A 57,671-nucleotide genomic window follows, 5' to 3' on the forward strand; every position below is an offset into this window, starting at 1 on the left:
AATATATCGTTTCCTGAATGATACAATATTAACCCGAAATCAAATAAACGGCAATCATTTTTAAATATCGGCAATTGGTAGTCAATGATTTTTAAATGGAAATCAAATCGGAGCTTATGCAGATTGTCTCGTCCTTGCCGTGATTACGCTATTGTATATCAAGCCCAAAATCTATCTAATTCGAGCAATTTTGGGAAAAATCTGTCCAAATCGATCAAATTTGAACAAAAGTGGAAAAGTAGCTCTACGCGTACTAGTATTTTTGTAGTGACAAACATTCAGCAAAAGAATTAAAAAATGAATGCTGTGGCTAAAATGGTAAATCGCATTACTGAAGAATCAGTTCTTAAAGCTATGGTTTCTATAGGTAGGTATTCGCTGTTAGGCATTATTGAGCATAACTCCACATAAAGCAACACTGATGTGAAAGCATGTTATTAGGACTCAATAGTCTTGTTTAACGTAATACTCCAAGTAATACTATGAATATGATTAGCCTAAATTAAGTTCATCGTTATGGATAATGGGAATATCTCTGAAGTATCAACAAACCTCACCACATCTCCTATATCACCAGAGTCTTCATCTACTATGGATACTCATAACATGATGTTAGTAGACTTGGGTCATAAACAGGATTCTCAAATTATGGAATCACTTCATGTATTTGCGAGGATTCTGTTATCAGTGCAAATGCCAGAAACTAATAATACGAAAATTGTCAACTTACCCCTAACGTCTAAAAAACGAGCTGCATGAGTAGTTTAAATGTTTTTGCCCAATTTGGTAACTATTCAAAGAAAAAGGCGCCCCAAATAACCGACCAGGCTGCAATTGTTTATACACGTGTATCCAGCAAAGAACAGGCAGATCATAATCTAAGCCTTGATGTTCAACGGAAAGCTATCGAAGATTATGCACAACGGAGTAATCTTGCTATTATAGGTTATTTTGGCGGCACCTACGAAAGTGCTAAAACTGATGGCCGTAAGGAGTTTATGAGAATGTTGGAATTTATTAAAAAGCATAAAGGAAAAGTAAGTCATGTGCTGGTTTATACCCTCGATCGCTTTTCCAGGACTGGTGGCGCGGCTATAAAACTGGCGGAAGAGTTAAGGGATAAATATGGTGTCACTGTATTTGCTGTTACCCAACCGGCGGATACTTCTAATCCGAGTGGAGTATTACAGCAGAGTATTCACTTTATATTCAGCCAATACGATAATCAGCTACGTAAACAGCGGGCAATGGCTGGCATGAAGGAGAAGTTTGATAAAGGTATTTGGGTCAGTAAGCCCCCGCAAGGGTATGATATCGTGAGAACCAACGGACAACGGAAGATTGTTGTGAATGAAGTGGGGAAGAAGTTAAGAAAGGCTTTTATCTGGAAATCCGAAGGGATGAAAAATGAGGAAATCATTTTGAAACTAAAGGCCATGGGTGTTAAGATGTATAAACAACAACTTACCAAAATATTTAAGAGGCCCTTTTATTGTGGTATTATCAATCATGGATTGTTAGAAGGGAAAATAGTGGAAGGTGAGCATGAAAGGATGATTAGCCCGGAAATCTTTTTAAAGGTGAATAACATTCATACGGGTTCTGTTGGTTATGGTGTACCACACAAGAAAGAAGATAGTGCGCTACCGCTAAAGGTGTTTATCAAATGTGATACCTGCCATCAGCCATTTACAGGGTATGTTGTAAAAGCCAAAGGGCTATGGTATTATAAATGCCGGACAGATGGCTGTAAGTGCAATAAAAGTGCGAAACGAATGCATGAACTGTTTGAGGAGCTATTGGACCGGTATTGTGTGCAGGAGGAGCTAATAGAGCCATTAAAATCAGTGCTTATTGCTGAATACAACGAAATGAATAAGGGTAATCTGGAACAACAAGGTATTCTGGCTAGCCAATTAAGGGAAATAAATAAAAAGATAGATGGCCTGGAGGAAAGTCGTTTTGTGCTAAAGGAGATGAGCCAGGAAACTTTTGATAAATTTTATCCTCGTTATATTAAGGAGCGCGAAAATATAGCTGCGCAACTGGATAAATGTAAGCTAGGCATTTCGAACCCGGAAGAAGCTATTCAATATGCGTTGTCTCTTTCTTCTAAACTGCCTATGGTATGGCATTCCAGTGATGCGGGTATGAAAGAGAAGTTGCAGAAACTCATTTTTCCCGAAGGAATCGTATATGATCGCAAAAATGAGGTGTTTCGAACCAGAAAAGTAAATGAAGTATTTGCGTTAATCGCAAGCCTGTCGGGCAATACCCCAAAAATGAAAAAGGGACAAACCATACTGATGATGATTTGTCCCTTTTGCGGACTGGACGGGACTCGAACCCGCGACCTCCGCCGTGACAGGGCGGCATTCTAACCGACTGAACTACCAATCCTTTCCAAAAAAAATCGCTGTGACCAGCTATCTTTCTGTGTCCCAAGACGTTGTGTTGTTCCGTTTTGGGATTGCAAAGATAGCAACAAAGTTCCCAATTAAGCAAATCTTTTTTAAAAAAAATTTTCAGCATTATCTTTACACCCGATCTTTAACCAATTAAACTATTTATGCAATTCCTGGATTTCGAAAAACCTATCGCGGATTTATATGAGCAGCTGGCTAAGCTGAAGGAGAATGGTGAAAAGTCCGGGGTAGATGTTTCTGCTACTGTTAAGGAATACGAGCAGAAAATTGAAGACACTCGTCTCAACATCTACACCCACCTCACCGCTTATCAGCGCGTATTGCTCAGTCGCCATCCGGATAGGCCCTATACTTTGGCGTATATCGAAAAAATGTGCACCAATTTTATGGAACTGCATGGCGACCGGAATGTGAGAGACGACAAAGCCATGGTAGGTGGCTTTGCTGACCTGGATGGAGAAACCGTGATGTTTATCGGTCAGCAGAAAGGGGTGAACACTAAAATGCGCCAGCTCAGGAACTTTGGGATGGCTAACCCGGAAGGCTACCGCAAGGCGCTTCGCCTGATGAAACTGGCGGAAAGATTCAACAAGCCAATCGTAACCCTCATCGATACTCCCGGTGCTTATCCGGGCCTGGAAGCGGAAGAAAGAGGCCAGGCAGAGGCCATCGCCCGCAACCTCTTTGAAATGGTAAAACTCCGTGTACCGGTTATCTGCATCATCATCGGTGAAGGTGCCTCTGGTGGCGCACTCGGCATCGGTATCGGGGACCGCGTACTGATGCTCGAAAACAGCTGGTATACCGTTATCTCTCCGGAAAACTGCTCCACCATCCTCTGGCGTAGCTGGAACTTCAAGGAAAAAGCTGCAGAAGAACTGAAACTGACTTCCGATTACATGAGTCAGTTCGGACTGGTAGACGGCCTTGTCCGCGAACCACTGGGCGGCGCCCACGTAAACCCGGATGAAATGGCCTCCATCCTGAAAACAAAAATCAAGGAGACATTGGCGGAACTGAGGAAAATCGACCCGGATGTACGCATCGAACAAAGGATCGATAAGTTCTCCCGCATGGGCTTTTACGAAGAACACTAAAAAAAATTTAGAGATCACAATAAAAAATTAGAATTTCGACCCTCGGAATTCTAATTTTTATTTTTTCCCGTAAAAACACACATGGAACAGTTAAAAGGCACCGGGGTGGCTTTAGTAACACCCTTTAAAGCAGATGAAAGCATAGACTGGAATGCTTTGGAAAACCTCATCAACTATGTAATTGAGGGTGGCGTAGACTATGTGGTAACATTAGGTACCACCGGTGAAACGCCCACGCTTTCTGCAGATGAAAAGCTGGATTTGATGAAATTCACTTTTGAAAAGGTGTCGAAGCGGGTGCCGGTAGTGGTCGGCATCGGCGATTATAATACCCGTGATGTGGTAAAAAGACTGGAAAAATGCCCACTGGACGAGGCGGCTGCCATTCTCAGCGTGGCGCCTTACTACAGCAAACCTACACAGGAAGGTATCTACCTGCACTATAAAACCATCGCTGCTGCTTCTCCGAAGCCCATTATCCTCTACAATGTGCCCGGCCGTACCGGTCGTAACATGACGGCAGAAACCACGCTGCGCCTCGCACACGAAGTGGAAAACATCGTGGCCATGAAAGAAGCTTCCGGCGATATGATGCAGTGCATGCAGATCATCCGCGATAAACCGAAAGATTTCCTCGTGATCAGCGGCGACGACGCCCTGGCCCTGGCCCAGCTGGCCTGCGGCATGGACGGCGTTATCTCCGTAGCGGCCAACTATTTCGCAAAAGATTTCTCTGCACTGGTAAAAACAGCGCTGGAAAATAACTATCCCGCTGCCCGCGCACTGCATTACAAGATGATGCAGGGCTTTGACCTGATGTTCTCTGAAAACAATCCTTCAGGCATCAAGGCATTCCTGAGCCATGCCGGTATCATTGGTAATTATTTCCGCCTGCCGGTTGTTCCCGCTACTGATGCGCTTTATCGTCAGATTGGTGAATACCTGAAACAATACTAAAACAGGATTAAAATATTCAAAAGAAAAAAGGCGAAGGAATTTCCTTCGCCTTTTTTCTTTTATACGTAGTAGGTAACGCCTTCCTCGGCAATGTCCGTGGCCGCAAATACAGGCCTCGTCTCTTCAAGGAAAGGTTGCAAATCCGTGTATTTGGACGAAAAATGCCCTATCAGCAGCCTTTTGGCGGCGGCAGCGGCGGCAAGGGAGGCGGCCTGCACGGTGGTGCTGTGGTAACGCTCTGCCGCACGGGCTTCCAGGTCATGCAGATAGGTGGTTTCATGATACACCAGGTCTGCGTCTCTCAGCCAGGGGAGGAGCTCCGGGTCGTAAATAGTATCAGCACAGTATACGTACCGCCTGCCTTTGGCAGGAGGCAACGTCACCCAGTCGTTTTTAACAACGGTGCCGTCTTTTCGCATGTAATCGGCGCCATCCTGTAGTTTGCCATAGTAGGCGGCAGGTATCTCGTATGCCTTGGCCTGCTCAGGGAGCAGTTTCCGTTTCTTTTTCTGCATGGTGAAAGAGAAACCGAAACAGGAGATCCGGTGCTGCGTGGGAAAACAGCTTACCGTCAGGTCCTTGTCTTCCAGGATGATACCGCTGTAACCCGGTTGCAGCGGTACAAAAGACAGCTCATAATGCAACTGTGTGCCGGAGCAGTCCAACTGCAGCTGGATAATAGGCTCCAGCTCCGGTGGCGCATATACGCTGAGGGGTTCTGTCCGCCCCATCAGGTTCAGGGTGTTCAACAGCCCGATCAGGCCGAAGTAATGGTCACCATGCAGGTGACTGATGAAAATATACCTGATTTTACTGCGTTTGATGCGGTATTGGGCGATGCGAAGCTGGGTGCCTTCGCCACAATCCACTAACAGCAATTGTTCATCACAGGTAACGATCTGTGCGGTGGGGTGCCTGTCCAGCGTGGGGATAGCAGAGTTATTACCTAATATTGTTACTGCAAACATATTGTGAAACGTTTCGCTGCCTGCTTCTGGCCCTAACCGGTCATGACGGCTACAGGCGGAAACAGGACCGCTTTTTTATCAATCCAGTCCGTTCAAAAGCTCTCTCTCCAGTTCTTCCATCATCACAAGATCAATGGCTTCAGCCATAGTGGGAGCAATATTCAACATATCACCGCCTTCGGCTTTCAACTCCTTTGTTAAAGCACTGTTAACGCCGGTAAGCGCACAGGAACGGCCTTTGTCATACATATTTTGATATACTGTTAAAATGGCTTGCATGCCCGCAAGGTCGTTTTTTTCGACCAATGTCAGGTCCAGTATGAGATTGCGGGTCTCCAGCGCTGGCAGCGAATCCAGGGTGGAAATCAAATCGGCTGACAAATTAGCATCCAAAGCAGGTTCTTCAGGACAAAAAACAACAATTTTTTCTTTGGTATCAATTTTGAATTTCATGCGTTGGACGTTGTTTTATACATTTAGTTAAAAAATCAATTTAAAGAGGGAAACCCAGCCTATAAAAAGCTAAAATAAAAAGGAGATCAAAACAAAAGCCGCTTTTTCCTCGTAAGTAATTTTGAACGCTATCCCCGCTTTCAACACAAAAATAAATCTTATACTATTAAAGTGTAAGTTGTTTGAGTGCAAAAAAGGAATAACTTCATCTAAAGTAAATAGCGTGATAATCTAAGTTCAGAATTATTCGTTATTATTGTATAAGCAAGCCCCCGTAAGGGTTTTTGATCATTTAATATTCTCACAATGGACCAGAATTTTTCACCGCAAGTTAAGGAGATCATTTCGTTCAGCAGAGAGGAAGCTTTACGCCTGGGGAATGATTTCATCGGTACTGAACACCTGCTGTTAGGTATTATCCGGGAAGGCGAAGGCACGGCCGTAAAGATTCTGCAGGCTTTAAACGTAGACCTATACGAATTACGTAAAGAAGTAGAATTAGCTGTTAAAGATAAGACTGGAAAGAATATTGCCAACATTAACAGTCTACCCCTCACCAGACAGGCTGAGAAAGTCATCCGGGTAACGGTACTCGAAGCAAAAGCGCTGAAAAGCGCCACAGTGGAAACCGAACACCTCATGCTTTCCATACTCAAGAACAAGGAAAACGTTTGTACTCAAATCTTACAACAATTTGACGTGGATTACGATACTTTTAAAAACGAACTGGGCTTTGTAAAATCTGCCGACCCTAAATCCGAATTCGACGATCCGGGTGAAGAAGAGTTTGAAGACGAACGGAAGAGTTTTGCATCGAAAGCCAAACAGACCAACACCAAATCCAAAACACCCGTACTGGATAACTTTGGTAGAGACATCACCAAGCTCGCTGAAAGCGGCAGCCTGGACCCGATAGTTGGTCGCGAGCAGGAAATTGAACGCGTTTCGCAGATCCTGTCCCGCCGTAAAAAGAACAATCCCATCCTGATCGGTGAACCCGGCGTGGGTAAAACAGCCATCGTGGAAGGCCTCGCACTGCGCATCGTGCAGCGTAAAGTGTCCCGCGTACTGTTCGACAAACGCGTGGTAAGCCTCGACCTCGCTGCACTGGTAGCCGGTACTAAATACCGCGGCCAGTTCGAGGAAAGGATGAAAGCTATCATGAACGAACTCGAAAAAAACAGGGACGTTATCCTGTTCATCGATGAAATTCATACCATCGTAGGCGCCGGCGGCGCTTCCGGTTCGCTGGACGCCTCCAACATCTTTAAGCCTGCCCTCGCAAGAGGCGAGCTCCAATGCATCGGCGCTTCCACCCTGGACGAATACCGCATGTATATCGAAAAAGACGGCGCACTGGACCGCCGTTTCCAGAAAGTAATGGTAGAACCACCCAGCGTGGATGAAACCATACAGATCCTTAACAACATCAAGCCCCGTTATGAAGAATACCATAACGTAAGCTACTCCGACGCTGCTATCGATGCCTGCGTGAAACTGAGCGATCGCTACATGACCGACCGTCTGCTGCCCGACAAGGCCATCGACGTGCTCGATGAAGTGGGCGCCCGCGTTCACCTCAAAAATATCAATGTGCCGCAAAATATCCTCGATCTGGAAAAACAGATAGAAGATATCAAACAGGAGAAAAATAAAGTCGTTAAAAGCCAACGCTTCGAAGAAGCCGCTGCACTGCGCGATACTGAAAAGAAACTGGGTGAAGACCTGGAACGCGCTAAAGCCATGTGGGAAGAAGAAGTGAAACATAAACGCTACCCGATCGATGAAGAAGCTATCGCGGAAGTAGTGAGCATGATGACCGGCATCCCTGTTAAAAGGATGGTACAGGCCGAAACTGAGAAACTCCGCCGTATGGGCGAAGACCTCAAAGGCGCCGTGGTGGGACAAGACGATGCTATCAGCAAAGTCACGAAAGCCATCCAGCGTAACCGCGTAGGCCTGAAAGACCCGAAAAAGCCAATCGGTACCTTTATCTTCCTCGGCCCAACCGGCGTAGGTAAAACCGAACTGGCCAAATCCCTGGCCCGCTACATGTTCGACTCCGATGAAGCCCTCATCCGTATCGATATGAGCGAATACATGGAGAAATTCTCTGTAAGCCGCCTCATTGGCGCGCCTCCGGGTTATGTGGGTTATGAAGAAGGTGGCCAGCTGACTGAAAAAGTACGCCGCAAACCTTACTCCGTGATCCTCCTCGATGAAATCGAAAAAGCACACCCGGATATCTATAACCTCCTGCTGCAGGTGCTCGATGACGGTATCCTCACTGATGGCCTCGGCCGTAAGGTGGACTTCAAAAATACCCTCATCATCATGACCTCCAACATCGGCGCCCGCCAGTTGAAAGACTTCGGTGCCGGCGTAGGTTTCACCACCTCTGCAAAGGCTATGAGCGAAGAGGAAAACACCAAATCAGTGATCGAAAAAGCACTGAAACGGACCTTCTCTCCGGAATTCCTTAACAGGATCGATGATGTGATCATCTTTAACTCTCTGGGCAAAGAACACATCTATACCATCATCGATATCACCATGAAGAGCGTGCTCAAACGCCTCAACAACCTGGGCTTCAGCCTGGAACTGACAGACGAGGCAAAAGGCTTCCTGGCAGACAAAGGCTACGACCAGCAGTTCGGCGCAAGACCGCTCCACAGGGCCATCCAGAAATACCTGGAAGACCCGCTGGCAGAAGAAATCCTCAATATGAACATCCATGATGGCGATATCCTGGTCGCTGACCTCGACAAGGAAAACCAGAAACTGGTGTTCACACTGAAGAACAACTCTTCTAAAAGCAAATCAGAAAAATCTGAAGCGTAAGTAAATCAACGCATATAATTATCCACAAACGGCCGCCTTCTACAGGCGGCCGTTTTTTTATTCCCCTAAAATCCCTTTTGGCGCAATCACCCTTTTCTAACATGAATATGTTAACCCGCTACCTTTCAAGATAAGTTAAGGGCAGATAGCGCTTTTCCTTGCTCCGCCTGCCTTTGGAAATCGTTAGTAAAGCCCTTGCCATGCACAAAAATCAGGTATAAGAAATTTTATTAAAATATAAAATATAGCATAATAATGTCATTTTTGAAAAATTTGTAATACATACCTTTGTCATATAAAATAATATCTATCTCTATTATTTTTTGTATGAGAATAGGATATACATCGGACTCTTGTACATATTATAATTTTGTCTATATCTTTATTCTGACTTCCTTATAACTGAATACACAACGATAGAGGCCGCTCCCATGCGCGGCCTACTGGAAGATCATTTTAACTATTTATCCTTATACCAATGACTAAATCTTTACAAGTCGCATTCCGCGGTATTTTACTGGGAAGCCTTACCTTGTTGGCAGCAGACACCTACGCTCAGCTCAAAGTAGGTGATCATCCAACTAAAATCAATAAAGCTTCCGTACTGGAACTGGAATCTGACAAACAAGGTCTCCTGCTCCCACGTCTCACCTCTTTTACCGGTATCGACGGTCTGACCCCTCCGGATGGTATGATCGTTTATTTAGAGTCTACCGATGTTACTCAAAGGGGGCTTTATATCAGAAGAAACGGCGCCTGGGAGAAGATGGCGAACGATAAAGATGCTACTGCTAACTGGAAACTCACCGGCAACGACGCGGTAGCCGGTAACTTCATCGGTACCAACGCAGGCAGCGTGCCATTGGTATTGAAAGGACAAGGTGTGGAAGGTTTGATCATTGACAATGGTTATGCTTTCCTGAAAAAACTGGACGTGATAACTGCCGGTGTAGATGTACTGCTGGTAGATCCTACCAGCGGAAAGGTGTCTTCCCGTAAAATCAGCGAGACAGCCTTCACGTCTGCGATCAACTCTCTCAACGGTCAGACAGGCGCTGCTCAGACACTTACAACTGCTGGCGGCACTGATTATTTTTTTACTTCTACCGGTAATGCTACCAGCGGTGATCACAAACTGACCATCGAAAAGCAGGATGGAAACAGACCTTTAGGTTTGCTTACGCAAGCTGACTGGTTACGCCTCGATAAAGCTGCTAAAGCTTTGGTAATAGGTACCTTCAATCCAACTTCTACAGGATCTGGTCTGAGTATCAGTACAGACGCGATGAACATTCCGTACCTGTCTCTCCATGCGGCTGACGAAACCAATCCCGGTGCACTGACGGCCACTGCTCAGAACATCGGCGGTAATAAAACCTTCAAAGGCAGCATCACCGTGGAAAACGGCGGTACTATCAGTTCCGGCCTGACCGTTAACGGTACTTCCAACCTGAAAGATGACGCGGTTATCGGTAAATCCTTACAGGTAGGTACTACCACCGAACTGAAAGGCAAAGTGACCCTCGGCAGCGTAGCTACTGGTACAAACGCTAATACAGACGTGCTGATGCTGGGAACAGCCGGAGAGGTGATTAAAAGGACATTGCCTACTGCTGCTTTCAGAACGTTTACAAACGGTACCGATGGTCCGGATGTACACTATGCTGAAGATGCTGCGGCCAACACGCTCACCCTCCACGTTCCTTCTGCTTCCCTCGCAGCCGACAGAGGTCTGGTAACCAACATTGGTCAGACTTTCAAAGGCGCTAAAAAATTCAACGATGACCTGGCTGTTCGCACAAAAGTAATCGTAGGTGACACGACCGTGGCCGCCAATTCTACCCTCCAGGTAGCCGGCTCCCTGTCTCTCAACATCGTTACGCAGAACGCTAACTATACCATGACGGATAACGACAACACGATCCTCATGAACTGCGCCAGCGGCGATCTTACTGTAACCCTGTTATCTGCGGTTAACAGAAAAGGAAGAGTGATCACCGTTAAAAAAATTGGCGGTACACTGGCTAAATCCTTAAAGATTGTTACTTCAAGCAGTGAAAACATTGAAGATGGTACAGACTACTTCATCTATAATGACTGGACTTTCGTAACCCTGCAATCTGACGGTGCCAACTGGTTTATCATCAGACACTAAGAAGTAACGTTCAGGACTATACGTTTATATGCGTATAGTCCTGAACGTTATCTGCCTTTTGCCGGCCCTGCCGATTTCCATGTAATTAATTTATGAAGATGACTGTTTTAAGATATTTACCCGTACTGGGTCTGGGACTCCTGTTTTCTGTCCGGACCGCTGCACAACAAATGAAACTGGGGCTTCAGCCAACACTGCTCAAAAAGGAAGCATTGCTGGAACTGAACAGCGATAGCCAGGGACTGTTACTGAACAGGGTGCCTAAAAGTGCCATCAGCACCGGTGGAGCTTTGTTCAGTGCTACCGACGGTATGTTTGTGTATGTAACCGATCCGGGAGAAAAATGTCTCTACATCAAAACAAATGGTGCATGGAAAAAGCTGGCCGACTTCTCATCCATTACAACGGATAATATTACTGAAGGCGCTACCAACCTGTATTTTACGCAGGCCAGGGCAAGAGCTGCCTTCTCCGCTGGTAATGGAATTAATATCAATGCCGCCACCGGCGTTATCAGCAACACCGGAGTACTGACCTTCAACACCCGCATTCCGGATGCCACCGGAAACATTGCGCCAGCCGCAGGGGACTATGCTTCCTTTTATCTGCCAAATGCCAGTCAACTCACCCTGACTGCCGGCACGGGCATGAAAGCCACTACCACGGCTACTAAAAACCTGAATACAAATCCTTCCTTTACCATCGACGCTGATAATGGCTCAGCCATCTGGAATGCCAACAAACTGTCGTCCGTACCCGTGGCTACCACAGCACCAGCGCTCAACCAGGTGCTGACTTTTAATGGTACCCAGTGGGAACCTAAAGCGCCGACTGGTGCTACCGGTAACTTCATCAATAACGGCACCGCCTTGCAAACTGCCGCCAACTTCAACATTGATGGCTATGGAGACATCGGAAGGGATGTAAGGGTAGGAGGAGGCGTAGTGGCTGCTACCGCAACACTGGCGTCAAAACTTACTTTAAACAGTCTTACTGCCGGTTCGGTTCCGTTTATTGATGCAACCAAGGCTGTCGCCGAAAATAACGGCCAGTTCTTCTGGGACAATACCAAAACTGCACTGGGCCTGGGTACTGCTGCCCCTAAAAACAAATTGGAAATAACTGGTCAGGCTGCCGGCTTGGGTGAAACTGTTTTCACTTCCGGTTTGCGTCTGTCCAACCTGGCCACTGTTACACCCGGTGCTCCCAACTCAAAAGTATTAACGCTCAACAACAATGGTGATGTGATCGTGACCCTGAACCCACTAGCGAATAACTGGCTCGTAACTGGTAATACCGGTATCGCTGCAGGGTCTTTTCTGGGTACCAATGATGACAGGGCAATGGTCATTAAATCAAATGCTACCTCTTTCCTCGAATTTGGTCGCCGCCAGACTGTAGGATTAGTAGATTCCAAATATACTGACCCCGATCAGCCGATTACATACGTTCGGTCTGCTATGCAATTTGAAGCACCAGGCGCCTCTTTCTACAAACCAATATTCTATGTAGACGCTGATGGCAACTTCCGTATGAAAGGCAGTTCAGCAGGAACAGACCTCTTTGAATTCGGCGCTACCGGCTCCGCTAACAACGGCGGCTTCGACTTTATCGTCGGAGACGATGGTGATGAACCTTTTGTTTTCAAAAGCTGGTACCACGCCACGAACACCTATACTGAACTGATACGAATTGACCGAAATGGACTTGGGATCAACACGAATGGCAGTGCGCCGGCCGCTAAACTCGATGTCAGAGGGACTTTTAAACTGGGTACCAACGGCTCTACGCTGAATAACATTATCGAAACACAGGTAAACATCACTTCAGGCAATATCAACAATAATGCTTCGAGGATCGTTAGCAACATTCCTCTTTCAGGGGTAAAGGTGGGAGATACGGTTATCTTAAGTCCGGTTGCTGACCTCTCATTAGGATTGGTTATATCCTGGGTAAGAGTTTCTGCCACCAACTATATTAATGTGGCTTTTGCAAATATTGGTGGTGGCAATGGTCTCAATCCTTCAGGAACCTACAACGTGGTTATTATCCAGTAAACAGTATTGATGAAAAAAGCCTTATCAGTTATCGTGTTATTGCTGTTAGCGGAGATTGGTTTCGCGCAACAGGGTGTCTTCATCCCTGATGGTGCTTCCGTATGGCTGTCCGGTAACTCAGGCGTTTTTTCAGATCTTACCAATAACGGTATCCTGGGCTCCAATCCTTCGGCTACCCTGTATTTCCTCAGTAAAAAATGGACTAACGGCAACGCTGCTACGTTGCCTGATGAAAGTGCCGACGGCCGCTCCGGCATCGGTGGCAAATTTCTCTTCATGGGCCAGAACCCGCTGTACGGCAATGTTGGCCGGCAGCTGGTGTTCGGGAATTACAGCCTCGCCACCCGGCAGGGATGTAGTTTCCCCAACCTCGAAATCAACAACAGCGCAGGACTGCTCCTCGATGACCTCAGCGATCTCAAAATCAGGAACAACCTGCATTTTACAGACGGACATATTTTCCTCAACGGCTGGAACCTCCTCGTCGGCGAAAACAATCCCGGCACTATCACAGGTTACAGTGATCAAAGTTTTGTAGTGAACGGCACCGGCGTGGCTGGTGGCGCGCTCTACCGTGCTGGCATCAACGATGCGGCCAATAAAGTAGTCTTCCCCGTGGGCACTACCATCAACAATTATTCGCCGGCAGCGATCCTGCTGGACGGCGCTACAGATATATTCAGTGTCCGCGCATATGACAGTGTGTACAGCCTCGCTATCAGCGGCCGCGCTTACCCTGACAGCTTTGTCAACAAAACCTGGCAGATCACCCGCGCCGGCTCCGGCGGCGATGCGACCGTTATCCTGCAACACATGGATAGCGATGAACTACCGGCTTATGCTACGGCACGCGACAGCAGCTATATTACCCGTTTTACCGGCGGCGTATGGGACCAGGTACCTTATCTGGCTACGCTGCCCAAGCCCGGTACACTCACCACTAACGGCCTCGCTACACTGGCAACGATGCACATGCGCGTTTTTACCGGTCTTGGCAACAATGAATACTTCACCAAAACAACGCTGATCAGCAAAGCTAAACCTGCTATTTTCCTCAGCTTTGAAGCGTATCGCATAGCACCGCTTATGGTGCAGCTCGACTGGACCACCAGCCGCGAGGTCAACAACCTGCTGTTTGAAGTGGAACGCCGCTATGAAAGGGAAGAAACGTTTTCCCGTATAGCCACTGTACCTACCAAAGCACTCAATGGCAACAGCAACGTGCCATTGAGTTATACGTTGCAGGACCTCAACGATTACGACGGCTGGACCTACTACCGTATCAAAGCCGTTTCCCGCAATGGCAAGGAAGTATATTCCGAAATCCGCGCTGTGCCACCGTTTGTACAGATCGATGTATTCCCCAACCCGAACAATGGCAAGTTCAAAGTACGTATCCGTGGCATAAGAGGCCCGCTGATGATGCAGCTCCGCGATACCTGGAGCCAGGTGATGCGCGAGTATGACGTACGCCAGGATAATGACCTGAGCGTGAGCGACCTGCCTGCCGGTACCTACTTCATGGTGCTCTATCATAAAGACACCCAGAAAGTAGCGTACACCTGCAAAGTGATGGTGATACCGTAGGTTTGTTTTGCTTTTTTCGCATAATTCCCTCAATTTTGTGGGGTTATCTCTGTAGGCGGTTTAAATAAATAAGGTTGAAAAAAATCATCATCACGATAGATGGCTACTCTTCTTGTGGCAAAAGTACGTTGGCAAAACAACTGGCTATGAAGCTGGACTATGTCTATATAGACAGTGGCGCCATGTATCGTGCTATCACACTTTATTTCCTGCAAAACCGCGTGGACTGGGCTTCCCAGCCGGCTGTAGTAGTTGCGTTAGCAGACATACACCTCGAGTTTGAATATAACCCGAAGTCCGGAGCCAGCGAAATGCATCTCAACGGAGAAAACGTGGAACACATGATCCGCGAAATGCTCGTGGCAGAAAAAGTAAGTGAAGTAGCAGCCGTTAAAGAGGTACGCGATTTTGCCGTGGCCCAGCAGAAAAAAATGGGCGCCCGCAAAGGCATCGTGATGGATGGCCGGGATATCGGAACAGTCGTATTCCCGCATGCTGAACTTAAAATCTTCATGACCGCGGATATCGCTATCCGGGTGGAACGCCGCTTCAGAGAACTCTACGAGAAAAATAAAAACATCTCCATAGAAGAAGTAAAAGAAAATCTGGAACTGAGAGACTATATCGATGCTAACCGCGAAATCAGCCCGCTTCGTAAAGCGGATGATGCTATAATACTGGATAACAGCCAGTTAAGCCGGGAAGATCAGATGGACCTCGTGATGCAATGGGTGGAAGATGCCACATTGGCCCACACTTCATGAAATAATATTTTCTTTTATTAAAAGTGTTTTATACATTTGCCTTGTCCCTGCCTAACCACCAGCGGGCTATCCCAATAATTTTCCACATCCTGAAGAATTTCCTGCTATTTACTTGTATGCAAAACTATGTCACCAACTGACGGGGTTTTCCATGCTTTAACCTTATCTGACCTGAAATATTGCCAAGGTATTGAATGTGGGCAATGTTTTATGCGACCGGCTGATGCCTGCCCGCATAAACATGCAGTAAGACAACCATTGAAATTGTGAGCGCTGAAGCGTAAAAGATATAACTGTCTTTATGAAAGTCTTATTTGTAAACTATATCCACAAAACCTTTGCTATTAACCGATTATTGAACTTGACTATAAATAAATTCCGCCCGGCATGGCCTTTTAACGCCCTGTCTGGCATAAAGAGAAATGTGGGATGGCATGGCTTGCCATGGCCGTTCCATATTTTCAGTAGGTGTATTCGGTTAATAGGAAGAAGGGGCGAATTCTTTCGCCCTTTCGCTTTTTTTAAGCACCTTATGACAGGTAGTTCGGGATATTTATCCCTAAAACAATCCGTAATCAGTAATTCATCGTTTGTAATTCGTAATTCTTCTTAAATTGCGTGGTCACACTGTTCAGCTAATGTCTATTAAAATATTGTGTTTTTTAGGCTTGCTCCTGGTAGGAGTCTGTTGGGCCGCTGATGCGCAGGATTCCCTGCGGATTTATCACACCCTGGACTCCATCCGGAAATTACCCAACGATACCGCCAAAGTGTCGTCGCTGATCAGGGCCGGTAAACAATACGGCCGATACTTCGATAATCATAAGTCGGAAAACCAGTTCTGGCAGGAAGCCCTTCCATTGGCGCATAAACTGCACTCTGCCCGCAGCCTGGCCCTCCTCTATAATGAACTGGGCACCGCCAAAAGAAACAAATCACAGTACCTCGTGGCGGAAGATTACCACGAGAAAGCGATCAAATACGCGGAAGATGCCAATGATACCCTGATGATGTGCCTGTCGTTCAATAATACCGGGGTAGACTGCCGCCGTCAGGATAAACTCCAACAGGCCTTCGACTATCACCTGCGCGCATTGCAGCTGGCGGAAAAAATCAACGATACCCGTAATATCTGCGTGGCCACCAACAGCATCGGTAATATCCAACTAACGGCCGAGAACTTTGAAGACGCCGTCCGCCATTTCGATCGGGCACTGAAACTGGAAGGTGATAGCCATAATGACCTCGGCGTGGCCATTAACCTCGGTAACCTGGGATATGCCTACCAGGGACAGAACAAACTGGACCTCGCCATTCAATATTATCATCGCTCCCTGGTGGTAAACCAGAAAATAGACAATCCTACGGGAATGGCTATATGTTACAACGCTCTCGGAGCCGCCTATAAAGAGAAAAAGGACTACGCCACCGCTATGGAATTCCTCCAGAAAGCCCTCGTGGTAAATGGCAAGGTAGATGATAAAATCCACGTGGCAGAAAGTTACCTCAATATCGGCAAGCTCCTTAGCGCACAAAATAAACACGACGAAGCCCGTAAGTACATGCAGCAGTCCATAGACCTCAGCATCTTCTGGAACTTTAAATCCATGCTGATAGAAGCCTATAAGGCACTGGCTGCTGATTATAAGGCCAGTGGCGACTTCCGGCGCTCGCTGGATGCGGCCGACAAGTCCCTGTTGTATAAAGACAGTATCCTCAACGAAAAATCTGCCATGGCGCTAAAACAGATGCAGACGATCTATGAGGTGGACCGGAAAGACAATCAGATCAAAACACTGGAGCACGATAAGACAGTGGGTGAACTGAAGACCAAACGGAATGTGGTGTTCATCTTCGCGCTGGCAGGTTTTCTGCTCATGGCCATCATAGGTGGTTTTTTCTATATCCGTCACCGTAACCTGGAGGCCAACAAACAAACCCTCCTGCTGGAACTGAAGTCATTGCGCTCCCAGATGAATCCGCATTTTATCTTTAACTCCCTTAGTTCTATACACCGCTATATCTGGAGTAATAACCAGGAGGAGGCCTCTGACTACCTGACCAAGTTCTCGCGTCTGATGCGCCTTATCCTCGATAATACACAGCATACGTTTGTGACGCTTAACAAGGAACTGGAGTCCCTCCGGCTTTATCTCGATCTGGAATCCCTTCGTTGTAATGGCATCTTTGAATATAATATCCGTATAGGCACTGATATCAATGACGAGGAAGTGCTGATACCCCCCATGATCCTGCAACCTTACGTAGAAAATGCCATCTGGCATGGTCTGGTGCATAAACATGACGACAAAGGCCGGCTCGATGTTGATATTGTATTAAAAGACAGAAGCCTGGTATGTACCATCACCGACAACGGCATCGGCCGGCAGAAAGCGATGGAGATAAAGGAAAAGAAAGGGAAGGGGCATAATTCCGTTGGCATGAAAGTTACCGAAGGAAGGATTGATCTTATCCGGAAAATCAATAATAAGGAGGCAAGAGTAATGGTTACCGACCTGGAAAATACCGCCGGGCAACCAGCTGGTACCATGGTGACTATTATTTTACCGGCCGAATTCATATTTTAGCATAAAATAAAAAAAACGGACGGCCACTGGCCGTGCCGCTAAACCTACCACAGCATGAGCGACATAAGAGCTATCATCGTAGATGATGAGCAACATTGTATTGATGCCTTGCAAACCATGTTAGTCAGGAAGTGCCCGGGAGTAGAGGTGATCGGATCAGCCAAAGGAGTAAAAGAAGCAAAGGAACTGGTGGATGAACTTCACCCGGACCTGGTTTTTCTGGATGTGGAAATGCCTCATCAGAACGGTTTTGAGTTACTGAAACAGTTTGAAAAGATCGGGTTTGATGTCATCTTTACCACTGCCTATGAACAGTACGCCCTCAAGGCCATCAAATTCAATGCGCTGGATTATCTCCTCAAACCTTTCAGTGTAAAGGAATTGCAGGATGCCCTCGACAAATGCAGGGAAAAACAACAACAGCGTCAGAAAGACACCAACAGCCTTTCACCGATGGATGTGTTCCTGCAAAACATGAAAACCCTGCAGCAATCACACAAAAAAATTGCCCTGCCTACGATCAATGGACTGGTGTTTATGCCGGTACAGAACATCGTACGTTGTGAATCTACCGGCAACTACACCCGTATTTTTTTTACAGATAAAAAGAACCTGATGGTGTCCCGGCCGTTGAAAGAGTTTGAAGAACTACTGGCAGATGTGGATTTCTTCCGGGTTCACAATTCTCACCTGATCAACCTGCAACAGATGCAGTCGTATATCCAGGGGGAAGGCGGCTTTGCACTGATGAGCGATGGTGCGCAGGTGGAAGTGTCCAGACGCCGCAAGGCAGATTTCCTGAAACGGGCCATGCAGTTTTAACCGCTCCGGGGCGTATGTCCGGTAAGGAAGCGGCTTCCATGGAAAACGATTGCTTTCCGTTTTGAGCAAAAAATGCTTTCCGATTTTAGGCTTTTTTATGCCACTTATGGTCAATAAACTACCAGATAATAAATGGCTGTTGTATGCCTTTTCAGGAAGATTTACTTTTGAATTACGATTTCAATTTTAGCGCTATATATAAATTTTATTCTCTGCATTACTAGCGTGATTAGCCCCAAAGAAAAAAGACACCTTCTGGTGTCTTTTTTGTTATGAAAACTTTCTGAATAATCTTATTACAGATGAGCTTTATTAATCAGCTATCGCCAATTCATCTGCTTTGTGCTCCAGCCCGTAAAAGGACAATAACCGGCGGATGACTCCTTCCACCAAAGCATCAGGGCAGGACGCGCCACTCGTTAGCAGGATAGTTACCTGTGTTTTTTCAGGTAAAAAAGTATTACTGTGGATTTCTTGCTTATGATGGAAATTCCAGTGGTCAACCTGGTTGGCATTGTGCATTTGCTCTGGTGCGCTGATAAAGTAAGTAGGCAGTTTCTCTTCACACAGTTCTACCAGGTGGGAGGTATTGGAGCTGTTATAGCCGCCTACCACGATGGCCAGATCGGCCGCTTCTTCCAGCATGCCGATAACGGCGCTTTGGTTGTCATTGGTGGCATAACAGAGGGTGTCGCGGGTATCGGCAAAACGTTCGCCTGTATTAGCCTCAGTGAGGCCGTAATGTGCTACGATCACCTGGCGGATATAATCAGCGATGGCCTGTGTTTCGGTGGCCAGCATGGTGGTCTGGTTCACCACACCTATACGTTGCAGGTCTTTGGTAACGTCAAAGCCCTGTGAATACTGGCCTTTGAACTCTTCGTAGAAGGTTTCGGCCGGTGTTTCACCGGTGATGTAGCGTGCCAGTTTCTCTGTTTCTGCCATGTCTTTTACCACCACGGTCGGGGTATTGGACTGGCTATGGGAGAAAGTGGCCCGTGTTTCTTCGTGTTTGGGTTTGCCGTGAACGATCACGGTATAGGCTTTTTTCCCGATTTGTTCCGCCTTGTTCCATACTCTTTCCACAAAAGGGCAGGTGGTATTGTATTGCAGCGGTTCAATGCCGAGGGAGGAGAGTTTATTTTCTGTTTCGATGGTCGTACCGAAGGCAGGAATGATCACGATATCATCGGATTGCAGGGTTTCCCAGGGCACCAGCTGATTGCCGGCGGTGTCCATGATAAACTGTACGCCCCGTTCCAGCAGGTCATTGTTGACATGTGGGTTGTGGATCATTTCGCTGAGGAGGAATATACGCTTGCCCGGATTTTCGTCTACGGTTTTAAAAGCGATCTCGATCGCGTTTTCCACACCGTAACAAAAACCGAAGTGGCGCGCGAGCAATATTTTCAACGGACCAAAATCAAGCGTGGTAGGCGTGAAGTCCTTTTTCATGCGGTCCTGCTGCTTGCGTTGGTTTTTGATGGCGCTGATCAGCGGACTGCGATATATGACCGGAACATTAAAAGTTTTCATGCGTAAAAGGGCGAAAATTGAAAGGCAAAGGTAATCAGTTTTCTTTGCTCACTTTATCCAACCAGGCTTTTTCTTCTGCGCTGAGGCTGTTATAGCCTTTTTCATTGATTTTGTCGAGCAGCTGGTCCAGGCGCAACTGGTTGTTGTCATCCGGTTTTTTCACCACTTTCAGCGGTGATTTTTTAGGTTTGGACCTTGCCTGTACCCGTTTGTTTTCCCGCCGGGTTTCGGCGTCAAAGAGCCAGATCAGTGGTTTGCAGAGGTCAGTACCGCTTTGCAGTGCACGGATATAGACGAAGCCGAAGAGGGCGCCGCCCATGTGGGCGATGATGCCACCAAGGTTGCCCCGTGGGATGGATATAACACCCAATACGATCAGGGCGAGGGCCAGCCATTTCAGTTTAACGTTGCCAAAAAACAACAGCCCGATCTCATAATTGGGCATCAGGGTAGCACAGGCTACCAGCATGCACATCACCGAGGCGGAAGCCCCAATCATCGTGGAAGGCATACCAGGGAACAGGAGATTGTAAGACAGCATGTACAATGCCGCACCGGTGATACCCCCCATCAGATAGAGCGGCAGCACGCGTTTGTTGCCCAAAAAGCCACGGAAAAGATTTCCGAACCAGTAGAGGTTCAGCATATTAAAAAAGACGTGGAAGATCTCTACGTGGGTAAACATGTAGGTGATCAGTCCCCAGGGTTTTCTGATAAAAGTGCCGGGCAGGGAATGAAGGGTCAGCTGGTCAAATGTCCATGCAAATGCGGTATTAGGAGAAATGAGATACAACAGGTTGATCCCGATAAAAATGACAATGTTCCAGATAAGCAAATGATTGACCGTGTTGCCTTGTCTGAGCCAAAAGCGAATATCCGATTGAAATGAGGTCCCGTTCATATACACAAATTAAAATAAAAATCCGGGATTTAAAACCCTTTACAGGGCAGATTTTCAGTTGATGAAATTTAACTTTTTTTACTGCGGAAAATTATCAATTGGACACTAATTAGATAACAAATTTTTGCTATTCTGGTTGACAGTGGGCCGTAAAAAATAACCGGAATCCTGCCTATGTAGTGTTTTAAATTCAAATATGATTTAAAAATATCCGAAAAGAACGTTAAATGAGGGGCCGGAGAGGTGATTTCTTCCGGAAAAATGAGGTTAAACGGGTAATTTTTCGTATTTTTGCCGTCCCATAAAACAGGGAGTTCGGGTATTCCGGATTTAAAATTTCAATTTTTTATGAGCGAAAACAACATTATTAACGAACAAAACGCAGAGCAACAGGCTCCGCAGGCAGCTGCGGCAGAAACTGCGACAAAAAAGGCTCCTGTAGTAGCAACTGCCCACGACGATTTCGATTGGAGCGTGGACAAACGTAACGTTTCTTCCTACAGCAAAGAAGAAAAAGAAAAGTACGATCAGACTTACGACAGCACCTTCAAAGTGTTTGAAGAAAACACCCTGTTGAGCGGTACTGTAGTAGGTATTACCAACACTGACGTGGTGATCAACATCGGCTTCAAATCCGACGGTTTGATCTCCCTGAACGAATTCCGTGACTTACCGGGTCTGAAAATCGGTGACGAAGTGGAAGTGCTGGTAGTAGAAAAAGAAGACCGCGATGGTAACCTGCACCTCAGCCGTAAACAGGCTCGCCAGAAACGTGCATGGGAAAAAATCGTGGAAGTTTACAAAACAGGCGAAGTGGTTACTGGTACTGTTACCAGCAAAACCAAAGGCGGCTTGATCGTGGACGTTTACGGTATGGAAACATTCCTGCCAGGTTCTCAGATCGACGTGAAACCGGTTACCGACTACGACCAGTTTGTAGGCAAAACTATGGAGTTCAAAGTGGTGAAAGTAAACGAAACCATCCGCAACGCCGTAGTTTCCCACAAAGCGCTGATCGAAAGCGATATCGAACAACAAAGAGTGGATATCATCTCCAAACTGGAAAAAGGCCAGGTATTGGAAGGTACCATCAAGAATATCACCGACTTTGGTGCGTTCATCGACCTGGGCGGTCTGGACGGTCTGCTGTACATCACAGACATCTCCTGGGGCCGTATCTCCCATCCGAGCGAAGTGCTCCAGATGGACCAGAAAATCAACGTGGTTGTACTGGACTTCGACGACGAAAAACGTCGCATAAGCCTGGGCTACAAACAACTCACTCCGCATCCGTGGGATACTTTACCAGCTACTATCACCGAAGGTGCTAAAGTTAAAGGTAAAGTGGTTAACATCGAAGACTACGGTGCATTCCTGGAAATCATGCCGGGCGTAGAAGGTCTGGTACACGTTTCTGAAATCTCCTGGGCTTCTACTCCTATCAACGCTAAAGAATTCTTCAAATTAGGCGAAGAATACGAAGCAGTGGTAGTTACCCTGAGCAAAGAAGAACGCAAAATGTCTCTGTCTATCAAACAACTGACAGAAGATCCATGGTCTACTATCGAAACTAAATTCCCGGTTGACAGCCGTCACAAAGGCATCGTTAAAAACATCACTCCTTACGGTGTGTTCGTTGAACTGGAAACTGGTATCGGTGGCATGATCCACATCTCCGACCTGAGCTGGATCAAACGTTTCAACCACCCATCTGAATACACTAAAGTAGGTAACGAAATAGATGTAGTAATCCTGGGTATTGATAAAGAAAACCGCAAACTCAGCCTCGGTCACAAACAGATCGAAGAAGATCCTTGGAACACTTTCGAAACTATCTTCCCGATCAACTCCGTACACGAAGGTACTGTTGTGAAGAAAGATGAGAAAGGTGCTACTGTTCAACTGCAATACGGCCTGGAAGCTTACGCTCCTGCCCGTCACCTGAGAACAGAAGACGAAAAACCAATCAACGTTGAAGACGTGAAAGAATTCATGATCATCGAATTCGATCGCAGCGAAAAACGTATCTTGGTTTCTCACACCAGAGTATGGGAAAAAGCACAGGCTGAAGAAAAAGAAGCTGTTGTTAAAGAGAAAAGAGCTGAAGCTGACAAAACCCGTAAAGCAGTGAAAAACATTCAGGGTAAAGTAGAAAAAGCTACTTTAGGTGACCTGGGTGCTTTAGCTGAACTGAGAGAAAAACTGAAACAATCTGAAGGTGGCGAAGAAAAAAGCGCACAATAAGATCCGTTTTGGCAAATAAAAGAAACCCGTTCTGAGCAATCAGAACGGGTTTCTTATTTGGTATTTAGTTATTTTTTTATTTAGATATTTAAAATGCAGCGGAGATCACCTGTTATCTGGGTAAATCTTCGCTGCATTTTAAATATCTAAATATCAAAATAAAAAAATAACTAAATCATGGCGACTACCCGCGCAGGTGCCGCACTGGCGCCTTTGATCTTCAGCGGGAAAACAGCCACTTTAAAGCCATGTGGCGGCAACGCACCAAGGTTCACCAGCTGCTCCATATGGCAGTATTCTTTCTGCTGACCTACCAGGTGTGCCTGCCAGAAATAGTCATCCTTCCCTTCTGCTTTGGCTTTTTGTACCATATATTTCAGCGGAAGATCAAATCCCCACTGATCAATACCCATTACTTTCACGCCCTGGTCTATCAGCCAATGAGTGGCTTCCGCGCTCATACCGGTGCCCCGCATCGGGTACTCACGGGTACCAATGTACTGGTCGCGCCCCGTATAAATCAATACAATGGTGCCCGGCTGAATAACCGCCCCTGTCTGCTGCAGATTTTCCCGTATATCCGCCAGCGTTATTTCCTCAAAATCCGCTTTGTGGGTCATGTTGATCACCACGCCGTCGCCATAGCACCACTCCAGTGGTATCTGGTCGATGGTTTTGGCAGGCTGACCGTTGACTTCCGGCGCGTAATGCCACGGGGCATCAATATGTGTGGCGGCATGTACGCCCATACTCACGATCTTGTCGTCTGCCCAGCCTTCAAAGCCTTTGGGGAACAGCTTCGCCGGCAGGCCCAGGAAAAAACGGATCAGCGAACGGCTTTGCCGGTGCGCTTTGTGTTTGATACGGATACGCATAAACCAGGGGTCCTGCTTATTGTATTCGATCGTCTTAGACAGGTCAATGATTTTCATGAGTAATAACAAGGGGTTGATATGATGAACAGATTTAGTGTTGCATGAGCAGGGCCAACCGCTGGTCGTTGAAATCCAGCAGGGAATCCAACTGCATATTGGCCAGTGCATAACGCGGGTCGTGCCGGTTATGCGGTTCAGGTACTACCACCGTGGTCATCCGCGCTGCCTTGGCGGCTGTCATACCGGTAACGGAATCTTCAAAAGCGATACAGTCCAGCGGATCACTGTTGAGCGCCCTGGCGCAGGCCAGGTATACCGCCGGATGCGGTTTTCCGTAGTCTTCAAATTCTGCGGAATACACCGCCTGAAAATATTCCCGGATATGCAAATGCGCCAGTACCGCTTCAATCAGCCGCAGCGGGGAAGAAGAGGCCAGGCCCATTTTAAAATCTTTCGCTTTGAAAAACTCCAATATATACTGAAGACCTTCCATCGCCTTACCTTCCGCGATGATTTTAGCTGTCACGCTGTCAATGATTTCATTGGTCACCTGTTCGGTGCTCTTACCCTCCCATTTGAAATAGCTGTGCCAGTAGCTGACCACTTCGCGGGTACGAAGCCCGGTGGTTTTGTGTGTCAGCTCAGGGGAGAGCATAACGCCTACCGTTGCAAAAACCTCTCTCATCGCTATGCCCCACAATGGCTCTGAGTCTACCAGGAGGCCATCCATATCAAATATTACCGTATTGATCATAATTCCATTTTACGCCGCAAAGATAATAACGGGAAGATGACCACCGCTGAATTCTTGCGGCGAAATGGAGCGTTTGTCAATGAAAGACGGCAGGGGAGCGGATCTGGAGGGAAAACACAAAGCCGTTAAATGAAGAACGGCTTTAGCGGGAAATGTGTTATCAGCGGACTATCACTCCGGCAAGTCCCACGGTGACGGCTATCAATACCTGAACGATGCCATGAGCCAGCTCCTGCCGGGAGATGCCGGTCGCTCCGGGCATAGCACCGGCGAATGTGAATACGATGGTTAAAAGTAACAAGGGCAGGATAGCCAATATATAACTGGCCGCAATCCATCGGGAAGCTGATTTTCTAGTGTCTTTCATAGGTTACATTATTTAGATGAACAATGAGGGTAACGGGAGTTAATGATCAAAAATAATGATTTATTTTAATGTGATTTTCGCGGTGACACGCAATATGGCCGGAATCGCCGTCCCCGCACCTTTTCCCATAACAAAATGTTATACCCGATAAGCGGAGGTTATGACGAACAAAAAACCTGCAAAGTCTATCTTATTGATTATTAATTTATAAAGACTGATTTTCCCCATTTCTATGCGTTCCCGCCTTTTGATCTCCCCTCATTTCCCCCTCAAAAAAATTTTTGGAAAGACGGGTGGCATTTCTATCTTTGTATTACTCTACTAAAATTATAGGGAATATGGGTAATAGAATACGGAAGGTGATGAAGGGCCACTATAATTGTTGTTGCATGATAGCAGCAGCGGAACGCGTGTAGTATGCAACACAGATAAGTTAATAATACTAATCTCAGTTATACGACAGCCTCCGCAGACAGCGGAGGCTTTTTTACAACCAATACCAGCGATTTTTACCACCACCTGAAAATACGTTATATGCAAAGCTTCAGAACAGAACTTGAAAATCCCATAGTACAACAGGATATCATCGACCTGGAGAAGAAGATCCGCCTGTTCCGCGAAGGGGCTATCACGGACGAGAAATTCCGTAGCCTTCGCCTGGCGAGAGGGGTGTATGGTCAGCGTCAGCCCGGTGTGCAAATGGTGCGCATCAAATTGCCTTATGGCAAGATGACACTGCAACAGTGGAAACGCATCACAGAAGTATCCGACGAATATGCTACCAGCAACCTGCACCTGACCACCCGTCAGGATGTACAGATACACTACGTAAGCCTCGACAGAACGCCCGAACTGTGGCATACACTGGAACAGGATGAAATCACCATCCGCGAGGCCTGCGGCAACACCGTCCGCAACATCACGGCCTCTGACCGTGCTGGCATAGACCCGGAGGAACCATTTGATATCACTCCCTACGCAGACGCTACGTTCCGCTATTTCCTGCGCAACCCTGTCAGCCAGGAGATGGGCCGTAAAATAAAAATCGCTTTTTCCTCTTCTGAAAAAGATACTGCCTGGGCTTTCATGCACGACTTCGGCATGATCCCCAAAATAAAAATCATCGACGGTAAAGAAGTGCGCGGCTTCAAAGTACTGGTAGGCGGTGGTTTGGGCGCACAGCCCTTCCTGGCCAAACCGGTATATGAGTTTCTGGAAACAGACCTGCTCATTCCCTATATCGAAAACGTATTGCGCGTGTTCGACCGCTACGGCGAAAGGACCAGTCGAAACAAGGCCCGCATGAAGTTCCTCATCCAGAAAATAGGCATGGAGGAATTTGAGCGCCTGGTGAAAGAAGAATACAAAGCGGTGAAGGTGAAAAGCGTGCCGGTAGATGCCGACGCATGGCTTCAAACCACCCCACCGGTGATTGGTGAAGTACCTGCCTGGGAGATCAAAAATCCGGTGAAATACGAAGCGTGGAGAAAGACCAACGTGTTTGAACAAAAACAAAAAGGTTACTACGGCGCTTATGTGAAAATCACGCTGGGCAATATCGGCTCTGCTGTCAGCCGCCAGCTGATAGAAGCCCTGCGCCCGGTCGTTGCGGATGATGTAAGAGTGACCGCCAATCAGGGTCTGCTGCTGAAATTCATCCTGCCGGAACACCTGCCTTATGTGTACAGCGCACTGGAAGCGGCCGGCTTCGCTGAACCAGGATTCGACAGCATCGCGGACATCACCGCCTGCCCCGGCACTGATACCTGCAACCTTGGTATCTCCAACAGCACAGGCATCGCTAAAGTACTGGAGTCCGTTATCACCGACGAATTCCCCGACCTGATCTACAACAAAGACATCAAAATAAAAATCAGCGGCTGTATGAATTCCTGCGGCCAGCATGGTATCGCCAGTATTGGTTTCCATGGCTCGTCCATGAAGAGCGCCGGTAAAGTATTGCCAGCCCTTCAGGTACTGCTGGGTGGCGGTATCGTTGGCGACGGCGTAGGCCGTGTAGCCGATAAAGTGATTAAAGTGCCCAGCCGCCGCGGCCCTGATGTATTGCGCAGCCTCCTGCACGATTACGAAATCAACGGCACGGAAAATGAACTGTTCAATGAATATTATGACCGTCAGGGTGAGAAATATTTCTATGAACTGCTGAAACCACTGGCAGATCTGAGCACCATAACCCCCGCAGATTATATCGACTGGGGCCAGGCGGAAGACTATGCTACTGCTATCGGCGTGGGCGAGTGCGCCGGTGTTATCATCGACCTGGTGGCCACCCTGCTGCTCGAAGCGGAAGAAAAAGTAGAGCTCGCCAATATTGCGATCACTAACGGCGCTTACGCAGATGGTATCTATCATGCTTATTCTTCCTTTGTACAGGGCGCCAAAGCGCTGCTGCTCGGAGAAGCCGTAAGCGGCAACACCCAGATCGGCATCATCAACGATTTCGATAAACACTTCGTGGCGACAGGCAAATTCAGCTTTGAAACTGATTTCAAAACACAGGTATTGCAGATTAACGGCAACGAGCCTACGGAAAGTTTTGCTAAAACCTACTTCCAGCAGGCCCTGTCTTTTTACAATGCCGCACAGGCTTACCGGCAGAAAGCCGCTGAACCGGCGCAGGCATAATTTTGATCATCTTTTAATACTACACATCATGCAACAGATACAACCGAAACTCACATTGGTAGGCGCCGGTCCTGGCGATCCGGAACTGATTACCGTGAAAGGAATGAAAGCCATTCAGGAAGCGAAGGTAATCCTCTACGATGCCCTCTCCAGCAATGAACTGCTGGATTACGCTCCTGCCGGTTGTCTCCGCCGTTTTGTCGGAAAACGCGCGGGCATGCATGTGTATTCCCAGGAAGAAATCAACCGCATGATTGTAAAATATGCGCTCAGCTACGGCAGCGTGGTAAGGCTCAAAGGCGGCGACTCTTTCGTGTTTGGCCGCGGTCAGGAGGAAATAGCATTTGCCCAACAATTTGGCATCACGGCAGAAGTAGTACCGGGTATCTCCAGTGCTATTTCTGTACCGGGTGTCAATAAAATCCCGGTAACAGCCCGCAACGTCAGCGAAGGTTTTTGGGTGATCACGGGTAATACGCGCAACGGCAATCTCTCCCGTGACCTCGAATACGCTATCCAGGCCAACACCACCGTGGTAATCCTCATGGGCATGAGCAAACTGGCGGAAATAGCAAGTATTTTCGCCAACAGCGGCAGAGGCAATACCCCCGCTGCTATTATTCAGAATGGCACGCTGCCCAACCAGCAAATCGGTATGGGCCGTGTGGCAGACCTGCAGGAGATTGCCGCTGCACAACAGCTATGCAATCCGGCCATCATTGTGGTAGGGGAGGTAGTACGATTTCATGAAGATTTTGCCACCCTGCAGTCCAAAGTAGCCGAAGAACTTAAAATCGCTGTATAAATGGAAAATCAGTTATTTCCGGTTTTCTTTAAGCTCAACCGCCTCCACGTCCTCGTGGTAGGCGGTGGCCATATTGGGCTGGAGAAAGCGAATGCTATCCTGCAAAACTGCGCGGAAAGCAATATCACTGTTGTGTCGCTGGATTTTCTGCCCGAACTGGAAGACGTCGCCCGGCATTATCCCAATGTGGAGCTTATCCGCAAACCCTTTTCCTGCGGCGATCTGCTGGGAAAAGACCTGGTTATTGCTGCTACCAACGACAAAGCACTGAATTATGCTGTCTGGGAAAAAGCGAAAGGCGCAAAAGTGCTGATCAATGTGGCGGATACACCGGAATTGTGTGATTTTTACCTGGGATCTATTGTGCAGAAAGGCAGCCTGAAGATTGCCATCTCTACCAATGGTAAATCACCCACGGTGGCCAAACGCCTCAAACAGGTGCTGCAAGAGGCTATCCCCGATACCCTCGACGAAGTACTACATAAATTACATATCATCCGCGACAAGCTGAAAGGGGATTTTGCCGCCAAGGTGAAACGGCTCAATCATATCACGGATGTTCTGGTGAAACCGGAAAACGAAAACGCCTGATTAACCCTTCAACACCTCCAGCAGTACCTGCGCCTGGTTGTGGACAGTGTCTTTAGCCCCATATAACAAAGTTACCCGGTGATGTTTAGCCCGCTGCCGGATACTTTCCAGCAATTCTTTTTTCTCTTTCAGCTCAGCAAGATAACGGGTACGGAACTCCGGAAATTTCCCGTCCTCATGATGAAACCACTTCCGAAGGGCATCACTCGGTGCAATGTCTTTCAACCATTCGTCCACATGGACTTTGTCTTTGGACAGTCCCCGTGGCCACAGGCGGTCTACCAGGATACGGTATCCGTCACTTTCGGAAAAATCTTCATATACACGTTTAATCTGTATCATATCCTGATAACGGCCGGACGGCCGGAAAAGTTTTACGTATTATCTTTACCGTTATGCAAAATAATCAGGAAATCATCAACGCTACGGTAGCATATGTGAAGACCTCCCTGGAGGGAGCTGAGGGCGGCCACGACTGGTGGCATATTTACAGGGTATGGCAGTTGTCCCGGCAAATTGCCGCCCATGAAACCGCAGATATGTTGGTCGTGGAGCTGGGGGCCCTGTTGCACGACATCGCAGATTCCAAGTTCCATAATGGCGACGAAAATATCGGTCCTGCCCGTGCCCGTGCTTTTATGGCATCACAGGGGCTGCCGGAAGAAATCATCGTTCATGTGGAGAACATCATCCGGTATATTTCATTTAAAGGCGGTCATAATGACCATGCTTTCCGTTCCCCGGAACTGAGTGTGGTACAGGATGCCGACCGTCTGGATGCCATCGGCGCCATTGGTATCGCCAGGGCTTTCAATTACGGCGGATTTAAGAACCGGGCCATTTATGACCCTGCCGTGAAGCCTAATATGGTGATGACGCGGGAAGAGTATAAAACTAACACGGCGCCAACAATTAATCACTTTTACGAAAAGCTGTTATTGCTCAAAGACCGTATGAATACCAATACCGGCAGAGTTATGGCAGCGGAGCGGCATCAGTTTATGGAAACATTCCTGGAGCAATTCTACAAAGAGACCGGCTTCTAATCTAAAAAGAGCCGCTCCTACACTGAAACAGATTGCACGCTAAACTGAAATAGCGGATTGATTCTAAAATACACGCCTGAACAACATCGTAGCCCTGGGTTTAATAGATATCGAAAAACAACAGGGGCCGACATTTATGCCGGCCCCTGATATATTAAAGAAGATAAAATTATTTATCGAAGAACAGTGCTTTCAGCTCGTCAGCATCCTCCGGTTTCATTTTGCCACCCAGGATGAGGCGGAGCTGGCGGCGGCGAAGGGCGCCATCATATAATTTTTTTTCCTCTTCCGTGTCGGTGATAATGCCGGGAACGGGGCGGGAGTTGCCGTTGGGGTCGAGGGCTACAAAGGTCATAAAAGCCTCATTGGATTTGTAGCGGTATTGTTGTACCGGATCTTCTCCCCATACGCGCATGTGTACTTCCATGGAAGTATTGAAGGCGCGGCTCACTTTGGCTTCGATATGTACCACGTTACCCAGTTTAATGGGATTCTCGAAAGAAATATTATCTACGGAGGCGGTGACCACAGGGGCACTGCAGTGTTTCATACAGGCCAGTGCAGCAGCGATGTCCATCCAGTACATCAGGCGGCCTCCCATGAGGTTGCCGAAAGTATTGGTGTCGTTGGGCAGAACCAGTTCCGTCATCTGTATGAGCGAATCCTGCGCTCTCTTAGGCGTTAAAGTCATCTTTTTATTTATGTATTTCGGACGCAAATTTACAGTTTCTATTCGTTAGGAACGAAAGTCTCTGTAATAACAACAGGAGTTAATGCAGGTTTTTAACAAATAATTTCCCTCACTTGAAAATTCTTTAAAACCCACTGTGGTTCAATGATAAGAGCTGAACAGAAACCCGCAAAAATTAACAAACAAATAAAGCCACTGCGTAAAAAACTTGGGAGCGAAGCAAATTTGTGTAACTTTGCATGACCTCCGGAAGTAGTTTACTTGACAGGTATAACACCAAACGCAATCTGGCACTTCCCCCATTTAGGTCAAGTATTTTTAGCTGAATTTTAGTTTTTATGGCAAAATATATCTTCGTTACGGGAGGTGTTACTTCCTCTTTGGGTAAAGGAATTATAGCTGCTTCGCTGGCAAAACTCTTGCAGGCACGCGGCTTTAGAGTGACTATTCAGAAGTTCGATCCATATATCAACGTGGATCCGGGAACGTTAAACCCTTATGAGCACGGGGAATGTTACGTAACAGAAGATGGCGCGGAAACCGATCTGGACCTTGGACACTATGAGCGTTTCCTGAACACGCCTACATCCCAGGCCAACAACGTTACTACTGGCCGTATTTATCAGACTGTTATCAACAAGGAAAGAGAAGGCGCCTACCTGGGCAAAACCGTTCAGGTAATTCCGCACATCACCGACGAAATCAAACGTCGTATCCTCCTGTTGGGTAAAGATGGCAAATATGATATCGTGATTACTGAACTGGGTGGTACTGTGGGTGATATTGAATCTCTCCCTTATATTGAGGCTGTACGTCAGCTGCAATGGGAACTGGGCGAAGAAGACTGCCTGGTGGTACACCTTACGCTCATTCCTTACCTGCGTGCGGCAAAGGAACTGAAAACCAAGCCTACACAGCACTCGGTACGCCTGTTGAGCGAATATGGCGTTCATCCGGATATCATCGTTTGCCGTACGGAAGAGCCCATGTACCGCGATCTGAAAAAGAAAATCGCCTTGTTCTGTAACGTACAGGTAGATGCCGTGATCGAGGCGAATGACGTACCGACCATCTACGAAGTACCGCTGGAAATGATGCGCGAAAAACTGGACGTTTCTGTACTGAAAAGACTGAACCTGCCAGTGGAAAAAGAGCCTGAACTCACCAAATGGCGCGAATTCCTGGATAAACTCAAATATCCGAAATCCAAAGTGACCATTGGTCTGATCGGTAAGTACGTAGAGCTGCAGGATGCTTACAAATCCATTCTTGAATCATTTATACACGCCGGTTCACTCAACGAGTGCAAGGTAATTGTACAGAATATTCACTCTGAGCATATTACACAGGAAAACGTGTGTGAAAAACTGAAAAACCTCGATGGTCTGCTGGTAGCACCGGGCTTCGGTCACCGCGGTATAGAAGGTAAAATCGTGGCTATTCAGTATGCACGCGAAAACAACCTGCCTTTCTTCGGTATCTGCCTCGGTATGCAGATGAGCGTGGTGGAATTCTCCCGCAACGTACTCGGCTGGAAAGATGCGCACTCCGTGGAAATGAACCCTGATACTTCTCATCCGGTGATCAACCTGATGGAAGAACAGAAAAAAGTGACAGCTAAAGGAGGTACCATGCGTCTGGGTGCTTATACCTGCGACCTGATACCTGGTTCCAAAGCCTCTGAAATCTATGGCGGCGCTACTACCATCAGCGAAAGACACCGTCACCGCTACGAGTTCAACAACGAATACCTGGAGCAGATCGAGAAAGCTGGTATGCTCCCTTCCGGTAAAAACCCGGAAAGCGGTCTCGTGGAAATGATCGAAATCCCCGGACACCCGTTCTTCGTGGGCTCCCAATTCCACCCTGAACTGAAAAGCACCGTGGAAAGCCCTGCACCACTCTTCGTGTCCTTTATTAAAGCCGCTAAACAATACGCGGAAAATAAAAATGGCAAAACGAAGGTGGCAGAGGAAAAAGTCGCCCAGTAATCTTCAGATACAGTTATTGTATAATGTATAAAATTTAAAATGCAGCGGATAGGCGAGGCAGCCATATTCGCTGCATTTTAAATATATAAATAATCGGAAAATCAGGAGCGGCCATTGTTTTAGCCGGGCCCAACATGGGTTTTACCTGTTTAACAGGCCTTTCACCTAAAAAGGGGTGCTCAAATGATAAATCCTGCTTACCTTTGCTGCCTAAATTTTTAATTGCATTTCATGGATAGAAATTCGGTTATTGGGTTTTTACTGTTAGGTGTTTTACTGGTAGGATATATTTTCTATAACCAGAAACAACAGGGAAATATAGCCAGGGAGAAAGCCCGGCAAGATTCCATTGCAAATCTGAACAAGCCTAAAGCGCCTGTTGCCGATTCACTGACAGCCATTGCCAACGGAGGTACACTGGATTCAGCCCATCAGGCTCAACTGGCCGGCGAATTCGGGCTTTTTGCCACTGCTGCGGTAGCACCAGTGCAGACAACAGTGATGGAAAACGATGATGTTAAAGTTACTTTCTCTAATAAAGGTGGTCAACCGATCAGTGTTCAACTGAAAAAATTCAAGACTTCTGAAGGCGGACCATTGATGCTGGCACAGGGATCTTTTAACCGTCTTTCTGTAGAAGTACCTGCCAGCGCTACTAAAGTGCTGAACAGCGCTGACCTGTTTTTCACTGCCGGTCCTGTACAGAAACTGGCAGACGGCGGACAGTCTATCAGCTATCGCCTGAATACTTCCAACCCTGCTGTATACCTGGAGTTTGTTTATGGTATTAAACCAGGCAGCTACGTTGTGAATTATAATGTACATGCTGTTGGTTTCCAGAATATCCTGCCCGGCAATCAGAACTACCTGACCCTGCAGTGGAACAGCCAGAACGACAAACAGGAGCATGACATGGAGAACGAGCGCCTTAACAACCAGGTGCACTACATGTTAACCAACGATAAACATGACTATTTCACGCTGCAACGTACCAGCCACGAAAAACTGGACAACAAGCTGAAATGGATCAGTGTAAAACAACAGTTCTTCAACACCACCCTGATCGCTAAAAGTGGTAGCTTCGACGCGGCAGACGTGAACACCAAAGTGCCACAGAGCGGTAACATCGTAGGACAGGCTTTCACCACCATTACGATCCCTTACAACCGCGCCAACGATTTCTCTTTCCCGATTGACATCTACTATGGCCCTAACCACTACAAAACACTGAAGTCTTTCGATCTGGGCCTGGAAAAAATCATTCCACTGGGCTCTGGTATCTTCGCCTTCGTAAAATATGTGAACAAATGGATCATCATACCGGTGTTTAACTTCCTCAGCGGATTTATCGGAAACTACGGTGTGATCATCATCCTGCTCACTATCTTCATCCGTTTACTGATTGCGCCTTTCACCTACCAGAGCTATGTGTCTCAGGCTAAAATGAAAGTGCTGAAACCGGAAATTGATGAGCTGCGCGCCAAACACGGCGATGACCAACAGGCTTTCGGTATGGACCAGATGAAACTGTTCAAGAGCGCCGGTGTGAACCCGCTGGGAGGCTGTTTACCAGCCCTGCTGCAGCTGCCTATCCTCGTGGCCATGTACAGCTTCTTCCCGTCTTCCATCGAGCTGCGTCAGGAAAGTTTCCTGTGGGCGAAGGACTTGTCTACTTACGACTCTATCCTGAACCTGCCGTTCAACGTGCCTTTCTATGGTAACCACGTGAGCCTGTTCACCATCCTGATGACCATCACGAGCCTGGTCCTGGCCTTCTACAACCGTGGAATGACCGATCAGAGCAACCCGGTGATGAAGTACATGCCTTACGTCATGCCGATCATGCTGTTGGGTATCTTCAACCGCCTGGCTGCCGCGCTTACCTTCTACTACTTCCTGTCCAACGTGATCAGCATCCTGCTGCAATGGGTGCTCCAGACTTTTGTCATCAACCACGACAAGATCCACGCGCAGATCCAGGAAAACAAGAAAAAGCCTGTTTCCAAATCCAAATGGCAGGAAAAGCTGGAGGAAGTTCAGCGCCGCCAGCAGGGTCCGCAACAGGGCAAAAAATAAAGTTGCCGATAGTTATTCAAAATAAATAGTAAAGCCCCCGGCAGATTGCCGGGGGCTTTTTTCAACTGATAGTTATATGAAGAAAAGCTTGTTATTGATGATGATGCTGGCAGGAGGAATGTCAGCCGCCTATGCGCAGGACACCGACACTATCCCTGATGCGCGCCGTATCCAGGAGACGGTGAATTATCTTGCTTCCGACAAACTGAAGGGGAGAGGCACCGCCGAGAAAGGAGGCCGTACCGCCAGTCGTTATGTGGCACGGCAGTTTAAGAAACTGGGACTGAAACCTGCCAATGGCGCCAGCTACTTCCAGGATTTTACGTTTGACCGCAACGCGCACAAGGATATCCCCAGCCGTAACGTAGCCGCTTTCCTCGATAACGGTGCCGCCCGTACGATTATTATTGGTGCACACTATGATCATCTTGGCACCGCCGGTCTTTTTGATGGTAAATACCCGATTGGCCAGATACACAATGGCGCCGATGATAACGCATCCGGCGTGGCTGGCCTGCTTGAACTGGCCCGTCACTATGTGAAAAATGCCGGAAAAGAGCCTTTTAACTTCCTTTTCATCGCTTTTGGCGGTGAAGAGCTGGGCCTGCAGGGATCGAAATATTATACAGCACATCCACTGATGCCGCTGGATAAAATGCATTTTATGCTCAACATGGACATGATTGGCCGCTATAACCCGGAAAGGGGCATCGGTATTGGTGGTTATGGCAGTGCAGAGGAATGGCCGGAAGTGTTTAAAGATGTACAGCAACCGGGTATCAAATATTTCACTGATGCAGCCGGTAAGGGAGCTTCCGATCATCACAACTTTTACATCAATAAAGTTCCGGTGCTGTTTTTCCACACCGGCGGGCATGACGATTACCACAAGCCAACAGATGATGCGCCCAAATTGCAGGCAGCATCTGAAGCGGGTATTTTGCAGCTGGGCATTCAGCTGATCAATAAAGCCATGACTTTCTCTGAATTACATTATGTGGGAGAAAAATAGGGAAATAACAAAATATCAACATCAGTTCAGCACTTCCACTTCATAAACAGGACTGAACAGATAAATACGTTTAGACGCTACCTCTTCACAGCGGTAGCGTTTTCTTATTCTTTCCCCTTTGCGGAAGATGCGGCCGTCTTTGGTTTTGAAGAGTTGATGAAGGGGCAGTTGCTCTACGAGGAAGTGCGTGTCTTTGCGGTTGTCGTCGTAGTTACGGAGCACACGCATCAGGTTTTCGTCGGCACAGCTGCTGGCAGCGGGATTGGTCATACTTTGGCGTACCGCCAGTTCTACATCGTGAGGGAGGTAACCTTTGCCTACAAAACTGTGGAGGATAGCGGAAAATTCCTGTTTCCACTCTTTGCCATGTGCCGGTACCCGGTTGGCGTATTTGTTAAAGGTGGTAAGATGGGCGATCTCATGCAGTAACGTGATAAGAAAGGAATATCTGTTCAGCGATCCGTTGATGCTGATCCGGTGTCCTTTTCCATTTCCGTCAGGGTGACGGTAGTCACCCAGTATGCTTTGCCTTTCCCGGGTGATGGTAAGATGGACTTTATATAGGAGCAAAAATTCCATCACCTGGTCAAAGGTGCCTTCGGGCAAATAGGACGCTAATGCATGCAGGGGCGCCTCTTTTTTCACTGCCAATTACTTTTTAAGCCTGGTAAGCCGGAAGAGGCTCCATGTTTCAAATACGGTGTACAACAAGTACAGGGACAAAAGCAAAAAGATGGTCACTTTACTGACGTTGGGCCGGTAAATGAGCACATAAATGGCAATACCAAGTACGCACAGCATCAGTTTGCTGAGTGTGGAACCGTATACAGCGCGGATGAAGGCATTGTGGTTGGCAGAAGCAAGCCCTTTGCGGCTCATCAGGTAGGAGGCCAGGGTGATAAGTGCCATAGCCAGATTGCCGGCCAGCAATACATAAAAGTGTATGCCGGATTCCAGCAATCTGGGCTTGAAAAATATCGTCAGGCCGTTTAATACTCCAAAAATCGAAAATAATCTGATTAAAAATCTATCGCTCATTACCGACGGGTGTCTTTTATAATTTGCCACAAAAGTATGGCTAAAGCCAATAAAGAAAAAATGATGAGGAATACAGGGAACCGCCAGCCAATTTTTTGGTCCAGCTTGTACCCCACAAATACCCCCAACCCTAATGTGGTCATCATTTGAAACGCCAGTCCGGCATAGCGCATGACCGGATTATTACGTTTACTCGGCTTCCTGGAGGACGGATTTTCCATGTTTCTGCGTTTCTGGCTGCTGATCGTCCATGTAGCAACGGCCATTGAACTTGGCTGATGGCTCCATTTCGAAATGAGCAGTGTACACATCTCCCTTTACGAGGGCATTCCCTTTCAGGAACAGTGTGTCTTCCACTTTGATGATACCAGTCACCTTACCGAGAATGTCTGCGCTCTGACATACCAGGTCGCCGATAATGTCGCCTTCCGGACCTACCACGATTTTAGCTTTGGTGGATACCAGCCCGTTTACCTGGCCATCTATCCGGATATCTCCTTCACATACGATATCGCCCTGGATAGAAGTGCCGCTGCCTATAATGTTAATAGTCGACGTGGGTAACAGGTTCTTGCCATCACCCTTTGAGTTTGATTTGTTATTAAACATAGGTTTTCAGGTTTTTCAGCTTTAAATAATGTAAGATAAAAATATATAATTATTTTGTTATTTGAATATTGGTTATTTTGGTAACTACCGGATATGGTTTATCCCGAACACTTAACAATCCAGTTCAAATAACAATTTCCAATTGACTAAGTTCTCAATCCCGGAATCCTCTAAAATTTCTAAGTATTTGAATTTTAATACGTGCTGTTATCTACTTTCGGCACTTTTAACATGGTTGTGTCCAGTTTGCCGGTAAAATCCCCATTGATCACTTGTTTGATGTTCTTCAGGTAAAGGTCCCGTTGATTAATGGCTGTTTCCAGGGAATCCGCCCTCATTTTCAGATGAATGAATTCCTTGCGCTGTTTCAGGTCTCCATAGCCGGGGATATAATAACGTAATGGTGTAAATACTACTGTCGCCACCGTAATAGCCACCAGTAATACAAACAGGGTGCTCAAAGCGATATAAACACTCATTCTGGACAGTTTGAAGGAGGTCACTTCTTCATAGGTGTCGTCATTCATAATCACCAGACGGTATTTATGACTGAGTTTTTCAAGGTTTCGTCTGTTGTTTTTTTTCCCCTTCTTGGCCATTTTTTTGGTGTGCTTATAGAGATTTATTCGTTTTCAGGCGGCTAAAGTTAATCAATCCCACCAATTGATCCACTATTTTATCCTATCTTTAAAATATTTTTTCAAACTTACAGTTATATATACAGCCTATACACCCTGGCATCCATGAATCGCTATAAATCGCTACGTCATTATCCGGTATTATTTTTTTTATTGTTGTGCATGGCTCCGGCGGTTTTGGCTCAAATCAAGCCCCGCAACCAGGCGCAGCAGCAGCAACCACGACAACAGGACCCTCAAAGTCAGTCCCAAAAGCCGCTACTCAACAAGCCGCTCTTCAAGCCAAAAGAGCCGCGCATACAGGATAGGCGGCCACCTTCCGAAGTGATGCTGGAAAAAAAACACTGGACTTTCAAACGCAGGTTCTTCCAGAACCTGGCGACCCGTTATAACTATTATTTCCATGCCCGGGTAAAGCTGGACAAGGTGGTGAAAACCGTCAACCGTGACGGTCAGGACAATTACAATGTACTGCTGCCTTTTTACCCCACCAGCCTGCAAAGTCAGGGATTCAGCAAAACAGAGCTGGACTCCGTGATCGAAAAAACCAATATGGCCATCCAGCTGCACGACCCCCGCGGTAAATGGATCGATGACTGTTTCCTCCTCATGGGACGTGCCTACTTCTATGAAGGTGACCTGGAAAATGCCAATAAAACCTTTCAGTATATCAACCTCACTTTCGCGCCCAAGAAAAAAGACGAATACAAAACCGTCGTAGGCGCCAGTGAAAACGATCATATCTCCATCGCTACCCGCGAAAAGCGGAAAGGCATCCTCGGTCGCTTCAAACACGTGTCCGCCCGTAACGATGCCTTCCTCTGGCGTGCTAAGACCCTGTTGGAACAAAAAGAATATGATGAAGTACAGGCGCTGCTCAATATCCTGAGCACGGATCCCAAGTTCCCGCACCGCCTCGACGGCGGCCTGGCGGAAGTAAGGGCCTACAGTAACTATATCCAGGGCCGTTATCCGGAAACAATCGAACCGCTGAAAATTGCCATCGATAAAAGCCGTGACCGGGTGGCAAGAGCCAGGATGCACTTCATCCTTGGTCAACTGTACCTGCAACAGCACCATGCCGATTCGGCCATGGACAAGTTCCGAGATGTGATCGCCTCGAAGCCCGATCCTATGATGGACTTTCAGGCCCGTCTCCAGATCGCTAAAATCAATGCTAAAGAAGAAGGCGGACTGGCACGCAGCCAGGAAGGCCTGCGCCATATGCTGAAAAAAGAGCGCTTCAGCCGCTTCCGGGATGCTATCCTCTACACCATGGGCACCCTCGCATACCCCGCAGACGCAGAAGCAGCCCTCGGTTACCTGCAGAAATCACTCAAAGCCGGTAGTGACAATATGGTGCAGCGCACGCTGACCTACAAAGCCATCGCCGATATCTACTACGATCAGCGCCAGTACCTGGACGCTAAAAAATACTACGACAGCACCGCCGGCACCATGACGCCCGACTTCGTGGACGCGGCTACCGTCAACGTACGCAAAACGGTGCTCGCCGACGTGGCCGCCAAACGCGCCGTTATCCAACGGGAAGACAGCCTGCAACGGATTGCTGCCATGCCGGAATCTGACCGCAATATTTTCCTCGCTAAAATGGCGGCTACCCTCAAAACTGCCGCTGCGGAAAAGAAAAAGAACGATGCCATACAAGGCGCCAATTCGTATGACAACCCGGCCTTCGGGATGAACAGCAACGGCGCCTACAGCCCTAAAGAAGAAAAAGGCGACTGGTATTTCTATAACCCTGCCAGTAAATCAACCGGTTATTCTGAGTTCAAACGCCGCTGGGGCAGCCGTCAGGTGGCCGATAACTGGCGCCGTAGCCAGGCTGGTAACCTCCACGTGGCCAATAACAACGACGCTCCGGTGCAAATGAGCACCGATGGCGCCACCGCTGCTGCTACACCGGAAAGCCTGCCACCAGACAGCATTACCGGCGAACGCCTGGCACAAGGGCTGCCGCTGACACCAGAAAAACTGGCGAACTCCCACAAACTGGACCAGGACGCCCGCTTTGAACTGGGCAAACTGTACTACGACAAACTGGAGAATTACCCGTTGGCCATAGAAACCTACGACTCACTGCTGCTCAAATATCCTGACCATCCGCGTAAACCGGAGATACTCTACTCCTTATACGTATGGCACGGTAAATTGAACCACGCTGCTGACGTAGCCCGCTTAAAAGATATCATACTGAAACAGTACGGTAACACTAACTACACCGACATCATCCGCTCCGGTGGCAACCGTGACACGGACCTGGCCCGGAAAAAGACCATCAGCGCTACTTACGATTCCGCCTATACGGCTTTCCGCAGCGGGGACGTGGCTGGTGCGCTCGCCATCAAACGCCGCGCAGACAGCACTTACGGCGTTAACTTCATGCAGGGTAAATTCGACCTGCTGGAAGCCATGGCCATCGTGAAACAGGATACCCTGATTGGCGTGGACAGCACCCAGGCTTCCCGTAAAGCAGTGCTGGCCGTAATGAACAAATATCCTGGCGATGAAGGTATCCATCAGCAAACACAGGCCCTGCTCGATGCACTCGACCACCGCAATGAACTGGTGAACTATCTCGCTAAACTGGAAATACGGAAAGACAATAATGGTGGCCCGCTGCTGGATGAAAACATTTCTATGCGGTATCCCTGGCAGAACCCGCAACCGGTGCTGGTTGACAGGATCAATGGCGCCAAAACGCCTGCCGCACTGGCAGACTCTGCTCATGTCTCCAACCAGATAGCCGGTGTTGTGCCCACTGCGCCTATTGCCACGGTAGCGCCACCACCGCCGCCGAAACCGGTAACACCTTATAAACTCTCTTCAGATAACCCGCACTTCGTGGTGCTGGCATTTCAACGCGTCTCCAAAGAGCTGATGGATGAAGGGCTGAACCAGTTCACCCGCTACAATGCCTCCAAACACGCTACCGATAAAATCGAGGTAGGCAGTTTTGTTTTGTCTCCTTCTGAAACCATGCTGATTTTCAGGATATTCGCGAATGAAGACAAAGCGCTGAACTATTTCGATGAAATCCGGGAAGAAGCCGCTGTTAGCATTATCCCCAGGATAAGGCCCACGGATTATTCCTTTTTTGTCATATCAAGAGATAATTTCATACTGCTGAACAGCACGAAAGACCTGATCGGTTACAGGAAGTTTTTTTCGGACAATTATGTAACGCAGTGATATTTAGGGATTTTTTGATTTACGATTTTTTGATTTGAAGTTTGTCTGAACGTCTTTTAAATTAAAAAAATCTTAAAATCAACAAATCCCTAATATATTTAACAGATTTTTAGATTTGAGATCTATTGATTTGTGGTGGCTCATGCATCCTATAAATCAATAAATCTCAAAATCAGTAAATCCCTAAATATTTAATAGATTTGTGGGTCAAACTGTTAGTAAACAGGCCTGTTTATTGCTGTTAGGGGCTGTTTATTGAATATTTATTTTAACAGCCAACGATAGCAACTGTCCAAAAAAAACTCGGCGTACGCCGCAAAACAAATTAATATAGCGCATGAAAAAATCGGTGAAAATATTGTGGCGTGTGGCGTTTGGTATTTTAGCACTGTTTGTTCTCTTAATCTTATTGGTCAACTTCCGGGTCATCGGTAATATGCCTTCCATGGAGGAACTGGAAAACCCGCGCGCTGCGCTGGCATCCGAAGTAATCGCCGATGATGGGACCATATTGGGCAAATATTATCAGGTTGACCGCTCCAGCAGCGACTTCAATGAAATCTCCAAAAATGTGATCAATGCCCTGATCGCTACTGAAGAAACCCGCTTTTATCAGAACTCCGGTATCGATGCCAAAGGCACCATGGCCATCCCTTTTTACCTGTTGATCGGTAAAAAACGCGGTTCCAGCACCATCACCCAGCAGCTGGCCCTTAACCTTCAAACTGATAACCTGGGTAAACAACGTGCAACCAATCCCGTTAGCAGGGCCTTCCAGAAACTGCAGGAATGGATCATTGCTGTGAAACTGGAAAGAAACTTCACCAAACAGGAAATCCTGACACTTTACCTAAACACCGTAGCTTTCGGCGATAACGTATATGGTATTGAAAACGGCGCCCGTACCTTCTTCAGTAAAGATGCCGGTCATCTTTCCATCGAAGAAGCAGCTATACTGGTAGGTATGCTGAAAGGCAACACCCTTTACAACCCGCGCCGTAACCCGCAGCTGGCCCTGGGCCGCCGTAATACGGTGATAGACAACATGGTGGATGCCAACTTTATCACACCTGCGGAAGCTGCCGCTGCTAAAAGCAAACCAATTGTATTACATTATAATAAGATAGACCACAACAAAGGCCTGGCGCCTTATTTCCGCGAAGTACTGCGCGATGAGGTAAAAAGCTGGTGCAAGGACCATAAAAAAGCAGATGGTACACCGTATAACCTTTACCGTGATGGCCTGAAGATCTATACTACCATCAACCCACGTATGCAATTGTATGCAGAAGAGGCGGTGTCCCGTCACCTGCAGGCCCTGCAGAAATACCTGTATAACCAAAATGATGTGAAAACAGGCAACGTGTGGAAAAAATGGCCGCAGTACCTCGACAAATACACGAAAGAATCTGACCGCTACCGTAACATGAAAGATGCGGAAGCTTCTGATGAAGATATCACCAAGTCCTTCAATACACCTACCAAAATGAAGGTGTTTGCCTGGAAAAGCTTTACAGAACCTGACCTGAACGAGATTGATACGGTGATGACGCCGCTGGATTCCATCAAATATATGCGTGCGGTGTTACAGGCCGGCTTCATGGCAATGGACCCTGAAAGTGGTGAGGTGAAAGCCTGGGTAGGCGGTCCGGATTTCCGTTATTTTAAAAATGACCACGTAGCCAAAACCCGTCGTCAGGTGGGCTCTACCTTCAAACCGTTCCTGTATTGTTTTGCTATCATGAACGGCATGTCACCCAATACCATGCTGCCTAACGAACCGATCACCATCGGTAACTGGACACTGACCCGCAACTCTGAAGGCAGTGTAGGCGGCAGTATCTCCATGGCAGGGGCGCTGGCCAGGTCACTCAACCTGGTGTCGGCTTACCTGATTAAACAGATCGGCGCGAAGGCGTTCGCGGACTTTGCACAGAACAAGATTGGTTTCACCAGCAAAATAGAACCTTATCCGTCCATCGCGCTCGGGGTATCTGAGATATCCCTGTACGAGATGTTACAGGCCTACACGATGTTCCCGGCCAGAGGTATCAATACCAAACCGATCTATATCACCCGTATAGAAGACCGTTATGGTAACATTCTCGAAACTTTCGCTCCGGTAAAACGGGAGGTGATCAGCGAGAAAGAAGCTTACACCATGGTGAAGATGATGGAAGGCGTATTGCAGCCCGGCGGCACCGGCGCCCGTATGCGCGGCGCCTATAAAATGCAGGGCGAAATGGCGGGTAAAACCGGTACCACCAACGATAATACCGATGGCTGGTTTATTGGTTACACGCCTAAACTGCTGGCAGGCGCCTGGGTAGGTTGCGAAAACAACTTTATCCACTTCGCCACCACCGGTATCGGTCAGGGTGCCAATACGGGTCTGCCTATCTGGGCTTATTTCATGCAGAAAGTATTTGCCGATAATACACTGAAAGTTACCAGCAGTGACAAATTCCCGGTGCCGGCCAATATGACGGATGAAACCTATTCCAACTTCGACACCAACATAAAACCTGGTGCAGAAGCGGAAGACATCGGCAATGGTTCCGAATCCGACTATCAAACCAATGAGGAGGACATGTACTCGCCAGGGGCCGAAAAGCCGGCGCAGGAAACCACCAAACCGAAAGAGGAAAAGCCGGCAACACCCAAGCCTAAAGAAGATAATAAAGACAAAGGAACACCTGCCACACCCAAAGCAGTATATCCTCCTAAAAAAGATAGTTAAACAGGACAGGGGCTGACCAAAAAGGTCAGCCCTTTGTTTTTTACATCGTATCCCCCGGGCTTTACCCCCGCGATTGCCGTTTATCCAATATCCTATAGGATTACAGGGATATTATTTACTATTGCGGTCTTAGAAAACCAAACCAACCAACAACCAAACCATTAAAAAAGCGTATGCAAAAGCTAACCAAAGCCTTGCTGGTAGCTGCGTTATTGCCTGTTATGGCCGTTGCGCAGGACAGCACCCAATTCATTAAAGGCACCTGGAAAGATCTCACCAACAGGGCCCAAAAAGAACACAAACCTATTTTTATCGACACCTATTTTGAAGGTTGCCATGCCTGTAAAGACATGGAAGTAAAGGTGTTTCCGCGGCCGGAAGTAAAAAAGTACATGGAGGAAAATTTCATCTGCACCGGTTACGATGTGTTTAAGGAACAATTCGGGATAGACCTGTGCCGCAAGTATTTTATGCGCGGCTTTCCCACCTATCTGGTTATTTCCGGTGATGGTCAGTTGCTGGACCGGAGCTCCGGCTATCAGGAACCCGACAGGTTCATGGCCTTCCTGAAAAACAACATTGCCCGCTACAAAGCAGGCAAAACGTTGGCCGGCTTTGGCAACAGCTTGTCGTCTAAAGATCCGGAATTCTACAAAGCTATGTGGAACAAGGATTACAAGGGAGGAGATAAAGAAGAGATTGTGGGATATCTCGCTAAACAAAAAGACAAACTGGCCGAGTCCACTTTTAAGGTCATGCAGATGGCTGCTGTGCTGCCGGACGATTACCGGGAATTTTACCTGAAGAACCGTAAGGCTTACCTGGACCGTTTCGGTGAAGAGCTGAATACCAATATTATGGACAAGCTGTTGAAGCAGGATATCGCTGCGCTGCCGGCCACCCTGGATAAAGCCGTTTTTGATGCATTCCTGCAAAAGCAGCAGACTGTGTACCGCCCGGAGGATTGGAGTTTTGTGCAGATGTATTACGCAGAAAACTATCTCTTTAAAAAATGTAAAGATTCCAGGGCATTCCTTGAATTTGCCACCGCGCATCCGGACAGGAATGAAAACAGGGTGCGGTACATGCAGTTTTTTCTAGGAGCGGAACTGGCCAAAGATGCTGCCTTAAAAGCGCAGTACCTGAAATGGGCAGAGGTGGTGGTAACTGCCGATGCCAGTCTGGAAAACCTGCAGGGGCTTGTGCGGATGAGCAAGGGGGTAGATCAGGCACAGACCAGAAAGTTCCTGGGCTGGGTTATTGACAAGAAGAAATCGTGGGGCGATGATACCACGAAAGAAGAGGTCGAGCTGAAGAATTTGAATATTTAATTATTTAGTCATTTAATCATTAAAAAAAGGGGAGATCACATTGTATCATGTGGTCTCCCCTTTTTAATATCTAAATAATCAAATGATCAAATAATCAAATGATTAGTTCAGTGCTTTGTTTACCAGGTCAGCAGCTTCGCTGAGGAGCGTGGCAGACTGTACTTTCAGGCCGCTGGCTTCGATCAGTTCTTTTGCTTCTTTGGCGTTGGTGCCTTGTAAGCGTACAATGATCGGAACGTTGATGTTGCCGATGGATTTGTAGGCGTCGATAACACCCTGAGCAACCCTGTCGCAACGAACGATACCGCCGAAGATATTGATCAGGATAGCTTTTACTTTAGGATCTTTCAGGATGATGCGGAAACCTGCTTCAACGGTTTGTGCGTTGGCAGTACCTCCTACGTCCAGGAAGTTGGCCGGATCACCGCCGCTCAGTTTGATCATGTCCATGGTAGCCATGGCCAGACCGGCGCCGTTCACCATACAACCTACGTTACCGTCCAGTTTTACGAAGTTGAGGTTGTATTTACCTGCTTCTACTTCGGTCGGATCTTCTTCGGTGATGTCGCGGAGTGCTTCGAGGTCAGGATGACGCATCAGGGCGTTGTCGTCCAGGTTTACTTTGGCGTCAACGGCAATGATTTTCTCATCGCTGGTTTTGAATAACGGGTTGATTTCCAGCATGCTGCAATCCAGTCCTACGTAAGCGTTGTACAGGTTGGTAACAAATTTTACCATGTTTTTGAACGCTTCGCCGCTCAAACCGAAGTTGAAAGCGATGTTACGGGCCTGGAATGGTTGCAGGGCCATGTTGGGTTTTACCCATTCTTTGTATATTTTTTCAGGAGTACTGTGCGCTACTTCTTCGATATCCATACCGCCTTCGGTAGAATACATGATCACATTCTGGCCTTTAGCGCGGTCCAGAAGGATAGACAGGTAAAATTCCTTTATCGGATTAGGGCCCGGGTAATAAACGTCCTGTGCTACCAGTACTTTGTTTACCAGTTTACCTGCTTCGCCGGTCTGGATAGTTACCAGTGTACCACCCAGGATGTTACCTGCAATGGTTTTCACATCTTCCGCATTTTTTCCTACAGCTACACCTCTCTGCTCAGTTCCACGGATTTTACCTTTACCGCGTCCACCAGCGTGAATTTGCGCTTTAACCACTGCAAACTCATTACCATACTGCACCTTCAGTTGCTTGTAAGCTTCGGCCGCTGCTTCCGGTGTTTCTACCGGAATGCCTTCCTGAACCGGTACATTATATTTTTTCAACAGTTCTTTAGCCTGGTACTCGTGTAAATTCATCGCAATAAAATTTGCCGCTAAAATAGGTCATTATGATTTAAATATAAAACCGCATTCATTTGTGAATTAAAAAATAACTTTGCGCGGGTTTGTTTTTTAAATCCGACTTTTAATTAATGCATAAACAGATGAGTGAATTAACGGACCAGATAAAGGCAGCTGGGGATTATATCCGAAAACACTGGCAGGAGGCGCCTGTAGCAGGGGTTATATTGGGAAGTGGACTAGGTAACCTGACCAAAGAGATAGAGCAGAGCATCGAGATATCTTATCGTGATATTCCACATTTTCCGGAATCTACGGTGGAAGGGCATTCCGGGAAACTGATCCTGGGATATATGCAGGGCAAGCCTATTGTGGCGATGGCCGGCAGATTCCACTATTATGAAGGTTTTTCTATGAAACAGGTCACTTTTCCGATCAGGGTGATGAAAGAACTGGGCATTCATACCCTGTTCATTTCCAACGCTGCCGGGGGTATGAACCCACAGTTTAAGGTGGGCGACCTGATGGTAATAAAAGATCATATCAATCTGCAACCGGAGCATCCCCTGCGTGGCCGTAATGAAGATACGCTGGGCCCCCGTTTCCCGGATATGAGCGAACCTTATTCCAAAGTACTAATACAGTCGGCCTATCAAATTGCTTCCGCCAACAATATTGCGCTGCATACCGGCGTATATGTAGGGGTACAGGGACCTACTTTTGAAACCAGGGCTGAATATAAGTATATGCACATTATCGGCGGCGATGCCGTAGGCATGAGTACTGTACCGGAGGTGATCGTAGCAGTACATGCCGGCCTGAAAGTCTTTGCCATGAGCGTTATCACCGATATCGGCATCCGTGAGGAAGAAAATGTGATCACCCATCAGGAGGTACTGGAAGCAGCCCATGCGGCAGAACCCAAGCTAACGCTTATCTTTAGTGAATTAATCCGGCAACTATAAACGTTTTGTCATTTTCGGATGAGGCAACTTATTATTATCATAGCCCTGCTGTTGGCAGGTAGTCATTCCTTAATGGCACAGTTCAATACCAGTCGGTTCGGCAATACGGGCGGTGGTGGCGGCTCCAGTAAAATGCAGCGCGACACAATGCACCACCATGAAGAGCCGGACACCCTTACATTGACTTACCGCTACCTCGGTGAGCCGACGGATTTTACCATCGACTCGTCTGTGGCGGACTTCAATATCGACTTCCTGAAAGTGCCGGCCAACTATATGACGCTGGGCAACAGCGGCGCTGCAGCCCGTAATATCATCTTTACACCGTTGATGAAACCCGGATTTGACGCCGGTTTTCATGCGTACGATATCTATGGCTACAGCCACGCCAATGCCAGGTTCTATAATACCAACCGCCCTTATTCCGAACTGAACTACCTCGTAGGCAGCAAACAGGAACAGGTGATTGGCGTAACCCATACCCAGAACCGTACGGACCGTTTTAATTTTGCCTTCGACTACCGTAAGGTAAACGCACCCGGTTACTACCGTACGCAAACCACCAACCACGATACCTACCGGCTCACCGCCCGCTACCAGAGTAAGAACAAGCGAGCCAATACTTATCTCAGCTTTTACTATAACAAACTGAATGGCGGCGAAAACGGCGGTATCAAAAGCGATACCTTTCTGGCGAATAAAGACTACAAAAATCGCCAGGGTATTGATGTAAACCTCGGTAACCAGGAAACGACCCAATATGCTTTCTTCGGTACCAAAATACCCGTGAAATCACAGTACCAGGAAACAGGGCTGTTGATCCAGCAGCAGTACGACTGGGGCCGCGGGGATAGCATTCACATCAACGACTCAACGGACTATTACCGCTACCGGCCTATCTTCCGGGTGCAGTACACTTTCAACTTCCAGAATAATAATTACCAGTTCATCGACAATAGCCAGGATACTTTTTTCTACACCAAACATTATGGGTTTGACTTCATCGCGGGTGATACTATCCAGGCCAAACATCAGTGGAAAACGATATCCAATGACCTGTCGCTGATACAGTTCCCGGTACTGGGCAATCTGGGGCACTTTATTAATCTCGGCGCCCGTTTTGAAAGTATTACCGGTACTTTTCTCGATGCAGACATTAACTTCACCAACCTTGCGCTGCATGGGGAATACCGCAACAAAACCCGGAACAAACAATGGGATTTCTCCGCCCGTGGCGAGTTTTATGTGGTAGGGCAGAATATCGGGGATTACAGTATTTACGGTAGTTTACGCCGTCATATCAATGACCTGCTAGGCGACGTGAAGTTGTCTGTCAGCAACGTAAACCGGGAACCGTCTTACGTATACAAGTTTTTTAACAGCAACCGCGATACCTGGTACAACAGCACTACCGCCAAGGAAAATACCACCCAGCTGCAGTTTGCGGCCGAAAATCCAAAACTGAAATACAGCCTGGCGGTGAATTATTTCCTGTTTACCAACTATACGTATTTCCGGGATTACTACCACAGTGCACAGGCACCTAACCTGTTTAACCTGTTGCAGGTGGTGTTTAGCAAGAAATTCACCATTCGTCCGTTCTCCTGGTATGCAGAAGTTGCTTTCCAGCAGCGCCATGGCGAAGGCCCGCTGAACGTGCCGGCTATCTGGACACGTCACCGCTTTGCGTTTGAGAAACTGTTGTATCGCAACCTGAACCTGATGACAGGGCTGGAGTTCCGCTACAATACCTCTTATAACGCTGACGACTACTCTCCGTTGCTCGGACAGTTTGTTTACCAGAACACGACCAGCGTGAAATACAACGCACCGGACATCGCTGCGTTTGCCCATTTCCGTATTAAATCTTTCTCCGCATTTGTGCGTGCAGAAAATCTGAATGTGTTCTTTACCCAGAACAATCATTCCGCTCCGCTGTATCCCTACAATAACTTCGATTTCCGACTGGGATTGCGTTGGTGGTTTATTAACTAATCAGTCAACTAATCGTGCTGCATCTTGTATCTTCATAGAGATACAAGATGCAGATAAATGCCCTATATTGATAACAGTTTTAACCCGTAACCTATATTTATGAAACGTGTCCTATTGGCTATTGCGTTCCAGTTTTTTATTGTATTAACTGTTGCAGCCCAACAACCCATCGAGTATGGTCCTGTTCAGATTTTTGGCAATAACGAAGGTGCTGCCGTGATTTATTCCGGCAATGGCTGGCAACCAGTAACCCGTACAAACTACGATTATCCCGAAGCGTTATTTGACCAACCGATACCTGCTGGCTGGGTACGGGAATATTATATTGGCGTAAAAAAAGGAGATAACTTTCCACATTGCGGCTCCGTTCAGTTGCGGTTCTGGTTTCAATGGGGAAAAGCGGCAGGGCATCAATTTGAAATCACTACATCCTGGGGAGTTCCGGGAGAAAGCAGGTATCAATGGAGAAGAGTGCCAACTGTGACTGACCAGATAGCACTGGCTCATCCTCTGGACAATGTTGGCTATTGGCGGCTGGAGGCAAGAATAGCCGGCTGTACAGATTATCCGAAACCGACCTATCGTCAGTATATTCAGGGCGTTTATGTAAAGGCTGTTGACCGGCCTGCTGCTGCATCTGCGGCCATTCCTGTCGTTTTAAATACAGACCCTGTGGCGGCAGTGATTCCACGTTATATCGTAGGAGGCATTGATTCTCCCATTAGTATTGACGATCTCAATGGAAATGTTGGCATCGGCACCATGTATCCTAAGTCCAAACTAGCCGTCAACGGTGATATTTTCGCCAAAAGAGTAAGAGTTACCCAAAACGCTGCTGACTGGCCTGATTATGTATTTCATCCTGCATATCAACTCCTTTCACTGGACAGTACCGCTGCTTTCATCAACGCCAACCGCCACCTGCCGGGCATACCTTCTGCGCAGCAAATAAACGAGAATGGACTAGACCTTGGAGAAATGAACCGCTTGTTGCTACAAAAAGTGGAGGAGCTTACTTTACATATGATTGAAGCGCAGGCAGAGAACAAAGCCCTGAAAGCAAGGGTAGAGCAGCTGGAAAAAGGGCAGGCATCTCCCGAAAAACAAAAAAGCAAAAAACGCTAACTGAATGTTAAAATAGCCGGCGCATCCGGAAATTGATAACCGTCATCGTGAAAAACAATTTATTGTAGTAAATTTGTACTTCACATGAAACGTTTTTTCGCCATATTTTTTGCTATCCTGTACACGCTGTTGACCAGCGGGTTCACGGTTAACGTGCATTACTGCATGGGCAAACTGGCGTCCGTAAAGCTGCAAGGCGTCCCTGAGGACCAATGCAAAAAGTGCGGCCGGCCGGTAAAAAGTATGGATTGTTGTAAAAACGAGGTGAAATTCTGCAAGGTGACCACCTCGCATGAGGCCGCCAAAGTCTTGCAGCAGGATGCGCCGACGACTATTGACCTGCAGTTACCGGTAAAAATCCTGCACACCCCTTCATTATCTTCCTTACGGCTGCCCCCAAGCAGCTATCCGCATGAACCACCGGATATAGGCGCTACGACGTCCGTTTTCCTTCGTAATTGTGTTTTCCTGATCTGATAACAGCTTCCTGTTACTGTTTTCCGCTGCGCGGAAAGCTATTGGTATTGCTGTATTACTTAATTTATAAACATCAGATCATGAAAACGTTATCCATTCTTTTACTAGCATTTGGTATTTCTTTTGGCGCCCAGGCGCAATATAAAAAAGCCAGTCTGCAGGCTTCCGGCCTCACCTGTGCCATGTGTTCACGCGCTACACTGGAATCTCTCCAGACACTGCCGTTTGTGGACAAAATAGACACTGACCTTGACAATACTACTTTTATCCTGCATTTTAAACCGGGAGCTGCTGTAAATATCGATGCCATTAAACAGAAAGTAGAAGACGCCGGTTTTTCTGTGGGTAAACTGGTAGTGACCGCCAACTTCAGCGATGTTAAGGTACATAACGACACCCACGTGCCTTTTGCGGGCAGCACGCTGCATTTTATGCATGTGAAAGACCAGGTGCTGAACGGTGATAAAGACATCACGGTGATTGACAAAGATTTTGTTTCTGCCAAACAGTTTAAAAAATACGCAACTGAAACCAGTATGCCCTGTTATAAGACAGGGGTAATGGCTGACTGCTGCATTCCGCATGATGCCAAAGCTTCCAAAAGGATTTATCACGTCACTATTTAATCCTTACGGTTTCAGTATATGCGCAAAATTTTAATGATGGCTGCGGCGTTTCTTGCCTTCAGCCAGGCAACAAGAGCCCAGGAATTATACGTGAACACCGAGCCGGCCAGTAATATGCCGGCCAATTCGCTCGGCATACGGCTTACCAACAAGTTCTTTAAAATGGAACATGATGGCACCACGGGTATGCGGTTTGAGCCGGAAATCATGTGGGGGGTCAATAAAAAGCTGATGGTGCATGCCATTGGCTACGCGGCCAATATGATGCAATCCTCCATCCGGATGGAAGGTGGCAGCGTTTACGCTAAATACCGCTTCCTGTCGCTGGACCAGCAGCATGCCCACTTCAGGATGGCTGCCTATGTGAAAGGTTCGGTCATCGACAATCCTTATGTGCCGTCCACAGCTGCCACCAAAAAGCCATATGCCAATACGGACCTGGACCTGGAGGGCGCTACTTCCGGGGTGAGTGGTGGTGTCATCGCTACACAACTGCTGCATAAGCTGGCGTTGTCAACTACGTTAGGGTATTCCCGTTATATGAACAATGTGAAGGACAATATCCCGGAGGGATTCCCGAAAAATTCCGTAAATTATAGCCTGTCCGCAGGATATTTGCTGCTTCCGGTAAGATATAAGAATTTTAATCAGACCAATCTGAACCTGTATGTGGAGCTGTTAGGTAAAACCAATACAGACGCTGCAGGCAAAGGTTCTTATCTGGATATCGCACCGGCTGTACAGTTTATTTTCAACAGTACTACCCGGTTGGATCTTTCTTACCGCACGCAGCTCACAGGAGATATGGCGCGTAATTCATTCAATTCGTTTATGGTACGTATAGAGCACAACATTTTTAACATTAAAAAATAAACCTGCGTGAAAACAGATCTGTTCATAAAAAATATGGTTTGTCCGCGCTGTATTAAAGTAGTCAAATCAGTGCTGGAAGCGGTACCGCTTACCGTAGCCGACATTCAGCTGGGAAAGGCCACGGTGGATGGAAAGGTTACTGAACAACAATTGCAGGCAGTTTCAGTTGCTTTGCAGGCGGAAGGCTTTCTACTGATAGACGATAAAAAACAGCAGCTGGTGGCTGCCATTAAAAATATCGTTGTAGAAACTGTCCACTATTCAGAGTTGGATGACATGAGAGAAAATTTTTCCTCGCTGTTGGCTGGCAAATTGCAAAAGGATTATCATTACCTGAGCAGCCTTTTTTCTGAAATGGAAGGGGTGACCATCGAGCAGTATATCATTCAACAAAAAATTGAACGGGTAAAAGAACTGCTGGACTACAACGAGTTGAGTTTGAGTGAAATCAGTTATAAAATGGGGTACAGCAGTGTGGCGCACCTGTCGGCACAGTTCAAAAAAGTGACCGGCCTTACGCCCAGCCAGTTCAAGCAACTGAAAACGCCCAAGCGTATTCCCCTTGATAAACTATAATTGTTAGAAGTTAGTTGTTTTAGTTTTAGTTGAAAAGAGAGGCTACTGCTCACCGTAGCCTCTTCTTTAAAAATCGTGGGAGATGAAAAAAGTATTATTGTCTGTCTTGAAATTCATACAGTCATTGTTCACCAAAAAAGAGTGCTGCCGCTAGTGGTGCATTGGTGCCGACAGTCATTGTCCCGGAGCTATTGCTCCGGGATTTTTATTTTTGGCATGGAAATTATATATCTTTACCCATCGATTTTTTCAGATGAAGTACAAGATTTTAATTTTTAGTTTGTTGTGCGGCTCCGGAATGTGTTTGTTGTTAGCCTGTGGACATGGAAAGAAGCACGCAACCCCCAAAAAGAAACAAATTGTCGCCAACATCCGGCAGCTGGACGAAGTGGTAAAAGAAAGCATTACCGAACGGCTGTCAGCCATTCAGGACAACGATGGTGTGATGGAAGACAGTCTTCCCGCCTTCCGGCCTCAGGCCCTGCAGGACTTTTACAAGGAAAAGGAAAATGCCAGCCGCTGGTCGAAAGACGGTGTGCCTAACGCTGCTGCCGCAACTTTGATAGATGCTATCAAACAGGCGGAAGACGTAGGCCTGCTACCGGCGCATTACCATGAACCGGCGCTGAACACTGCCTGGCAGCAGCTCAGCAGCGATCCTGCGGCTAAAAAAGATGCCGCTTTATGGGCGAGGATGGACGTGATGCTGACCGACGCCTTTATGAGAATGGCCTCTGACCTGCGTTTTGGAGCGGCGCCGCGCGACAGCGTGACACTGAAAGCCGACTCCCTGTTCACCGACGCACAGCTGACAGCCAAACTGCATCAGGCGCTGGAACAAGGAGAGGTGACCTCCCTGCTGCATGACCTTGAACCTACGCATCCGGGTTATGTGGCGCTGAAAGAAGGGATTCGTTCTTTCAAGGAAAAATATGCCGCCTATCATTGGGACACGCTGCCCCTGAACTATACAGACACACCCGCTTTCCGGCTGTTAGTAGTTGACCGGCTGGTGCAGAGCGGCCATCTGGACACCACCGGCAAGGTGATAGACAGTACACTGTTGAAGACAGGCGTAAGAGCCTTCCAGAAGGAGTTCAACATTTATCCGGATGGCGTTCCTGGTAAAAGGACCGTAATGGCGATGAACCGCTCTACGCACGACTGGGTGATGCAGGCGGCTGTAAACCTTGACCGCTGGCGCAAACTGCCGGATACGCTGCCCAGAACGTATATCATGGTTAACCTGCCCGGCTATACGTTACAGGTAGTGGACAGTGGAGAGGTAAAACTGGAATCGAGGGTGATTGTAGGTACCCCGCGTACCCGCACGCCTATCCTCAATTCCTACATGACCAACTTCATGTTGTATCCTTACTGGCGTGTGCCTTACAGCATAGTGTTTAAAGAAATGCTGCCCGCCATCAAGAAAAATGTTGGTTATCTGGCTGCTAAAAACCTGGAGGTGATTGATGCATCCGGTAATGCCGTAGATCCGTCAACGATAGATTGGAGTAAATTGTCCAAAGGGAATTTTCCCTATGTGCTGCGGCAAATGGACGGACTGGACAACTCCCTGGGCATTATGAAGTTTAACTTCCGCAATAAATACAGTGTATACCTGCATGATACGAATAACCGCGGGCTGTTCAAGAACTCCATGCGCGCTATGAGCCATGGTTGTGTGCGGGTGCAGCAGTGGGATAGCCTGGCGCAGTACCTCGTAGCTTCGCCGGATACCACTAATCACAAAGGTGACAGTGTCCGGGTATGGATTGAGCGGGAAGAAAAACGGCAGGTAGATCTTACCCGTCGTATCCCGATTTACTTCCGCTATTTTACAGCAGAAGGCAAAGAAGGCACATTGGTATTTTATGATGATATCTACGGAGAAGATAAAGTGGTGCGTAAACAGATGAAACTGTAGATTATTTAGTCATTTAGCTATTTTATTATTTTGATATTAAAAACGCAGCGAAGACCATCTGATATAAGGTGATCTTCGCTGCGTTTTTAATATCAAAATAATAAAATGAAAAAATAACTAAATGATAGTTATTTAGCCAGTTTCGCTTTCAGGGCTTTGTCCAGCTCTTCCAGGAATTCTTCTGTGTAGAGGAAGTGTTTGCCATGTTCCACTTTATTGCCGTGGATACAAACTGCGAGGTCTTTGGTCATTTTGCCGCTTTCCACCGTTTCGATACAAACCTGTTCCAGTGCCTGACAGAAGTTGATCAGTTCCTGGTTGTTATCCAGTTTACCACGGAATTCCAGACCGCGGGTCCATGCGAAGATGGAAGCGATTGGGTTGGTGGAAGTTGGTTTACCGGCCTGGTGGTCGCGGTAGTGGCGGGTAACGGTACCATGCGCTGCTTCTGCTTCCATGGTTTTGCCATCAGGCGTAACCAGGGTAGAAGTCATCAGACCGAGGGAGCCGAAGCCTTGTGCAACGGTGTCGGATTGAACGTCACCATCGTAGTTTTTACAAGCCCAAACAAAGTTGCCGTTCCATTTCAGGGCAGAGGCAACCATGTCATCGATGAGACGGTGTTCGTAAGTGAGGCCGGCAGCATCGAAAGCAGTTTTAAATTCCTGCTGATAGATTTCTTCAAAAATATCTTTGAAACGACCATCATATTTTTTCAGGATGGTGTTTTTGGTGCTCAGGTACAGCGGCCATTTTTTCATCAGGGCCTGGTTGAAACAAGCGCGGGCGAAGCCTTTGATGGACTCGTCGGTGTTGTACATAGCCAGTGCAACGCCGTCGCCTTTGAAGTTGTATACTTCATGTTCGATCACTTCACCGTTTTCACCTTCAAATTTGATAGTGAGTTTGCCTTTGCCTTTGGTAACAAAGTCAGTGGCGCGGTATTGGTCACCGAAAGCGTGACGGCCGATGCAGATAGGAGCAGTCCAGTTAGGCACGAGGCGCGGCACGTTTTTCATCACGATGGGCTCACGGAATACAGTACCATCCAGGATGTTACGGATAGTGCCGTTCGGTGATTTCCACATTTGTTTCAGGTTAAATTCTTTTACGCGGGCTTCATCAGGAGTGATAGTTGCACATTTGATACCAACGCCTGTTTCGCGGATAGCGTTAGCTGCATCAATAGTTACCTGGTCGTTGGTCGCATCGCGATGTTCCATGCCCAGGTCAAAGTATTTGATTTCTACGTCCAGATATGGAAGTATCAGTTTGTCCTTAATGAATTTCCAGATGATCCGTGTCATCTCGTCTCCATCCAGTTCTACCACCGGATTAGCTACTTTAATTTTTGACATTACGGTTTTTTTTAAAAAATTAGATTAAAAGCAACAAAAACGAACAACTATTCAAGCAAGTCCCTAAAAGGGATAATCACGAAAAATACAAATAGCTGGGAAAATTACAAAACATTTTCATAAGATGGCTTGTAAAGGGGCTTCCTGTCAGTTGCTTAAAGCATCAACAATATACAATAAGAAAGCAAAGGAGTGATGATCTCCCTGTAATGATTATGTTAATATATAATATAACCATTACAGATAGATCCACTCCTTTGCTTACGTATCTATCTAAAAAGACGGAATTAGTGTTGCATTTGTTTGATCACTTCATCCGCGAATTCGCTGGTTTTAACCAGGGTAGCGTCGTCCATCAGGTTGTAGAAGTCGATGGTAACGCGTTTGCGGGCGATAGCAGTGCTCAGGCCATGCACGATGATTTCGGCAGCTTCTTTCCAGCCCATGTATTCGAGCATCATTACCCCGCTGAGGATAACGGAAGACGGGTTCATGGTGTTGGTGTTGGCAAAGCGGGGTGCAGTACCGTGCGTAGCTTCGAACACCGCGTGACCGGTGAGGTAGTTGATATTGGCGCCCGGAGCGATACCGATGCCACCTACCGCAGCAGCCAGTGCGTCGGAGATATAAT

45 protein-coding genes, 1 tRNA gene and 1 pseudogene (1 of these 47 running past the window's edge) are annotated in these 57,671 nt (G+C 47.3%); 29 read left to right on the plus strand and 18 right to left on the minus strand.

The window, feature by feature from the left end; translation table 11 throughout:
* Nucleotides 1-755: 755 nt before the first annotated feature.
* Nucleotides 756-1,580 (plus strand): annotated as a pseudogene (locus HHL17_RS33930) (recombinase family protein); the annotation flags it as partial.
* A gap of 746 nt (nucleotides 1,581-2,326) precedes the next feature.
* Here the strand turns inward: HHL17_RS33930 and HHL17_RS09145 are convergent.
* Nucleotides 2,327-2,400 (minus strand) — tRNA-Asp (locus HHL17_RS09145).
* Between the two features lie 169 nt (nucleotides 2,401-2,569).
* Between HHL17_RS09145 and HHL17_RS09150 the strand changes: the two genes are divergently transcribed.
* Nucleotides 2,570-3,523 (plus strand): acetyl-CoA carboxylase carboxyltransferase subunit alpha, encoded by a 954-nt coding sequence (locus HHL17_RS09150; RefSeq protein ID WP_169224427.1) that lies wholly within the window; start codon nucleotides 2,570-2,572, stop codon nucleotides 3,521-3,523.
* Nucleotides 3,524-3,604: 81 nt separating this feature from the next.
* The gene (dapA, locus tag HHL17_RS09155; protein WP_169224428.1) at nucleotides 3,605-4,480 is read left to right on the plus strand and encodes a 4-hydroxy-tetrahydrodipicolinate synthase; all 876 of its coding nucleotides are present in this window, start codon (nucleotides 3,605-3,607) and stop codon (nucleotides 4,478-4,480) included.
* A gap of 59 nt (nucleotides 4,481-4,539) precedes the next feature.
* Here dapA and HHL17_RS09160 read toward each other — a convergent pair whose 3' ends face one another.
* Both HHL17_RS09160 and HHL17_RS09165 read right to left on the minus strand, forming a co-directional pair.
* Nucleotides 4,540-5,448 carry a ribonuclease Z gene (locus tag HHL17_RS09160; protein ID WP_169224429.1) on the minus strand — a complete coding sequence of 303 codons (909 nt, stop codon included), beginning with the start codon at nucleotides 5,446-5,448 and terminating at the stop codon, nucleotides 4,540-4,542.
* Between the two features lie 78 nt (nucleotides 5,449-5,526).
* A complete protein-coding gene (locus HHL17_RS09165; protein ID WP_169224430.1) occupies nucleotides 5,527-5,901 on the minus strand; it encodes an STAS domain-containing protein in 375 nt (124 codons plus the stop codon).
* Nucleotides 5,902-6,207: 306 nt separating this feature from the next.
* On the opposite strand from HHL17_RS09165, the gene HHL17_RS09170 reads away from it, so the two are divergent.
* From HHL17_RS09170 to HHL17_RS09200, 7 genes are all read left to right on the plus strand, one after another.
* A complete protein-coding gene (locus tag HHL17_RS09170; RefSeq protein WP_169224431.1) occupies nucleotides 6,208-8,742 on the plus strand; it encodes an ATP-dependent Clp protease ATP-binding subunit in 2,535 nt (844 codons plus the stop codon).
* 478 nt (nucleotides 8,743-9,220) lie between these two features.
* Nucleotides 9,221-10,897, plus strand: coding sequence for an autotransporter outer membrane beta-barrel domain-containing protein (locus HHL17_RS09175; RefSeq protein ID WP_169224432.1), 1,677 nt, complete (start codon nucleotides 9,221-9,223; stop codon nucleotides 10,895-10,897).
* A gap of 98 nt (nucleotides 10,898-10,995) precedes the next feature.
* Nucleotides 10,996-12,954 (plus strand): hypothetical protein, encoded by a 1,959-nt coding sequence (locus HHL17_RS09180; protein ID WP_169224433.1) that lies wholly within the window; start codon nucleotides 10,996-10,998, stop codon nucleotides 12,952-12,954.
* Nucleotides 12,955-12,963: 9 nt separating this feature from the next.
* Nucleotides 12,964-14,541, plus strand: a complete 1,578-nt coding sequence (locus tag HHL17_RS09185; RefSeq protein WP_169224434.1) for a T9SS type A sorting domain-containing protein — start codon at nucleotides 12,964-12,966, stop codon at nucleotides 14,539-14,541.
* Between the two features lie 74 nt (nucleotides 14,542-14,615).
* Nucleotides 14,616-15,305, plus strand: coding sequence for a (d)CMP kinase (gene cmk, locus HHL17_RS09190; protein WP_169224435.1), 690 nt, complete (start codon nucleotides 14,616-14,618; stop codon nucleotides 15,303-15,305).
* Nucleotides 15,306-15,943: 638 nt separating this feature from the next.
* Nucleotides 15,944-17,893, plus strand: a complete 1,950-nt coding sequence (locus HHL17_RS09195; RefSeq protein WP_169224436.1) for a tetratricopeptide repeat-containing sensor histidine kinase — start codon at nucleotides 15,944-15,946, stop codon at nucleotides 17,891-17,893.
* 54 nt (nucleotides 17,894-17,947) lie between these two features.
* On the plus strand, nucleotides 17,948-18,715 hold the full coding sequence (locus tag HHL17_RS09200; RefSeq protein WP_169224437.1) for a LytR/AlgR family response regulator transcription factor: 768 nt from the start codon (nucleotides 17,948-17,950) through the stop codon (nucleotides 18,713-18,715).
* A 312-nt stretch (nucleotides 18,716-19,027) separates the two neighbouring features.
* Here HHL17_RS09200 and HHL17_RS09205 read toward each other — a convergent pair whose 3' ends face one another.
* Nucleotides 19,028-20,251, minus strand: coding sequence for a 4-hydroxy-3-methylbut-2-enyl diphosphate reductase (locus tag HHL17_RS09205; protein WP_169224438.1), 1,224 nt, complete (start codon nucleotides 20,249-20,251; stop codon nucleotides 19,028-19,030).
* Between the two features lie 34 nt (nucleotides 20,252-20,285).
* A complete protein-coding gene (locus tag HHL17_RS09210) occupies nucleotides 20,286-21,152 on the minus strand; it encodes a rhomboid family intramembrane serine protease (RefSeq protein WP_169224439.1) in 867 nt (288 codons plus the stop codon).
* Nucleotides 21,153-21,500: 348 nt separating this feature from the next.
* Here HHL17_RS09210 and rpsA point away from each other — a divergent pair, with 348 nt between their 5' ends.
* Nucleotides 21,501-23,396 (plus strand): 30S ribosomal protein S1, encoded by a 1,896-nt coding sequence (rpsA, locus tag HHL17_RS09215; protein ID WP_168869769.1) that lies wholly within the window; start codon nucleotides 21,501-21,503, stop codon nucleotides 23,394-23,396.
* A gap of 170 nt (nucleotides 23,397-23,566) precedes the next feature.
* Here the strand turns inward: rpsA and HHL17_RS09220 are convergent, their stop codons facing one another.
* The 3 genes from HHL17_RS09220 to HHL17_RS09230 all read right to left on the minus strand — a co-directional run bounded on the left by HHL17_RS09220 (nucleotide 23,567) and on the right by HHL17_RS09230 (nucleotide 25,392).
* Nucleotides 23,567-24,328 carry a cyclase family protein gene (locus HHL17_RS09220; RefSeq protein ID WP_169224440.1) on the minus strand — a complete coding sequence of 254 codons (762 nt, stop codon included), beginning with the start codon at nucleotides 24,326-24,328 and terminating at the stop codon, nucleotides 23,567-23,569.
* A gap of 34 nt (nucleotides 24,329-24,362) precedes the next feature.
* Nucleotides 24,363-25,025, minus strand: a complete 663-nt coding sequence (hxpB, locus tag HHL17_RS09225; protein ID WP_169224441.1) for a hexitol phosphatase HxpB — start codon at nucleotides 25,023-25,025, stop codon at nucleotides 24,363-24,365.
* 160 nt (nucleotides 25,026-25,185) lie between these two features.
* Nucleotides 25,186-25,392, minus strand: a complete 207-nt coding sequence (locus tag HHL17_RS09230) for a hypothetical protein (RefSeq protein ID WP_169224442.1) — start codon at nucleotides 25,390-25,392, stop codon at nucleotides 25,186-25,188.
* A gap of 534 nt (nucleotides 25,393-25,926) precedes the next feature.
* Here HHL17_RS09230 and HHL17_RS09235 point away from each other — a divergent pair.
* Genes HHL17_RS09235 through HHL17_RS09245 form a run of 3 tightly spaced genes read left to right on the plus strand, consistent with a single transcriptional unit; the run spans nucleotide 25,927 to nucleotide 29,434 of the window.
* Nucleotides 25,927-28,038 carry a nitrite reductase gene (locus HHL17_RS09235; RefSeq protein WP_169224443.1) on the plus strand — a complete coding sequence of 704 codons (2,112 nt, stop codon included), beginning with the start codon at nucleotides 25,927-25,929 and terminating at the stop codon, nucleotides 28,036-28,038.
* A 28-nt stretch (nucleotides 28,039-28,066) separates the two neighbouring features.
* Nucleotides 28,067-28,843 (plus strand): uroporphyrinogen-III C-methyltransferase, encoded by a 777-nt coding sequence (cobA, locus tag HHL17_RS09240; protein WP_169224444.1) that lies wholly within the window; start codon nucleotides 28,067-28,069, stop codon nucleotides 28,841-28,843.
* Nucleotides 28,844-29,434 (plus strand): precorrin-2 dehydrogenase/sirohydrochlorin ferrochelatase family protein, encoded by a 591-nt coding sequence (locus HHL17_RS09245; protein ID WP_169224445.1) that lies wholly within the window; start codon nucleotides 28,844-28,846, stop codon nucleotides 29,432-29,434.
* On the opposite strand, the gene HHL17_RS09250 is transcribed toward HHL17_RS09245, so the two are convergent.
* Nucleotides 29,435-29,776 carry a DUF488 domain-containing protein gene (locus HHL17_RS09250; protein ID WP_169224446.1) on the minus strand — a complete coding sequence of 114 codons (342 nt, stop codon included), beginning with the start codon at nucleotides 29,774-29,776 and terminating at the stop codon, nucleotides 29,435-29,437. It lies immediately after the preceding gene.
* Nucleotides 29,777-29,829: 53 nt separating this feature from the next.
* On the opposite strand from HHL17_RS09250, the gene HHL17_RS09255 reads away from it, so the two are divergent.
* Nucleotides 29,830-30,480 (plus strand): HD domain-containing protein, encoded by a 651-nt coding sequence (locus HHL17_RS09255; RefSeq protein WP_169224447.1) that lies wholly within the window; start codon nucleotides 29,830-29,832, stop codon nucleotides 30,478-30,480.
* 169 nt (nucleotides 30,481-30,649) lie between these two features.
* Here the strand turns inward: HHL17_RS09255 and HHL17_RS09260 are convergent, their stop codons facing one another.
* Nucleotides 30,650-31,171 carry an acyl-CoA thioesterase gene (locus HHL17_RS09260; protein WP_169224448.1) on the minus strand — a complete coding sequence of 174 codons (522 nt, stop codon included), beginning with the start codon at nucleotides 31,169-31,171 and terminating at the stop codon, nucleotides 30,650-30,652.
* A gap of 338 nt (nucleotides 31,172-31,509) precedes the next feature.
* Here HHL17_RS09260 and HHL17_RS09265 point away from each other — a divergent pair, with 338 nt between their 5' ends.
* From HHL17_RS09265 to HHL17_RS09275, 3 genes are all read left to right on the plus strand, one after another.
* Nucleotides 31,510-33,162 (plus strand): CTP synthase, encoded by a 1,653-nt coding sequence (locus HHL17_RS09265; protein WP_169224449.1) that lies wholly within the window; start codon nucleotides 31,510-31,512, stop codon nucleotides 33,160-33,162.
* Nucleotides 33,163-33,393: 231 nt separating this feature from the next.
* The gene (yidC, locus tag HHL17_RS09270; RefSeq protein ID WP_169224450.1) at nucleotides 33,394-35,238 is read left to right on the plus strand and encodes a membrane protein insertase YidC; all 1,845 of its coding nucleotides are present in this window, start codon (nucleotides 33,394-33,396) and stop codon (nucleotides 35,236-35,238) included.
* 76 nt (nucleotides 35,239-35,314) lie between these two features.
* Nucleotides 35,315-36,250: a M20/M25/M40 family metallo-hydrolase gene (locus HHL17_RS09275; RefSeq protein ID WP_169224451.1), complete on the plus strand. Its 936-nt coding sequence runs from the start codon at nucleotides 35,315-35,317 to the stop codon at nucleotides 36,248-36,250.
* Nucleotides 36,251-36,271: 21 nt separating this feature from the next.
* Here HHL17_RS09275 and HHL17_RS09280 read toward each other — a convergent pair whose 3' ends face one another.
* The 5 genes from HHL17_RS09280 to HHL17_RS09300 form a co-directional block, all read right to left on the minus strand.
* Nucleotides 36,272-36,895 carry a SprT-like domain-containing protein gene (locus tag HHL17_RS09280; protein ID WP_169224452.1) on the minus strand — a complete coding sequence of 208 codons (624 nt, stop codon included), beginning with the start codon at nucleotides 36,893-36,895 and terminating at the stop codon, nucleotides 36,272-36,274.
* A gap of 6 nt (nucleotides 36,896-36,901) precedes the next feature.
* Nucleotides 36,902-37,159 carry a hypothetical protein gene (locus tag HHL17_RS09285; RefSeq protein WP_169224453.1) on the minus strand — a complete coding sequence of 86 codons (258 nt, stop codon included), beginning with the start codon at nucleotides 37,157-37,159 and terminating at the stop codon, nucleotides 36,902-36,904.
* A gap of 128 nt (nucleotides 37,160-37,287) precedes the next feature.
* Nucleotides 37,288-37,509: an AtpZ/AtpI family protein gene (locus tag HHL17_RS09290; RefSeq protein ID WP_240975114.1), complete on the minus strand. Its 222-nt coding sequence runs from the start codon at nucleotides 37,507-37,509 to the stop codon at nucleotides 37,288-37,290.
* Nucleotides 37,478-37,897 carry a bactofilin family protein gene (locus HHL17_RS09295; protein WP_169224455.1) on the minus strand — a complete coding sequence of 140 codons (420 nt, stop codon included), beginning with the start codon at nucleotides 37,895-37,897 and terminating at the stop codon, nucleotides 37,478-37,480. Before HHL17_RS09295 ends, HHL17_RS09290 begins: the two co-directional genes overlap by 32 nt.
* A 194-nt stretch (nucleotides 37,898-38,091) precedes the next feature.
* Nucleotides 38,092-38,424, minus strand: a complete 333-nt coding sequence (locus HHL17_RS09300) for a hypothetical protein (protein WP_240975115.1) — start codon at nucleotides 38,422-38,424, stop codon at nucleotides 38,092-38,094.
* A 273-nt stretch (nucleotides 38,425-38,697) separates the two neighbouring features.
* Between HHL17_RS09300 and porW the strand changes: the two genes are divergently transcribed.
* The 3 genes from porW to HHL17_RS09315 all read left to right on the plus strand — a co-directional run bounded on the left by porW (nucleotide 38,698) and on the right by HHL17_RS09315 (nucleotide 45,819).
* Nucleotides 38,698-41,748: a type IX secretion system periplasmic lipoprotein PorW/SprE gene (porW, locus tag HHL17_RS09305; RefSeq protein WP_169224457.1), complete on the plus strand. Its 3,051-nt coding sequence runs from the start codon at nucleotides 38,698-38,700 to the stop codon at nucleotides 41,746-41,748.
* A gap of 337 nt (nucleotides 41,749-42,085) precedes the next feature.
* Nucleotides 42,086-44,488: a transglycosylase domain-containing protein gene (locus HHL17_RS09310; RefSeq protein ID WP_169224458.1), complete on the plus strand. Its 2,403-nt coding sequence runs from the start codon at nucleotides 42,086-42,088 to the stop codon at nucleotides 44,486-44,488.
* 173 nt (nucleotides 44,489-44,661) lie between these two features.
* On the plus strand, nucleotides 44,662-45,819 hold the full coding sequence (locus HHL17_RS09315; RefSeq protein ID WP_169224459.1) for a thioredoxin fold domain-containing protein: 1,158 nt from the start codon (nucleotides 44,662-44,664) through the stop codon (nucleotides 45,817-45,819).
* 102 nt (nucleotides 45,820-45,921) lie between these two features.
* On the opposite strand, the gene sucC is transcribed toward HHL17_RS09315, so the two are convergent.
* Complete coding sequence (gene sucC, locus HHL17_RS09320) at nucleotides 45,922-47,133, minus strand: ADP-forming succinate--CoA ligase subunit beta (RefSeq protein WP_169224460.1); 1,212 nt, start codon at nucleotides 47,131-47,133, stop codon at nucleotides 45,922-45,924.
* Between the two features lie 128 nt (nucleotides 47,134-47,261).
* Between sucC and HHL17_RS09325 the strand changes: the two genes are divergently transcribed.
* The 8 genes from HHL17_RS09325 to HHL17_RS09360 all read left to right on the plus strand — a co-directional run bounded on the left by HHL17_RS09325 (nucleotide 47,262) and on the right by HHL17_RS09360 (nucleotide 55,682).
* The gene (locus HHL17_RS09325) at nucleotides 47,262-48,083 is read left to right on the plus strand and encodes a purine-nucleoside phosphorylase (protein ID WP_169224461.1); all 822 of its coding nucleotides are present in this window, start codon (nucleotides 47,262-47,264) and stop codon (nucleotides 48,081-48,083) included.
* Between the two features lie 18 nt (nucleotides 48,084-48,101).
* The gene (locus HHL17_RS09330) at nucleotides 48,102-50,078 is read left to right on the plus strand and encodes a putative porin (RefSeq protein ID WP_169224462.1); all 1,977 of its coding nucleotides are present in this window, start codon (nucleotides 48,102-48,104) and stop codon (nucleotides 50,076-50,078) included.
* A 99-nt stretch (nucleotides 50,079-50,177) separates the two neighbouring features.
* A complete protein-coding gene (locus HHL17_RS09335) occupies nucleotides 50,178-51,203 on the plus strand; it encodes an FtsB/FtsL family cell division protein (protein WP_169224463.1) in 1,026 nt (341 codons plus the stop codon).
* 84 nt (nucleotides 51,204-51,287) lie between these two features.
* The gene (locus tag HHL17_RS09340; protein ID WP_169224464.1) at nucleotides 51,288-51,680 is read left to right on the plus strand and encodes an HYC_CC_PP family protein; all 393 of its coding nucleotides are present in this window, start codon (nucleotides 51,288-51,290) and stop codon (nucleotides 51,678-51,680) included.
* Nucleotides 51,681-51,760: 80 nt separating this feature from the next.
* Entirely contained in the window at nucleotides 51,761-52,306 is a 546-nt protein-coding gene (locus HHL17_RS09345) for a heavy-metal-associated domain-containing protein (protein WP_169224465.1), read from the plus strand.
* Nucleotides 52,307-52,324: 18 nt separating this feature from the next.
* Complete coding sequence (locus HHL17_RS09350; RefSeq protein WP_169224466.1) at nucleotides 52,325-53,179, plus strand: transporter family protein; 855 nt, start codon at nucleotides 52,325-52,327, stop codon at nucleotides 53,177-53,179.
* A gap of 6 nt (nucleotides 53,180-53,185) precedes the next feature.
* Nucleotides 53,186-53,755, plus strand: coding sequence for a helix-turn-helix domain-containing protein (locus tag HHL17_RS09355; protein WP_317166536.1), 570 nt, complete (start codon nucleotides 53,186-53,188; stop codon nucleotides 53,753-53,755).
* Between the two features lie 253 nt (nucleotides 53,756-54,008).
* Nucleotides 54,009-55,682 carry a L,D-transpeptidase family protein gene (locus HHL17_RS09360; protein ID WP_169224467.1) on the plus strand — a complete coding sequence of 558 codons (1,674 nt, stop codon included), beginning with the start codon at nucleotides 54,009-54,011 and terminating at the stop codon, nucleotides 55,680-55,682.
* 128 nt (nucleotides 55,683-55,810) lie between these two features.
* On the opposite strand, the gene HHL17_RS09365 is transcribed toward HHL17_RS09360, so the two are convergent.
* A complete protein-coding gene (locus tag HHL17_RS09365) occupies nucleotides 55,811-57,040 on the minus strand; it encodes an NADP-dependent isocitrate dehydrogenase (RefSeq protein ID WP_169224468.1) in 1,230 nt (409 codons plus the stop codon).
* 287 nt (nucleotides 57,041-57,327) lie between these two features.
* Nucleotides 57,328-57,671: the 3' end of an NADP-dependent isocitrate dehydrogenase gene (gene icd, locus HHL17_RS09370; RefSeq protein ID WP_169224469.1), read on the minus strand. It continues 928 nt past the right edge of the window; only the last 344 of its 1,272 coding nucleotides appear in the window; its start codon lies beyond the right edge, outside the window; its stop codon occupies nucleotides 57,328-57,330.

This window comes from Chitinophaga fulva (assembly GCF_012927205.1).
In the GTDB taxonomy this organism is placed as follows: domain Bacteria; phylum Bacteroidota; class Bacteroidia; order Chitinophagales; family Chitinophagaceae; genus Chitinophaga; species Chitinophaga fulva.

What these genes read in the sequence shown, in the direction of transcription:
- HHL17_RS09150 (WP_169224427.1), top strand. Translation starts at nt 2,570, where the DNA reads ATGCAATTCCTGGATTTCGAAAAACCTATCGCGGATTTATATGAGCAG.
- dapA (WP_169224428.1), top strand. Translation starts at nt 3,605, where the DNA reads ATGGAACAGTTAAAAGGCACCGGGGTGGCTTTAGTAACACCCTTTAAA.
- HHL17_RS09160 (WP_169224429.1), bottom strand. Translation starts at nt 5,448, where the DNA reads ATGTTTGCAGTAACAATATTAGGTAATAACTCTGCTATCCCCACGCTG.
- HHL17_RS09165 (WP_169224430.1), bottom strand. Translation starts at nt 5,901, where the DNA reads ATGAAATTCAAAATTGATACCAAAGAAAAAATTGTTGTTTTTTGTCCT.
- HHL17_RS09170 (WP_169224431.1), top strand. Translation starts at nt 6,208, where the DNA reads ATGGACCAGAATTTTTCACCGCAAGTTAAGGAGATCATTTCGTTCAGC.
- HHL17_RS09175 (WP_169224432.1), top strand. Translation starts at nt 9,221, where the DNA reads ATGACTAAATCTTTACAAGTCGCATTCCGCGGTATTTTACTGGGAAGC.
- HHL17_RS09180 (WP_169224433.1), top strand. Translation starts at nt 10,996, where the DNA reads ATGACTGTTTTAAGATATTTACCCGTACTGGGTCTGGGACTCCTGTTT.
- HHL17_RS09185 (WP_169224434.1), top strand. Translation starts at nt 12,964, where the DNA reads ATGAAAAAAGCCTTATCAGTTATCGTGTTATTGCTGTTAGCGGAGATT.
- HHL17_RS09195 (WP_169224436.1), top strand. Translation starts at nt 15,944, where the DNA reads ATGTCTATTAAAATATTGTGTTTTTTAGGCTTGCTCCTGGTAGGAGTC.
- HHL17_RS09200 (WP_169224437.1), top strand. Translation starts at nt 17,948, where the DNA reads ATGAGCGACATAAGAGCTATCATCGTAGATGATGAGCAACATTGTATT.
- HHL17_RS09205 (WP_169224438.1), bottom strand. Translation starts at nt 20,251, where the DNA reads ATGAAAACTTTTAATGTTCCGGTCATATATCGCAGTCCGCTGATCAGC.
- HHL17_RS09210 (WP_169224439.1), bottom strand. Translation starts at nt 21,152, where the DNA reads ATGAACGGGACCTCATTTCAATCGGATATTCGCTTTTGGCTCAGACAA.
- rpsA (WP_168869769.1), top strand. Translation starts at nt 21,501, where the DNA reads ATGAGCGAAAACAACATTATTAACGAACAAAACGCAGAGCAACAGGCT.
- HHL17_RS09220 (WP_169224440.1), bottom strand. Translation starts at nt 24,328, where the DNA reads ATGAAAATCATTGACCTGTCTAAGACGATCGAATACAATAAGCAGGAC.
- hxpB (WP_169224441.1), bottom strand. Translation starts at nt 25,025, where the DNA reads ATGATCAATACGGTAATATTTGATATGGATGGCCTCCTGGTAGACTCA.
- HHL17_RS09230 (WP_169224442.1), bottom strand. Translation starts at nt 25,392, where the DNA reads ATGAAAGACACTAGAAAATCAGCTTCCCGATGGATTGCGGCCAGTTAT.
- HHL17_RS09235 (WP_169224443.1), top strand. Translation starts at nt 25,927, where the DNA reads ATGCAAAGCTTCAGAACAGAACTTGAAAATCCCATAGTACAACAGGAT.
- cobA (WP_169224444.1), top strand. Translation starts at nt 28,067, where the DNA reads ATGCAACAGATACAACCGAAACTCACATTGGTAGGCGCCGGTCCTGGC.
- HHL17_RS09245 (WP_169224445.1), top strand. Translation starts at nt 28,844, where the DNA reads ATGGAAAATCAGTTATTTCCGGTTTTCTTTAAGCTCAACCGCCTCCAC.
- HHL17_RS09250 (WP_169224446.1), bottom strand. Translation starts at nt 29,776, where the DNA reads ATGATACAGATTAAACGTGTATATGAAGATTTTTCCGAAAGTGACGGA.
- HHL17_RS09255 (WP_169224447.1), top strand. Translation starts at nt 29,830, where the DNA reads ATGCAAAATAATCAGGAAATCATCAACGCTACGGTAGCATATGTGAAG.
- HHL17_RS09260 (WP_169224448.1), bottom strand. Translation starts at nt 31,171, where the DNA reads ATGACTTTAACGCCTAAGAGAGCGCAGGATTCGCTCATACAGATGACG.
- HHL17_RS09265 (WP_169224449.1), top strand. Translation starts at nt 31,510, where the DNA reads ATGGCAAAATATATCTTCGTTACGGGAGGTGTTACTTCCTCTTTGGGT.
- yidC (WP_169224450.1), top strand. Translation starts at nt 33,394, where the DNA reads ATGGATAGAAATTCGGTTATTGGGTTTTTACTGTTAGGTGTTTTACTG.
- HHL17_RS09275 (WP_169224451.1), top strand. Translation starts at nt 35,315, where the DNA reads ATGAAGAAAAGCTTGTTATTGATGATGATGCTGGCAGGAGGAATGTCA.
- HHL17_RS09285 (WP_169224453.1), bottom strand. Translation starts at nt 37,159, where the DNA reads ATGGCACTTATCACCCTGGCCTCCTACCTGATGAGCCGCAAAGGGCTT.
- HHL17_RS09290 (WP_240975114.1), bottom strand. Translation starts at nt 37,509, where the DNA reads ATGGAAAATCCGTCCTCCAGGAAGCCGAGTAAACGTAATAATCCGGTC.
- HHL17_RS09295 (WP_169224455.1), bottom strand. Translation starts at nt 37,897, where the DNA reads ATGTTTAATAACAAATCAAACTCAAAGGGTGATGGCAAGAACCTGTTA.
- HHL17_RS09300 (WP_240975115.1), bottom strand. Translation starts at nt 38,424, where the DNA reads ATGAATGACGACACCTATGAAGAAGTGACCTCCTTCAAACTGTCCAGA.
- porW (WP_169224457.1), top strand. Translation starts at nt 38,698, where the DNA reads ATGGCTCCGGCGGTTTTGGCTCAAATCAAGCCCCGCAACCAGGCGCAG.
- HHL17_RS09310 (WP_169224458.1), top strand. Translation starts at nt 42,086, where the DNA reads ATGAAAAAATCGGTGAAAATATTGTGGCGTGTGGCGTTTGGTATTTTA.
- HHL17_RS09315 (WP_169224459.1), top strand. Translation starts at nt 44,662, where the DNA reads ATGCAAAAGCTAACCAAAGCCTTGCTGGTAGCTGCGTTATTGCCTGTT.
- sucC (WP_169224460.1), bottom strand. Translation starts at nt 47,133, where the DNA reads ATGAATTTACACGAGTACCAGGCTAAAGAACTGTTGAAAAAATATAAT.
- HHL17_RS09325 (WP_169224461.1), top strand. Translation starts at nt 47,262, where the DNA reads ATGAGTGAATTAACGGACCAGATAAAGGCAGCTGGGGATTATATCCGA.
- HHL17_RS09330 (WP_169224462.1), top strand. Translation starts at nt 48,102, where the DNA reads ATGAGGCAACTTATTATTATCATAGCCCTGCTGTTGGCAGGTAGTCAT.
- HHL17_RS09335 (WP_169224463.1), top strand. Translation starts at nt 50,178, where the DNA reads ATGAAACGTGTCCTATTGGCTATTGCGTTCCAGTTTTTTATTGTATTA.
- HHL17_RS09340 (WP_169224464.1), top strand. Translation starts at nt 51,288, where the DNA reads ATGAAACGTTTTTTCGCCATATTTTTTGCTATCCTGTACACGCTGTTG.
- HHL17_RS09345 (WP_169224465.1), top strand. Translation starts at nt 51,761, where the DNA reads ATGAAAACGTTATCCATTCTTTTACTAGCATTTGGTATTTCTTTTGGC.
- HHL17_RS09350 (WP_169224466.1), top strand. Translation starts at nt 52,325, where the DNA reads ATGCGCAAAATTTTAATGATGGCTGCGGCGTTTCTTGCCTTCAGCCAG.
- HHL17_RS09360 (WP_169224467.1), top strand. Translation starts at nt 54,009, where the DNA reads ATGAAGTACAAGATTTTAATTTTTAGTTTGTTGTGCGGCTCCGGAATG.
- HHL17_RS09365 (WP_169224468.1), bottom strand. Translation starts at nt 57,040, where the DNA reads ATGTCAAAAATTAAAGTAGCTAATCCGGTGGTAGAACTGGATGGAGAC.